This is a genomic window from Rhizobium sp. L51/94 (assembly GCF_019355555.1).
GTDB lineage: Bacteria > Pseudomonadota > Alphaproteobacteria > Rhizobiales > Rhizobiaceae > Rhizobium > Rhizobium rhododendri.
On the sequence record NZ_CP072141.1, the window covers coordinates 1,419,637 to 1,477,307 of the forward strand.

Consider the following 57,671-nt stretch of genomic DNA (forward strand, 5'->3'; position numbering starts at 1 on the left):
GCTTCTCCGCAAGTTCTCCGGTCGTGGAACCGGTCCAGGGGGTGACGCTGACCTTGACGCCGTCGCCGATGCGCGACTGGCCGTCCATGACGACCTGATCGCCTTCCGAAATGCCCTTCGTTACCAAAGCACGGGCATCTGTCACGAAGGCGGAGACGACATCGCGTTTCTCAACCTTGCCGTCTTTTCCGACGACATAGGCATAGAGACCCGACGGGCCGCGCGCCAAAGCCTTGTCGGGCACCACGACGCCGTCGCGAACCTCGACCGTCAAGCGCGTCGCAACCGGCAGGCCGGGCCACAAGCGGCTGTCGCCATTGTCGAAATCGGCACGAAGGTGGATCGACCCATTGCTCGCATCGACCGAATTGTCGATTACCGAGAGTTTGCCCTTGGCAAGTTGCCGGGTGCCATCTGTTGCCGATACCTCGACCTCGGCAATGCCCTGTTTCAGAGCATCCCGGATTTCCGCAAACCGATCGCCGGGAGCGACGAACGACACGCCGATGGGGTCCATCTGTGTGATCGTCACGATCCCCGTCGACGAACTTGCGCTGATGACGCTGCCCGTATCGACTTGGCGAAAACCGGTGCGGCCGGTGAAAGGGGCGACGATGGTCGCAAATCCGAGTTGGGTCTCGGCATTCTTGATTGCCGCATCGTCGTACTGGACGGCGGCGAAAAGCTGGTCGCTGGACGCATTTTTCTGCTCGACGGTTGCAGTGGACGCGATGCCCTTTTGCGCAAGGCCTGCATATCTCTCCGCATCCGCCTTGGCGCTGCGCAGCTGGGCCTCGTCCTGGGCTTTCTTCGCCTTGGCAGACGTCAGGTCGGATACCAGCTGGCGGTCATCCAGCCGCAGCAGGACGCTTCCTTTCTGGACGATCTCCCCCTCCGTGAAAGGGATTTCCATCACCTGCCCGTCTATGCGCGGACGCACCAGAACGGACTGGAGCGAAGACACCGTTCCAATACCGTTGATGACCCTGTGGATGGTTTCGCGCTTGGCGGTTATTGCCGTGACCGGGATGGGCGGCGCTTCCGTCGTTTCGCTATCGGCAGCAAAAGCACCACTGATGGGTTGGAGGATAAGAGCCGCGACCAGGATGGCCATGCCACGAGACGCAGACGTCAGCGCAAAAAACTTCATTCGCCACCCTTGCTTGGATTTCGCTCTGTAACGCAGCAATCCGACTTTGGTTCATTCCGGTTAACTTTATGAGATTCGGGTAATCTATGCCGCCAGTGATGCGGGGCTGAAGAGACCTTTTTTTCTCGACAATCTCGATACGAAAAAGCCCGACAGGATTTCTCCGGCCGGGCATTTGCGGATGAATGATCGGTCTCAGGCGGGCTTGTTGCGGGCCAGCAGCTGCTTGACGACCTGATCGGTGATCTTGCCGTCTGGCGTCAGGCCGACCGATTTCTGGAAGCTTTTCAGCGCTGCAACCGTCTTGTCGCCCATGTTGCCATCAGGCGTGCCGGCGTCGAAGCCGTTGTTGTTGAGGATCGCCTGAATGTTGCGGACAGCCTTTTTCATATCGACCGAGCCGGTGTGGACGCTCTTGCCCGCCCATGCGTCGGGAATATCGGCGCGGTTGCTCTGGTCGTCCAGTGGCTGCGGCTTCCAGAGATCGACCTTTTCCTTGGCGGCCTGCAGCTGGTCTGGCTTCAGGGAGTTGGCCACTTCGTCGCGCTTTTGTGCCGCATCCTTGTCGCCGCCCTTGGCGGCAATGGCGAACCACTTGTAGGATTCGGTGAGATCCTGCTTCACGCCGTTGCCCCGTGCATAGAGGATGGCGAGATTGAACTGGCTGTCCGAGACGCCGAAATTGGCGGCTTTGGTGAACCAGTCGACAGCTGCGGCATAATCCTGCGGGCCAGCGGCGCCGGATGCGAACAGAACCGCCAGATTGTGCATGGAGCTGGCGTTACCCTGGTCGGCTGCCAGCTGGTAATATTGCTTGGCTTTTGCGAGATCTCGGTCGAGGCCATTGCCCTTTTCATACATGCTGGCGAGACGGTACTGTGCCGGGGCAAAGCCCTTGTCGGCAGAGAGCTGGTACCAGCTTGCCGCCTGCTTCAGATCGGTCGGCAAACCACGGCCTTCGGTGAAGCGCGCGCCGATCTCGAAGAGTGCCAGAGGATCGCCCTGGCGGGCCGCATCTGCAAGTGCCGGCGGCTGGATGCTGTCCGGGACGGCGATGACGGCAGCAGGAGCTGCCGGTGTCGTGGCATCGCCTGCGGTGTTGGCTGCAGCGACGTCCGGAGCGGTTGTCGCCGACGGCGTCGCATTCGCCATTCCCGGCGCAGGTGTGCCCGGCGAGGTCAGCGGCTGGCTGGCGGTATCGCTACCGGCCGGAGCCGGCGATGCCAAGTGGGCAGTCTGCGTCGCCATGCCAGGCTCTGCTGGCGCAGCCTGTGTCGGGCCAGGGGCGGGCTGCGGCTGAACGGCGGCTGCAGGATCGGTTGCTGCTGGCGCCGGGGTCGCTGCCGAGGTCAAAGCGGACACTTCGGCGGGTGCCGGTGCCTGCTTGCCGGTCAACGAGTGGACCAGCGGAAACGCCATGAGCGCCAGCAATGCAGCGCCGACGGCGAGCAGAATCGGGCGGCGGTAGCGCGCGAAAGTTCCCGTCTTGCCGGGGCCCTTGACCGTGGGCGCTGTTCGCGATTGGTCGACTTCCATGGCAGCGGCCTGGGCAGCGCGGCGGGCGGCGGCGATGTAGTCGGCACGTTCGTTTTCGGTCTGCGGCTTGCCTGCGCCATTGCGGGCGGCATTCTGGCTGGCCCGCACCCTTTCGAGGATCTTCTTGATATCCGGCGCGCCGGAGCCGGGCTCCAGCAACTCGTTCGCCTCGTCGGCATGCATCATGTCGCCCGAATCGATCGACGGCGTCGGGTCGATCACCTGGCGGTCGGTCGAGGCCTCTGTGTCTGCCTTGCGGCCCGGTCGCAGACGCTTGCCGAGGGCTGCAAAGAGGCTCGGCTTGCCGCCTTCGCTCTTGACCGCCGCCTTGATGCGCGCCTTGGTTTCGGCATCCATAGGAATTGCGTCGGCGTTGGTGACCTCAGCTACGCCCGGTACCGCGGTATCGGCGGCGGCTCGCGCAGCAGCGACGGTTGCCATCGGCACTGCAGCGGATGCGGTGCGGATCACCGGTCCGCTCTTCTGCGCAGGTGCGGCAGCACGGGCTTGCGGCGCATCGGCATATTCGAGCGGCGGCGGGTTGAACTCGGCGGCCGGCATGCGGGCGGCGGGCTTGCTGCGCTCCATGTTGTCGAGACGGTCGGCGATCTGGACCAGCGTATTGTGCAGGGCTTCGAATGTGCGGTGCGTGCGCTCGTCGCTGCTGCGGCTGATGTCCTCGAGGTGACGAAGATCCTCGGCCAGCGCCGCCAATGCCGACATCTCGGCCGCAGGTGCCGCGCCGTTCATCGCGCCCTGCCGGGAATAAGCCTGCACGACAGTCTCGGCTGCCTGACGAGCGGCTTCGATGACGTATTCGTCGTTGGTGCTCATATAGTCTTCGATAGCGCTCATGCGCTGGTCGAATTCGACCGGAAAGCCGTTGCGCGGCTCGCTCAGGAGTTCGGAGAGGTGAGCGATCTGGTCTTCCAGTCCGCGCAAGGCGTGACTGTCGGTCGGTGCGGCAGCGGTGCTTTCCTCCAGCCGGGAAGCAATATCGGCGAGCCGGCTTTCGAGCCTGACGACGACCGTCTCGTCGAAGGCCGACGCCGGCGGATGCATGTCGATCTGGTCGATGCGGCGGGCCAGCTGCTCCAGCCGTTCGGCCAGCACGTCGTTGACCGCACCCTGGTCGAGCGCATCGATCTTGCGCGAAATATCGCTGAGGTGAACGGTGAGATCCGGCTGCGGCGCCTGGCTGTATGAGCTTTCCATCAGCCGCGACAGCTCGTTCAGTCGCTCTTCGAGGTTGATCGCGGTTTCCGCATGAGCCATGTCGTCGATGCGGCTGCTGAGGCTTTCGATACGGCTTGCCAGATCCATGGTCGGCTCGAAGCGCAACATGGCTTCGCTGCTCATCACGTCGATCTGGTCGGCGAGGCTGCTGATACGGTTTTCGAGGCGCTGGATCAGCGCCGGATCGGCCGTGTTGGCGGTGCTGCGGCCGCTGGCGGCGATCGCCCGGCTGATTTCGTCGAGGCGCGTATCGATCGCGGTGAACTGCTCGGTCATGGCGCGGTCGCGCGGCTGCATGAGGTTGCCGAACTGCTCCATCGCAGTGGCAATGGAAATCAGCTTTTCTTCCAGCGCATGCACCGCAGGGCTATCGTTCATGCCGCCGAGCTGCCGCTTGATATCGTCGATGCGGTAGGCCAGCGCGACAAGCTCTTCCTGCAGGCCGGATGTGTCGATAGCCTGCAGCCGATCTTCCACGCTGTCCCAACGGCTCTCCATTCCCCGCACGGATTCCTCGCGGGCAAGCCCGTCCATCAGCGCGCGAAGATCGTCGAACTCTGCCTTCAGGGCGGCGGCCTCGGAGCCGTGGCTGGCACCGGTGTTTGCCAGCTGGTCGATGCTGTCGGCAAGACGCGTCAGATCGGCGCGCATGCTGTCTGCGAAATTATGGTCTTCGGCGGCGCCCTTGATCGTGCGGATCTCGGCCCGGAGTGCGCCCATCTCGCGCGCTACCCCGTCTGCGATGTCTTTCTTGAGGTCGTGGCGCAGGCTGACCAGGGCCTGGGCGATCTCGGTCATCGCATCCGCTGCAGGGCGGCTATCGGCCGCAACGCGGGCAACGGGCTGGCGCGAGGCCACGGGTTCTGCGGCGCGCGGTGCGAGCGGCGGACGGACGGGTGCCTCTTGCTCTGCGGCCTGGCTGCGGTCGCGGCTGGCCCCGAGTATGCGCTGGCGCTGGCGGATTTCGGCAAAGGGATCGGAGCGTGGAGCTGGCGCCGGTGCTTCGGCGCGCGATGGCCTGTCGTTAGCCTCGCGGCTGGCGACAGCGCGGTCCAGACGATTGGATCTCTCTGCGAGCGCCGGGCGGGCTGCAGACGACACGGCTGCCGCTGGTGCCTGCGGGCGCGCCGTTTCCAGACCGCCTGCTGCGCCCATCAGACCTTCGATGCGGGCCTCTAGACCCTCGATCGTGCGGCTGAGTGCATCGAGAGCCGTCCTGTCGTTCATCAGGGGAGGATGTGATGGAGATCCGCTCATCGTGTTGCTCACTTCGACATTTGACCCTTGCGGGCTGTTTCCCCCGGTACTCGCGCCGCTGCCATCGAAAACTGCAGTGACTGAAGAGCACCAGACGCAAGGGCGTATTACGGTACGCATTCCTGTGACCGGTGGAGATCGCTGTATTCCAAAAATCTAAACTGCGGCATGGAATACGGATCACTCCGCTCACGCCGCAAAATTCGCAAAACGTGGTAAAGAACCCGTTAACTTTCCCGAAAATTTCTTTAACCTTTGTTCAATGCGCACCAGCCCGGCCATTGCGGACACAAGATATCTCTGAGGAAGCCGAGCCGCACTTTCTCCCGGTGCCAGCGCCTGGGGTCTCGCATACGGCACCCATCGCCCCTCCGACACAAAAGTTTTACCCTCGGGTCATACATTTGACGTTTACGCGCACGTCAATATTTCATAGGCTTGTTGCAGGGACGGAGCCTTGGCCTCGTCTTTGCGAATTGGAGGATTTGAACGATGCCAGTCTATCGGGCGCCCGTCAGCGACACGCTGTTCATTCTCAACGATGTGCTCGGCCTCGAGCGCTACAATAATCTGCCGGGCTTTGCCGATGCGACGCCCGAGATGATCGAGGCCATCCTTGGCGAAGCTGCCCGGATGGCCGAGGAAGTACTGTTTCCACTCAACTATTCTGGCGATCAGGAAGGCTGCCGGCGCAGCGATGACGGCAATGTCTCGACGCCAACAGGTTTCAAGCAGGCCTATGAATCCTATTGCGCCGGTGGTTGGACAGGGCTTGCAGTGCCGGAGGAATTCGGCGGCCAGGGGCTGCCCTATACGCTGCATGCGGCCGTCGGCGAATATACCTCTTCAGCCAATATGGCACTTATGATGTATCCCGGCCTGACGCACGGAGCGATGTCTGCGATCCTCGTGCACGGCACGGAGGAGCAGAAGCGCACATACCTGCCGAAAATGGTCGAGGGCAGATGGTCGGGGACGATGAACCTGACGGAGCCCCATTGCGGCACCGATCTCGGTCTGCTGCGCACGAAGGCCGTGCTACAGCCTGATGGCAGCTACCGGATTTCCGGCCAGAAGATTTTCATCTCGGCGGGCGAGCACGACCTGACGGAGAATATCGTTCATCTCGTGCTTGCCCGCATCGAGGGCGCACCGGAGGGCACCAAGGGTATCTCGCTGTTCATCGTGCCGAAATTCCTGATTGGCGAAGACGGTGCACCGGCCGCCAGAAATGGTGTCAGCTGCGGCGCCCTCGAGCACAAGATGGGCATTCACGCCAACGCCACCTGCGTGATGAACTACGACGACGCGACGGGCTACCTGATCGGCACCGAGAACCGAGGCTTGCCCGCCATGTTCGTGATGATGAACGAGGCGCGCGTCAGCGTCGGTCTGCAGGGCGTGTCGATCTCGGAAGTCGCCTACCAGAACGCCGCCGCCTACGCCCGCGATCGTATCCAGGGCCGCTCGCTGTCGGGGGCAAAGGCGCCGGACAAAAAGGCCGATCCGATCATCGTCCACCCCGATATCCGCCGGACGCTGATGACCATTCGAGCCTTCAACGAGGCCGGTCGTGCCTTCCTGCTGTGGACGGCCCTGCAATCCGACATCGCCCACCGCGCGACCGATGAAAGGGAGCGCCAATTGGCCGACGACATCCTTGGCCTTTTGACGCCCATCCTCAAGGGCGTCATGACGGACAAGGGTTTCGAGCACGCCGTCATGGCCCAGCAGGTGTTCGGCGGCCATGGCTATATCGAGGACAACGGCATGAGCCAGTATGTCCGCGATGCCCGCATTGCGATGATCTACGAGGGCGCCAACGGCATCCAGGCGCTCGATCTGGTCGGCCGCAAGCTCGGCCTCAACGGCGGCCGCGCGGTGATGGCGCTGTTCAAGGAGATCGGCGATTTCTGCGAGGAGAACCGCGCCGACGAAGCGATGGCACCGTTCACCAAGGCCTTGAAGAAGAGCCTCGGCGACGCCCAGGCCGCGACCATGTGGTTCATGCAGAACGCCATGGCAAAGCCCGACAATGCCGGTGCCGGCTCCACCGATTACATGCACCTCTTCGGCCTCGTCGTGCTCGGTTACATGTGGGCGAAGATGGTCAAAGCGGCGCAGACAGGCCTTGCCTCCGGCGACAGTGCTCGTTCGGAGTTTTTCGAGGCCAAACTGGTGACCGGGCGCTTTTACATGGAGCGCATCCTGCCGGAAACCGCGCTACGCCGCACCCGCGTCGAGGCCGGCGCAGACACCATGATGGCGCTGCCGGCGGAGGCGTTTTGATCTGCAGAAGCGGTATCTGAGGTCGAGTCCGCATCTTGTGAAGCATGATTGAAAGTTATATATTGATATAACTTTTGGAGGCGAAAATGGCGACATCGACACTTCGCAATGTGGGAGGCTCTGTCATGATGACGATCCCGAAAGCTGTAGTTGATGAGTTGGGACTGACAGCCAATACCAAGGTCGAGGTATTGGCAGAGGATGGGCGCGTCGTTGCGGTTCCGCACAAGCGGCCGAAGTACACGCTCGATGAGCTTTTGGCGCAGTGCGATCTTGATGCACCGTTTACAGAGGAAGATCGGGAATGGCTCGATGATGCACCGTCTGGCCGAGAGGTCATCTAGTGGATCGCGGAGACATCTGGCACGTCGATCTAGAACCGATCCGTGGACGTGAACAGGCTGGCGCGCGGTATGTGCTGGTGGTTACCAAGAAAAGCTTCAATGCCATCGGCACGCCGATAGTGGTGCCTATAACGACCGGCGGTGAGTTTGCCCGTTTCAAAGGATTTGCCGTGTCGTTGTCCGGCGCGGGAACGCGGAGTTCGGGTGTGATCCTGTGCAATCAGCTGCGGTCGCTCGACCTCAGGGCGCGCGGCGGGAAATACGTGGAAAGTGTGCCGGATTTCATCATGTTCGAAGTGCTTGCCCGGATCACTATATTCTTCGACTAATATTACGAGATCGAATTTGGTGCCGGCGGCGCCTGGGAGAGAGACGATGACCGAGGTTTTCATTTACGATCATGTCCGCACGCCCCGCGGTCGTGGCAAGAAGGATGGCGCGTTGCATGAAGTGCCGTCGGTGCGTCTCGCTGCACGCACGCTGGAGGCGATCCGTGATCGCAACGGTCTGGATACGGCGACGGTTAACGACATCATCATGGGCTGCGTCGATCCCGTAATGGAAGCCGGCGCGGTCATCCCGAAGGCTGCGGCGTTCGAGGCGGGCTATTCGACCCGTGCCCCCGGAATGCAGATCTCGCGCTTCTGCGCATCCGGCCTCGATGCCGTCAATCTGGCTGCGGCCAAGATCGCCCAGGGCGCGGACGACATCGTCATTGCCGGCGGTGTCGAGAGCATGTCGCGGGTCGGGCTCGGGATGGGCGGTGGTGCCTGGTTCATGGATCCATCGGTCAATTTTCCCGCTTATTTTATGCCGCAGGGCGTCTCCGCCGATCTGATTGCCACAAAATACGGTTTCTCGCGCGCCGATGTCGATGCTTATGCTGTCGAAAGCCAGAAGCGCGCGGCGCATGCTTGGAAAAGCGGCTGGTTCGACAAGTCCGTCATTTCGGTCAAGGACCAGAACGGCCTGACCATCCTTGCCCATGACGAGCACATGCGCCCCGGCACGGATATGCAGGCGCTCGGCGCCCTCAATCCGTCCTTCCAGATGCCCGGTGAAATGGGCGGCTTCGAGGCCGTCGGTATCCAGGCGCATCCGGAAATCGAGCGCATCAACTACGTCCACCATGCCGGCAATTCCTCCGGCATCGTCGACGGCGCAGGCGTCGTACTGCTCGGCTCCAGGGCTGGTGGCGGGAGCATGGGACTAAAACCCCGGGCCCGCGTCAAGGCTTTCGCCAACATCGGCTCCGACCCGGCACTGATGCTGACAGGGCCAGTCGATGTGACCGAGAAGCTGCTCAAGCGTTCCGGCCTGTCGCTGGCGGATATCGATCTTTTCGAACTCAACGAGGCTTTTGCCGCCGTCGTTCTGCGCTACTGCCAGGCTTTCGACATCGATCATGGCAAAATCAACGTCAATGGCGGCGCCATCGCCATGGGCCATCCGCTCGGCGCCACCGGTGCGATGATCCTCGGTACAGTGCTCGACGAGCTGGAGCGCCGGGATCTCAACGTCGCCCTGGTTACCCTCTGCATCGGCGCCGGCATGGGCACCGCCACCATCATCGAAAGGGTCTGATGGCTTTCTCCGCACCCCCCCCTGATGGGGGCAAGCGAGTGAGTGTGCAACCCGGCAACCACGAACATTTACTGGGAGAGGAATCCCGCGATGAGCAGCTACACCAATTTCACTGTCGAGACTGATGCAGACGGCATTTCGCTGGTCACCTGGGATATGCCGGGAAAGTCGATGAATGTGTTCACAGCCGAGGTCATGGGAGAGCTTGACGCCATCATTGATGCAAGCGTCGCCGATGCTGCCGTGAAGGGCGTGGTCATCACTTCGGGCAAGGCCAGTTTTTCCGGGGGCGCCGATCTGTCGATGATCAAGTCGATGTTCACCTTCTACAATGATGAGAAGGCGAGAGACCCTGCGACGGCGGCACAAAAGCTGTTCGACCTTGTGGGCCGCATGACAGGCCTTTTCCGCAAGCTCGAAACCTGCGGCAAACCATGGGTTTCGGCGATCAACGGCACCTGCATGGGCGGTGCCTTCGAGATGTCGCTCGCCTGCCATGGCCGTGTCGTCTCCAGCGCCAAGCATGTCAAGCTGGCGCTGCCGGAGGTCAAGGTCGGTATCTTCCCGGGCGCTGGCGGAACGCAGCGGGTCTCGCGGCTTGCCAATGCCCAGGACGCCCTGCAGATGATGACGACGGGCGCCTCGCTGTCTCCGGCGCGCGCCAAGGCGATGAACCTCGTGCATCAGGTCGTCGAACCGGATCAGCTGATCGCTGCGGCAAGGCAGATGATCAGGGATGGACTGAAACCCGTCGCTCCGTGGGACGAAAAAGGCTTCAAGGTTCCCGGCGGCGGGATCTGGACGCCGGCCTCGGCCCAACTCTGGCCGGCAGCGCCCGCCATTCTCCGCCGCGAGACAGCGGGAAATTATCCGGGCGCGCTCGCCATCCTCAAATGCGTTTACGAAGGCCTGCAGGTACCCTTTGACCTCGGCCTGAAGATCGAGCAGCGCTACTTCACCGAGGTCCTGCGGACGACCGAAGCGTTCTCGATGATCCGCTCGCTGTTCGTCTCGATGCAGGAGCTCGGCAAGGGCGCCCGTCGCCCGGCCGGCATCCCAAAGACGGTCCTGCGCCATGTCGGCATCGTCGGCGCCGGCTTCATGGGCGCCTCCATCGCGTATGTCACAGCCGCAGCGGGCCTGCGCGTAACCCTGATCGACCGTGATATGGACGCCGCCAACAAGGGCAAGGCGACCGGCGAGGGGCTCGTCAAGGATGCCATCGCAAAGGGTCGGTTGACGCAGGAGGAGGGCGCAGCCCTGCTTGCCAACATCACGCCGTCAGCCGATTACAGCAATCTAGGCGATGCCGATCTCGTCATCGAGGCCGTGTTCGAGGACCGCGATGTCAAGAAAGCTGTGATCGAGGCCGTTGAGGGGGTGTTGCCCGAGACGGCGATCTTTGCCTCCAACACCTCGACGCTGCCGATCTCGGGACTGGCGGAAAACTCGAAGCGCAAGTCCAATTTCATAGGCATCCACTTCTTCTCTCCAGTGGAAAAGATGATGCTGACCGAGGTCATCATGGGCAAGGAGACCGGCAACCGTGCACTGGCCGTGGCGCTGGATTTCGTCGCCGCCATCAGGAAGACGCCTATTGTCGTCAACGACACCCGTGGATTCTACGTCAACCGCTGTGTCTTCCGTTACATCCATGAGGCCTATGACATGCTGATCGAAGGCGTGCCGCCGGCCATGATCGAGAATGCCGCCAAGATGGCCGGGATGCCCGTCGGACCGCTGTCGCTGAACGACGAGGTGGCCATCGATCTCAGCCAGAAGATCCTGAAGGCAACGGTAGCCGATCTCGGGCCTGCCGCCGTCGATCCCGAGCACATCAAGCTCATCGACCGTATGGTCGACGAACTCGACCGTCGGGGCCGCAAGAACGGGCGTGGTTTCTACGACTATCCTGCCAAACCGGCGAAGAAGACGCTTTGGCCCGGCCTGAAGGAATTCTTCTCTCAAAAGAAGCCTGAGGATGTGCATGTCGGGGTCATGAAGCAGCGCATGCTGGTGACAATCGCGCTCGAAGCTGCCCGGACGATGGAAGAGGGCATTGTCACCGACCCCCGCGAGGCCGATGTCGGCTCCATCCTCGGCTTCGGCTTCGCGCCTTACACCGGCGGCACGCTGTCCTACATCGATGGAATGGGAGCAAAGACGTTCGTGGCGCTTTGCGAAAAACTGGCGGCTGAACACGGCGACCATTTCAAGCCGACGCCGCTGCTGGTCGAGATGGCCGCAAGCGGGGAAACGTTCTACGGACGGTTCGATCCGTACAAGATGGAGAACGCAGCCTGACATAAGTCAGGTTGACTATCGCCGCATTTCGGGAACGGTCGTAGCGACGAAAGCGTCGTCGAAATCATGTGATCAAAGGTGAAAAGCGGCAGCGTCGCTTTTCTCGCGCATCAGGCAATCGGCTCTGTGCCGGTGGATCAGAGGCTGCTCCAGACGATTAGCCCGATGGCTGCCCAGATGCAGGCAGACAGTTCGAAAGCTATGACATATGCTTTTGCACGATCGCTCATGAAATCCTCCTCCGCATGGTCTCCCAACCATGTATATTATTTAGTTCGATATTCCGCAGAAAGTCAAACGAACTTTGTCAATTTTGCGACAATTACGTGCCATTTGCCTGACGTCCGAAATAGAAGACAGCCCCGCGGAGTTCGGGGCTGTCGGTCTCGGGGCTGATCAGCCAATATAAAATTACTGGCAGTTCGAGGTCTGCGCGCTGTCGGAGTCGGACTTCATATTCGTCGTATTTTTGTTGGTTTTTGTAGCGTTGCAATCCTGCGACTTGCCGTCGCCGTTGCTGCCGCCGCTGTTGGTGCCGGTGCCATTCGTCATGCCACCGCTTGTGCCGCCGGTTCCCGTGTTCGAGCCGGGCGTTCCGGTGCTGGTGCCATTGCCTGTGCTATCGCTGCCCGAGCTGGAACCGGAGGCGCCGGATGTCCCGGAGCTGCTACCTGGGCTGCCGGTGCCGGCTGCCATCGCGCTTGTTGCCATTGCGAGCGTCAGAGCAGTCACTGCCAAGATCTTGGAATACATTGGGTATCTCCCTGGTTTGTTTTTACAGACAACCAACCAGTGTTCGAACAGGTTGTTCCAGACTATGTGAAGGATTGCTGATGAAAAGCACGGCGTGCATGTTTTGCCAGGATAGCTCTCATCGGCCGCAAGTGCTGCGCGGCGACGATCGTCGTCGTCAGGCGAAAATGCGGAAGGCCGGCCATCAATGACTTGGCGGCCGGCCTCTTGGTAATTCGAGTGCTGTGTCAGGCTTTGATCGTCGACGGGCTCAGAATTCTTCCCAGTTCTCTGCTGCAGCGGAGCTGCCGCCTCCGAGGCCGACGGCGCCGGCAACCTTGGAAAGCATGCGTCGTGCGGGCGAAGGAACGGGCTTGTGGCTGGCATGGGCCACTTCCGGACGGCGCATCGGCGTTGCTTCGCGGCCTCCGCCGACATTGAATTCGGAGATGATCTCGCGCAACCGTTCGACTTCCCCGGCCAGAGCGGCGCTTGCAGCGGTCGATTCTTCGACCATGGCGGCGTTCTGCTGGGTCACCTGGTCCATCTGGTTGACCGCCGTGTTGACTTCAGCCAGCCCCACCGACTGTTCCTTGGCGGATGTCGCAATCGAATCGAGCTGTGTGTTGATCGATATGACCTGTTCTTCGATGATCTTCAGGGTTTGTCCGGTTTCCTGCACGAGCTTGACGCCATTGCTGACCTCCTCGCCGGAATTGCGGATCAGATCCTTGATCTCCTTGGCGGCCTGGGCCGACCGCTGCGCGAGTTCGCGGACTTCTTGGGCCACGACCGCAAAGCCCTTGCCCGCCTCGCCGGCACGAGCGGCTTCGACACCTGCGTTCAAGGCCAGAAGGTTGGTCTGGAAGGCGATCTCGTCGATGACGCCGATGATGCTGGAGATCTGGTTGGAGGATTGCTCGATGCGCTGCATGGCAACGACCGTGTTGGAAACGACCTCGCCGGAGCGCCGCGCCGACTTGTTGGCCTCGATCGCCACGTGGCGCGCCTCTTCAGTCCGCTTCGAGGAGTTGGCAACGTTGATGGTGATCTGGTCGAGTGCCGCCGCAGTTTGCTCGAGCGATGCAGCCTGCTGTTCCGTGCGCCTGGAAAGATCGTCGGCACTCTGGCTGATTTCGCGCGCACCGTTGTCAATGGATCCCGTTGCAATGGAGACCGACCGCAAGCTGGAGGCAAGCTGGTCGACGGCAGCATTGAAGTCGGCACGCAGGCTTTCGAAGTCGCCGGCAAATGCTTCGTCGAGGCGGAAGGTCAGGTCGCCGCTCGAGAGATGCTTGAGCCCGTTTGCAAGCCCCGAGGTCGCCTGGGCCATTTCTTGGGCTCGCTGGCGATCGGCCTGGGCGACGCGGCTGCGTTCGGCCTCGCTTGCGGTGCGGGTCTGTTCGGCATCCCGCTCGAGTTCCTTGGCACGCAGTCCATTATCCTTGAACACCTGGACCGCCTTGGCCATGGTGCCGATCTCGTCGCGCCGATCCACGCCGTCGACTGTTGCGTCGAGGTTGCCATTGGCAAGCACATTCATGGTTTTGGCCAATTTCTGGATCGGGCTGACAAGCCACGAGCGAACGGCGAGGAAGCCAAGCACGAGCACCGCGACAAGGCCAACGGCGACGATGATCAGGGTCGTCATGATCGTACCGTTTGTGACACTGGTAAGCCGGTCGCTTTCCTTGGAAGACGCATCCGCAATGTCAGTGACGAAAGACGAAAATTTCGGAGAGATTGCAGCGAATGCAGGTTGGCACTGGCTCAGGAAAAGTTGCTGTGAAGCGAGAACGTCGGTGGGACTAGTGGCAGCTCGACCAGCAACAATCGCTGTTGCGCAGGTCGTGGAAAGAATTTGGATGCCTTCCGTTTTCAGTTGGGGCAGCGAAGCGTTCTCGGGTAACGCAGCGATCGCTTGGTCCATGAATTTGACAAAGCCATCGCTAGCCTCTTTGAGGCTTTTCTCGGAGCGCGCATTGAGCTCGTCCGTATTCGCCATCAAGATATCGCCGATCGACGCCCGCGCGGTTTGCAAACTGCGGTTGGCTCGGGCCGAATTAAGCGCGGCTGCCGACTCGTGATCCAGCAGCGCACTGTAGCCCGTGTCGATGCTGCTGAGCTGCTGGCCTGAATAGAGCGAGACGCCGATGGCAAAGAGCCCGAAGCCTGCCATGATGAGCAAAAATTTTCCAATGATAGATATGTGTTTCACCTGCAACTCCGGCAAATCTGTTTTTCGGGGAGGGGTGCCACGAGCAAATCATTCACCGGGCAGACCGTGAGAAGCGGACGGTGAGGATGCTGCCGATTTTTGACAGAGGCGCCCTACCCACGAAACCCGCTGACCTCTGCTGGATGACGACTCAGCCATGCATATCAGTCGAATAAAATGTAGGACATACTTTCTAAGTAATTCTTAATTCTAAAGAGGAGGCCATGTATCTCTAAAATTGCCAATGAACAGCCGGAATATCGCGGCAAAAAATTGCGCTTTCGCAAGTCAGTGCCATTCCAGCATTAGAAATAAACGAAATAACGCATGAAAAAGCAAAGCCTGGCTGTCTGTTTATACACTAACAGTAATGATCCCTCGTAGTTTGAAAGCTCCATGGATAATCGGTTGCTGGAAATCGCGGTTAGCGTGTCGACAATGTGAATGCATTGAGTATCGCTAACCACTTCCGGGAACGACCTGAAAGTTGCTGCAATCGTTGATTCGTGACGCTTCGGGAGCCATCGCTCAAAGGTGGAAGTGGACCTGGGATTTTAGACTTTGACAGAGCCATTCCAGGTTGAATTTGCATTTTTTTGGGCCGCGCCCGCCACGCCGTTGCCCCATCCAAACGTCGGGCGTGCAAGGCCTTCCGGCAACCGATCAATGCACCCGTATGAGTAACAGGCTTTCGGCGGTGAGACTTTGCACTCGCCGTGGCTTGAAACAGCGACGGAGGTCGGATATAAACGTCGCCATCGATCTTGCTAGATGAACTTTGTTGCGGCCATTCCAGCCGTTGCTGGCGAACTTCCCTTCAAAATCGGTTTTCACCGCGATCCGGGCGTTTTCCGGGTTGCGTTCTTCTCTACTCGCGATTCGAAAAGGATATCGTTATGGCATCAGGTACAGTTAAGTGGTTCAACGCAACCAAGGGCTTCGGCTTCATTCAGCCTGACGACGGCGCAGCCGACGTTTTCGTACACATCTCGGCCGTTGAACGCGCCGGCATGCGCGAACTCCAGGAAGGTCAAAAGATCTCCTACGAGCTCGTTGCTGACAAGCGTTCGGGCAAGATGTCTGCAGACCGCCTTCAGGCAGCCTAAGACATTTTCATCACGGGCGGCAGGCTTTGCCAGCGTCCGTGACGACAGACTGGAAAGGCCGGGCTTTGTCCCGGCCTTTTTGCATTTGGCAGTTCGCGGTGGAGTGCTGCCTGCCTGTCAGAAGCGGTAGGTGATGCCGGTGCCGATCATGAGAGGATCGAGGTTGGCCTTGCCACTGACATGGCTTCCTCCAACGGTCGCGTCGAAGTCTGGCCGCAGGATCAGTTTCTTGACATCGACGTTCAGGCCCCAGTGTTGGTCCAGCATGTAGTCGAAGCCTGCCTGGAAGGCGACGCCGAACGTGTTCTTCACATTGAGGCTGTCGGCGCTGTTGCCGGACTGGTTATAGAACATCGTGTAGTTGATGCCGGCGCCGACATAGGGGCGAAACGCGCCGAGGCTGGTGACGTGGTACTGCAGCGTCAGTGTCGGTGGCAACATCCAGGTCTTGCCGATATTTCCGAGGCTGGAAATCGATCCCTGGCCATGGACTGTCGATTTGGTGGTGCCAAGTATCAGTTCCACGGCAATGTTGTCGTTGAAGAAATAGGACACATCCAGTTCCGGGATAACGGTATTGGAAAACGACAATCCGGAGCCGTCGATACCGTCGACCCGGCCTGAATCGCGCGGAATGACGCCAAGCGCCCTCAGCCTGATCTGCCAGGGGCTTTGCGCCTGCAGGGATATCGACGGATCTACGGTGGTGTCGGCTGCACCGGCCGATGTCGCCACTGCCAGCATTCCGGCAGCCAACAATATCCTGATCGGTTTATAAAATTTCATGGATCTACGTCCTTCGTAAGCGGAATTGCTTCCTGAAGGGCAATCATCGCGCGCTGGCGGGAGGCCGGGTTTGAGCGAGATCAAACGAGCACCCCGAGTGTTGCCAGGAGTTACCATTCTGCGCCAAGCTGTCGTATTTTCGCCACAGTTGGATGGGGCTCAACTTGAATATGAGGCTGCACGCCACTCTCCCGGTTGCAGAATGACTATTGAATTCAGTCGCAAAAGATGTTGCTAATCAAATCGGGATCAACGTACTGCCAATCCTAAAGGGGGGCGTCCATGCTCAATGAATTCAAATCTTTCATCGCCCGTGGCAACGTCATGGACCTTGCCGTTGGCGTGATCATCGGCGGCGCATTCAGCGGCATCGTCAAATCGCTGGTGGACGACATCATCATGCCGGTCGTCGGCGCGGTTTTCGGGGGCTTCGATTTCTCGAACTATTTCATCGGCCTTTCGAGTGCAGTCAATGCGCCGACACTGGCAGCCGCGCGCGCGCAAGGCGCAGTCTTTGCATACGGCAACTTCATCACCGTGCTCATCAATTTCCTGATTCTCGCCTGGATCATTTTCATGATGGTCAAGGGCGTCAACGCGCTGCGCCGGCAGGTGGAGCGCAAGGAAGAAACGACAACAGCCGCGGCACCTCCGCCGGCCGACGTCGCGCTGCTGACAGAAATTCGCGACCTTCTCGCCAGCCGGACTGCCGTATGATCGTGTTTACCGGAACCCGCCGCATTGCGGTGGGGTTTCTTCCATCACTGAAATCGATTGGTCATCCAAGCAAAGTCATGGGATTTCCGCGTCGAACTGCCTTATGAAGGCGGCTAACCGGAGACCCCAGCATGTCCATCGTAAACAGCCTCAGCCCGCGCGCGCTTGCAGCCCCCGAAAGCGGTATCGTCGAAGTCCTCAACTATGCACGTGGGCGGGAAGGCCTGCTGCCGCTCTGGGTTGGCGAGGGTGATTTGTCGACGCCTGATTTCATCAACCAGGCCGCCATGGCCTCGCTTGCCGCCGGCGACACCTTCTACACCTGGCAGCGCGGCATCCCGGAATTGCGCCAAGCGCTATCGGATTATTATGCCCGTCATTTCAACGTGGCGCTCTCACCCGACAATTTCTACGTCACCGGTTCAGGCATGCAGGCGATCCAGCTCTCCGTCCAGGCGATTACCTCGCCGGGCGACGAGATGATCTATTTGACCCCGGCCTGGCCGAACATTGCAGCGGCCCTCGAAATCGCCGGCGCACGCTCGGTCGGTGTCCAGCTCGATTTCGAAGGCGGCAAGTGGGCCCTCGATATCGGTCGCATCGAGGCCGCCATCACGCCGAAAACCAAGGGCCTGTTTCTCAATACACCGTCCAACCCCACCGGCTGGACTGCGAGCCGTGAGGATCTGACCACGATCCTGGCGCTCGCCCGCAAGCACGGTCTCTGGATCATGGCCGACGAGATCTACGCGCGTTTTCACTACGCAGGCGGTCGCGCGCCATCGCTGCTCGATACCAGGCAGCCGGATGATCGCATCCTCTTCGTCAATTCCTTCTCAAAGAACTGGTCGATGACCGGTTGGCGCATCGGCTGGATCGTCGCGCCGCCTGAAACCGGGCAGGTGCTGGAGAACCTCGTGCAATATTCGACATCTGGCGTTGCCCACTTCATGCAGATGGGCGCGGTCGCTGCGCTTAATGCCGGCGACGTGTTCGTGGAGAGCAACATCGAAAAGGCGACGCTGTCGCGGGATATCCTCTGCGAGGCACTGGTTGCCACCAACCGCGTCGAGACGCTGAAGCCCGACGGCGCGCTATACGCTTTCCTCAAGATCGACGGTATTACCGACAGCCGCCAGGCAGCGCTCGATATTGTCGACAAGACCGGCGTCGGCCTGGCACCGGGAACGGCGTTTGGGGCTGGCGGGGAACTGTTCCTGCGCGCCTGCTTCCTGCGCGATCCCCGACAGATCACCGACGCCGCAGAGCGGTTGAGCAAGTATATCCTCAGCCTCTGATCGCCCACGCGAAAGTCTCCACACTCCCGGCACAGGCTCAGGAGTGTGTTCTTCCGCGCAAATTCGCTAAAAGCCTGTCTATCTCATCAAGACATTGCTAACTACGCCACCATTCTCCGACCCTTAAAGTTGTGGAAAGGTGGATTGATAATCAAATATCAAATGACGCGAGCCAATGCTCCCGCGATGACAAGCCAGGGATGCAAGACATGGCGATATTGGTAACGGGCGGTGCCGGCTATATCGGCAGCCATATGGTCTGGACCTTGCTGGATGCCGGCGAGGACGTGGTGGTGATCGACAGACTGTCGACCGGCTTCCGCTGGGCTGTGGCACCGGCTGCGCGTTTTTACCTGGGCGATGCAGCCGACGAGACCGTGCTGCAAAAGATCTTTGCCGAAAACGATATCGAAGCGATCGTCCATTTCGCGGGCTCGGCCATTGTCTCGTCCTCGATCAAGGATCCGCTCGCCTACTACGAGAACAACACCGGCAAGACGCGCGTGCTGATGAGCGCTGCCGTCAGGGCAGGGGTTCGCCATTTTGTCTTCTCCTCCACAGCTGCCGTCTACGGGCCGCAGCCGACGGGCGAACCGGTGCCGGAAACTGCCTCGCTCAATCCGGAAACACCCTATGGGCTCTCCAAGCTGATGTCGGAGTACATGCTGCGCGACGCCGCTGCTGCCTACGATTTCCGCTATGTCGCACTGCGCTATTTCAACGTCGCCGGAGCCGACCCGGAAGGCCGCACCGGCCAGTCGACGGAAGGTGCCACGCATCTCGTCAAGGTGGCCTGCGAGGCAGCACTCGGCCGGCGCCCGGCCGTCGATATCTATGGCACCGACTATCCGACCCATGACGGCACCGGCGTACGCGACTACATTCATGTCAGCGATCTCGCCGAGGCGCACCTGAAGGCCCTGCAGCACCTAAGGGCAGGCGGGCCTTCGCTGATTGCCAATTGCGGCTATGGCATGGGCTATTCCGTCCTCGACGTGCTCAACATGGTGACGCGGGTTCACGGACGCGCCTTCCGGATAAACCACGCGCCGCGCCGGCCGGGCGATGCAGCCTGCGTCGTTGCCGATGCAAGCTTCGCTCGCGATGTGCTCGGCTGGACGCCACGGCGCAACTGCATGGAAACCATCGTGCGCTCGTCGCTCGCCTGGGAAAATCATCTGGCGCAGCGCCGCGAGGCCGACCGGTTCACGACCCCAGCCCCCGTCGCCGCCGTCTGCTGATATCGCAACGGAATGCACAGTGCGCGTGCGTCTGTCGCCGTACTTGTCAATCCCGGCGTCTTATTCTCAGATGGCGCTGGACAGACCGGTAGAGGGTGCCCATCTCCTTCGCAAAAAGGGGCGGAGTTCGGCAATGCAGGCAGCAGACGAGATCATCATCGAACGCAACGGCTCGGTCGGCGTCATCCGGCTTAACCGACCGAAGGCGCTGAACAGCCTGACGCTATCCATGGTTCGGGCCATAGCCGGCAGCCTCGAAAGCTTCGCCGCCGATCCGGCGATTGCCAGTGTCGCTATCATGGGCGAGGGCGAGCGAGGACTTTGTGCCGGCGGCGACATCCGCGCCCTGCATCAGAGCGGCAGCGCCGGCGGCAAGGACGCCACCAGCTTCTGGCGCGAGGAATTCCGGCTCAACCGGATGATTGCCGAATACCCGAAACCCTATGTGGCACTGATGGACGGCATCACCATGGGTGGCGGCGTCGGCCTCTCCTCCCATGGCAGCCACCGCATCGTTACCGAGCGGACGCGCCTGGCTATGCCCGAGACCGGTATCGGCTACTTCCCCGATGTCGGCGCCACGTGGCTGCTCTCCCGCGATGGAGGCGAGACCGGCACCTGGCTTGCCCTGACAGGCCTTGCCATCGGCGCTGCGGATGCGATCGATGCCGGCCTTGCCGACCATCACGTAGCCTCGCAGGACCTCGCCGAAGTGCTTGCTGCCATTGGCGGATTGCCGCCGGGCGCTTCGGCGGAAGACGTCCATACGGCAATTGCAGCCTTTGCCACGCCGCCGGAAGACGGCATCTTCGTCGCCAACGCCGTGACGATCGGCCGTGCGTTTGCCCATGACAGCGTCGAGGCCATCATGGCGGCGCTGGCCATGGAGCCTGACGCCTTCGCCGCCGACAGCCTGAAAGCCATCGCCACGCGCTCCCCGACCAGCCTGAAGCTGACGCTGCTCCTGCTGCGCGCCGGGCGGAAGAGCCGGGATCTATCCGAATGTCTGGAGCGGGAACTCGGCGCCTGCCGCCAGATCCTCAAGACTACCGATTTCTACGAGGGTATCCGCGCCGCCATCATCGACAAGGACCGCAATCCGCAATGGTCCCCCGACAGCCTCGATGCGGTGGACGAGGCGGCGCTGGAACGCTTCCTTGAGGTGTCCGAGGCAAAGCTGTTCGACCGGTAAAAACGGCTGCGTCGCCCCCGCTCAGTCCTTGGGCGTATATTCGACCATCATCGCCAGCACCTCGTCGAATTGTCCCGCCCGTTCGGCATTGCGAAAGTAGCGCACACGCTCGACGCTCACTTCTTCCGGCGATTGGTCGCCATTGCCATGGAGCAATGCCAAGACCTCGTCGGCAAATTCGCCGAGCGGCTGCGAGTTCGGGTCCAGGGATTGACCAGGTGTCAGCTCGGTCTGCACCTGAGGCGGAATGATCTCGATGATCTCGACCCGTCCCTTGAGCAGCGGGCGGATGGCGGCAGTGTAGGAGTGGATCGCTGCCTTGGAGGCGCTGTAGGTGGGCGAGGCCGGGTAGGGCACGAAGGCGGTCCCGGACGAAACATTGATGATCGTCGCATGGCTTTGCGCGGAGAGGTGGTCGATCAGCGCATTCGTCATCCGGATCGGACCCAGCACATTGGTCACGATCATACGTTCCGCGTCGGCGAGGTCGCGCTTCCGGGTCGGATTTTCGCTCTTGTAGGTCCCGGCATTGTTCACCAGCACATTCAGGTCCGGATAGGCAGCGACGATCACGCCGACGCCTGCTTCAATCGCAGCGGCATCGTCGATGTCGAGTTCGTGGACGAAGATATTTTCCCGATCCTGCGCTGTTTCTTCCAGCATCTCGCGGCGGCGCCCGGTGACGATGACGCGATTGCCGGCATCGTGCCAGCGCTGGGCAAGCGCACGTCCAATGCCCGAACCGCCGCCTGTGACGAGGATTGTGTTGCCGCTTGCCTTCATGTCGTTCTACTCCTTGAAAAGATACCCGACAAATCGGGATGCAGGGGAATACTCCTGCGAGAGTAGTATCGCGAGAGTAAGATGTCGTCAATTCGCTTGTTCATTCTGTCGTCCTTCGATCTGCTCGGGCCCATGCATGGCCATCGGCTCCGGCTAGAAGCCGAAAACCGCTATGTATCGCTTTGGACCGACATATCGGTCGGAGCCGTCTACGGAGCAATGTCGAGGCTGGCGGAGGAGAAGCTTCTTCGTCAGATCAGCGAAGAGCGTGATGGCAATCGCCCCGTGCGGCAGATCTATGAGATCACTGACGAGGGTCGGCGCGTTCTCGCCGATCTCCGCCGTTCGGGCCTCACCGACATCTGGTACAAACACGACCCGTTCGACCTTGCCCTGATCCGGCTCGACCCCGCCAGCGCCGCCGAACTGCCGCGCCTCCTCGATATCAGGTTGAAGGCGCTCGAAGCGCAGCTAGCGGAAGCCAATCGCATCAACGACTGGGCGGCTCCCTACATCGGCATCACCAAACGATCGGCGCTTAAGCACGGGCAGCACCGGTTACGGGCCGAGATCGGTTACCTGCGTGAGGTGATCGCCGATATCGATGCCATCGTCGCAGAGGTGAGTGCGGGCAAAGTCTGACCGCTGCCGCCACATGCCCGCATTCGCGCGCCCGTCCTCGGCAAGGGTCGCAATTCGCGATGGCTGCCCGCAGCCCTGGCAGCCATCGCCGGTTTCGGGTTCGTATCAGCAGTGAGACAACACCGCGGTCGAATCTAAGCCTTTGCCGGCAGGCGCGCGATCACCTTGATCTCGAAATCAAAGCCGGCGAGCCATGTCACCCCGACGGCAGTCCAGGCTGGATAAGGCTTTTCCCCGAAGTAGCGCTGCTTGACCGGCATGATGGTGTCGAACTGGTTCTGCGGATCGGTGTGGAGCGTCGTGACATCCATCACATCCTCGAAGGTGCAGCCCGCTGCTTTGAGCACGGCAGCCAGGTTCTCGAAGGCACGTTCAACCTGGCCCTGGAATTCGGGTTCAGGTGTCCCGTCGATGCGGCTGCCGACCTGGCCGGAGACAAACAGCAGGTCGCCGGACTGAATCGCTGCCGAATAGCCGTGTGCTTCGTAGAGCGCATGTCTATGAGGTGGAAATATTGCGTTTCGCGTGGTCATTTTATTCCTTCTGGCCACCGTGGGAGCTTCGCCATCAGGCTTCCCACGGCGGACAATTTGAGATACGTTGCGTATGCGAAAGTAGATGACATACGACGTGTATGTCAATCTATATACGGTACGTATGTGAAATTGGAATGATGAATGGCAAAGCGGCGCGCCGAGACGATGGAAGAAAACCGCGGCAAGCTCATTGCCGCCGGGCGCAAGGCGTTTGCGGAAAAAGGCTATTTCGCCGCGTCCATGGACGAATTGACGGCTGATGCTGGCCTGACGCGCGGCGCGCTGTACCACAACTTCGGAGACAAGCGCGGACTGCTCGCCGCCGTGGTCAACGAGATTGATTCAGAGATGGCGCAACGGGCCAAGGCGATTGGTGCGGCCCAATCAGACGAGTGGCAGGGTCTGCTCGCGGAGGCGACGGCCTATATCCAGATGGCGCTTGACCCCGAGGTTCAAAGGATTGTTCTGCTGGACGGCCCCGCTGTCCTCGGAGACCCATCGAAATGGCCCAGTCAGGACAACTGCCTCGATGTGACAAGGCAGGCGGTGCAAAGGCTTATGGAAAAAGGGATACTCAAGCCCCTGGATGCCGAAGCGGTTGCCCGACTTCTCAGCGGGGCTGCGCTGAATGCCGCGTTGTGGGTCGCTGCAAGTGAAGATGCCGAGACCGTCCTCCCGAAGGCCATCGACGCGTTTCAGGCACTGGCCACGGGCCTGCTCTCCAGACCAGTGTGAGGCACACCAAAGCTTGTCGGCTAAATCCGCCAGAATTCGGAGCCCCGGCACCCCTCCGCGGCTCTTGAAGCGAAGTCCCCCGGAAACTGGCTCGTTGACAAAGATTTCCCGCAGTGATTGAAGTGGCACGGGTTACGAACACCTGCCGCCTGCAGACGCAAGTCACGGTGAAGTTCGGCAGACAGATTATCCTCACCCTCGAAGCATTTCGGTGGTGGCAATGCGGGCTCCCATCCTCAGCCGAAATGCCTCTCTGGAGGAGTGAGCAATGTCCACAGGACATTCTGACGACAACCTATTTCTGACTGCGCCTGTGCACAAAATATTTGCCGCTACCGCCTTGCCCATGGCTGCCATCATGCTGATGAATGGGCTTCTTGGTATCGTCGACGCCGCATTCCTCGGTCGGTTCGTCGGCACGAAAGCCATGGCAGCGGTCGGCATCGCCTTCCCCGTGCTCATGCTAACCATTGCCCTCTCCACGCTCGTCAGCGCCGGGATGTCCAGTTTCCTGGCTCGCCAGCTTGGCGCCGCTGCCCGCCAGGCCGCTGCCGCGACCTTTGCGGCCGCCCATGGGCTTGCCCTGCTCATCGCCGCAATGCTGATCCTGATATTTCTGGCGGGAGGATGGAGCTTTGCCTTGCGAAGTGCCGGCTCCGACAGATCGGTTGCGGAAATGGTCTGGGTCTTTCTGGCGATTAGCATATTCGGAACTCCGGTGCAGTTCCTGTTGGGGATTCACGCCGATGCCTGGAGGAACGAGGGAAAAGCGGGGTTGATGGCGCTCATGTCGCTTGCCGTGACGCTCATCAATATTGTGCTGAACTACTTCATGATCGTGCTGCTAGAACTCGGGATCGCTGGATCGGCGCTCGGCACGATACTCGCGCAGGCAATAGGGTTGGGACTGTTGGTCGGCTTGCGCCCGTTTGTCGACGGGATGATGCCCCTTGGGAGCCTCTGGCGGAACCGCTGGACAGGGGAATGGCGACGGCTGCTGGCGCTAGGAGCGCCGGTCAGTCTGGGTTTCATAGGCATAGCACTTTCGGGAACGGCCGTGCTTCTTGCCCTGCGTCTCGGCATCAGCGTAGATTACGAGAAATCCATCGCCGCCTATGGCATCGTGACCCGCGTTTTCGGTTTCGCGTTTTTGCCGATCATGGCGATCGCGGTGGCTATGCAGAGCGTCGTCGGCAACAATGTTGGTGCCGGCTTCTCCGCCCGCGCCGACAAGGCCCTTTGGATCGCGGCGACAACCGTATTGGTCTATTGTTTTGCAGTGGAAGTTTTTCTGCTCTGCGCCGGGGGTAGGGTCGGCGCATTGTTTGTCTCAAATCCCGATGTGATTGCCGAAACCGGAAGGCTTTTTCGGCCTATGGCGGCGTTCTATCTGGTTTCAGGACCGATTTTTGTCTTCGGAATGTATTTCCAGGCCGTGGGCCAACCGGCGCTGGCGGGCTTGCTGACGGTAGCCAAGCCGTTCGTGCTGCTGCCGTTGCTCATCGCGGTTATTGCAGCGATAGGGGGCGCCGATCTTATCTGGTTCGCCTATCCGCTGGCAGATAGTCTCACCGCGATTGTCGCTCTGCTGGTGCTGTCTGCTGCCTTGAAAACGCGTAGGCTCACGGGCGGGATAGGCCTGAGTGGCATGGGGAGCCCGTCATGACTGTCAGAACCATCGCGGAAGCCAAAGCGCAAGCAAATAAACTGAAGACCGCCTTAGCTCTCCAGGGTCTAAGTTTGGGTCATGGCCAGGCACTCGAGGTGATTGCGCATCAGTCCGATGCTCGCGATTGGAACACCCTGTCGGCACGCCTGGCAAAGGCAGTGCCTGCGCCTTTTTTCCTGCGTCAAAGGGTGCAGGGGCGGTATCTTGGACAGGTTTTCAAAGGCGCGATCAACGCTTTGTCCTCCACGGGGAAATATTATTCCGTCTCTATCCGGCTTGATGAACCGGTGGATACGGTGACCTTCGCTGGCTTCTCCAACATGCGCCGCATGGTCAGAGGCGTTATAGACGGCAATGGAAACTCAATCCGGAAGACGTCGAACGGAACATTCCACTTGGTCTTGGCGCCGCTATGAGGGACCGCCGCTACCGCCACATCCCTCGCATCCGCGCGCCGACATCCACCCGGATCTGCCTTGCCTGCTGCGCGGCGGGTGAGTCTGAGCGGGCGGTGGGCCAGCCGCAGACTTCGAAGAACTGTAGCAGCGTCGCAGGAATGAAGCGGGTGCGGTTGGCATAGACGTGGCGGTCGCCCTGGGCGTTCTGGCCGTGGACGAAGAAGCGCTGTGGCAGCACCAGGTCTAGATTGTCCTTGGCGCGGGTCATCGCCACGTAGAGCAGCCGACGCTCCTCCTCGATCTCGGCGCTGGTGCCGACGCCGAGATCCGAGGGAATGCAGCCGTCGATGACGTTCAGCATGAATACCTTGGTCCATTCCTGGCCCTTGGCGGAATGGATGGTCGAGAGGATGAGATAATCTTCGTCGAGCAGCGGAACTCCGGCCTGGTCGCTCGTCGCATCCGGCGGGTCGAGTGTCAGTTCGGTCAGAAAACGTTCCCGCGAGGGATAGCCCGAGGCGATCTGCTCGAGCTGCAGAAGATCCGCCTGCCGTGTCGCTGCATCCTCGTGCAAGCGCTCCAGATGTGGCGCATACCATTCCCGCACCAGGCCGATTTCAGCCGGCCAGCCGGCCTTGCCCGATTTCACCGCCTGCAAGGTCTCGACAAAACTGGTCCAGTCATCGCCGCTGCGAGGCGGGGCGGGGATTTCGGTCAGCGCGGTAATCGGGCTCGCCTCGTCGTCCATCCGGTCGAGCACTTTTTGTGCTGTCGACGGCCCGACGCCGGGCAGAAGCTGCATCAGTCGGAAACCGGCCACGCGGTCGCGCGGGTTCTGGGCAAAGCGCAGTGCGGCCAGCATGTCCTTCACGTGGGCGCTGTCGAGGAATTTCAGGCCGCCAAACTTGACGAACGGAATGTTGCGCCGCGTCAGTTCGATCTCCAGCGGGCCGGAGTGGTGCGAGGCCCGGAAGAGCACCGCCTGCTGTTTGAGAATTGTCCCGCCCTCGCGGTTCTCGAGCACCATGTCGGCGATGTAGCGGGCCTGGTCGGCCTCATCGCGAACGGTCACCAGCTTCGGGCGCTGTGCCGATGTCCGCTCGGTGCGCAGGTTTTTGGTAAAGCGCTCCGAGGCGAGATCGATGACGGCGTTGGCGGCGGCAAGGATCGGCTGCGTCGAGCGATAGTTGCGGTCGAGCGTGACGATACGGGCGGCCGGCGAAAATGATGTGGGGAAATCGAGGATGTTGCGCACCGTCGCGGCGCGGAAGGAGTAGATCGACTGGGCGTCGTCGCCGACAACCGTAAGGCCCTGTCCGCCGGGCTTCAGCGCCATCAGGATCGACGATTGCAGCCGGTTGGTGTCCTGGTATTCGTCGACCATGACATGGTCGAACCGGTTGCCAATGTCTTCGGCGATCAGCGGCTCATGCACCATATGCGCCCAGTAGAGCAGCAGGTCGTCGTAATCGAGGACGTTCTGCACCTGCTTCGCCTCGACATAGCTGGCAAAGAGTTCCCGCAACTGATTCTCCCAGGTGGCGCACCACGGGAAGACATCGCGCAGAACCTGGTCCAGCGGCGTCTCGGAATTGACCGCGCGCGAATAGATGGCAAGGCAGGTGCCTTTGGTCGGAAAGCGGTTCTCGGTCTTCGAAAAACCGAGGTCGTGCCTGATAAGGTTCATCAGGTCGGCGCTATCTTCGCGATCGTGGATCGTAAACGCCGGGTCGAGGCCGATCTGTTCGGCATAGTCGCGCAACAGGCGCGCGCCGATGCCGTGGAATGTCCCGCTCCAGGCCAGTGCGTCCGTCATGATCCCGGCTTTCGGGCCGAGCACCTGGGCGCAGATCTTCTCGACGCGGCGGCCCATCTCGGCAGCAGCCCGGCGGGAGAAGGTCATCAGCAGGATGCGGCGCGGATCGGCGCCCTTGACGATGAGATGCGCCACGCGGTGGGCGAGCGTGTTGGTCTTTCCGGAGCCGGCACCGGCGATCACCAGCAGGGGTCCGGAGACATGGCTTCCGTCGATGTCGGTGCCGTGCTCGACGGCCAGCCGCTGCTCGGGATTGAGTTTTTCCAGATAGGCGGCGTTCATCGGCTCTCCTCTATTGCTCCGGAGCGGCCGCTGCCATGCCGTTATTGAGTTTCCGAAGATTTTCGGAGCACCATTAGATTGCCCGAATGTTCGTTAAATGTTCTGAATCGGCGAAAACTGTCAAGCGAGCTTGGGTCTGTTTGACGCAACGATGCCCAGAGGGACGGCGGTCGGCTATCGTTTACTTAACGAATCGGAAAGGTTAGCAATGTCTTTAATGTTATTGCGTACCCCGGGAGATGCGTCGGAATGAATGAGACGATTGCAGTCGGGTTGCACCAGCCTGACGGGCCGGTCGGACTGCAGGATGGGCGCATCGCATGTGTCGAGATGGAAGACGGCCGCCGGTGCGTATCGGTAATCGCACCGCACGGCCAACGCCGGGAAATCTGCCGACCGGGAGGACGTCCGTCAGGCTTGGCTGTCGATGGCGATGGCTGCTTCTGGGTGGCTGGCGGTCCGGAAAACTCGCTGGTTCGCCTGTCGCCCGAAGGTCGTATGCTGCAGATGATCGAAGGCAGCGAGACGGGACCCTTCGTCCTGCCGCGTGATCTCGCCTTCGGTCCGGACGGGCTTCTGTACATGAGCGACGCCGGCGTTCGGATTGCCGATCTCGTCATCGGCCAAACAATCCGGCCGGACTTTTTGAATGCGCCCTACAATGGTTGCATCTACCAGATCGATCCCGCCGACGGGCGCGTGCTCCGGTCGCTGGCTGCGGGTCTGCTGCTGGCGAGCGGCATTGCCTTCGATTCGAACGGCTTGCTCTATTACAGCGAGATGCTGACGGGGAATATCTACCGCCAGGTGCTTGGCGGCCGGCAGGAAATCTTTGCCCACGCCCTGCGCTCGCCGATGGGGACGCGCCTGAAGGGACCTGCCGGACTGGCCTTCGATCGCGACGATACACTGTACTGCGCCGTGTATGGCCAGGGCGACATCTGCCTGATCGACACGTCCGGCAAGCTCTCTGGCCATATCCGCACGAACGGCACGCTGCCGAGCAACGTCGCCTTCACCGTCGATGGCAAGCAGGTGCTGATCACCGAACAGGAGCACGGCGCCATCGAGCGCATCCCGGCGCCCAAGCCGGGGCTGCCGCTGCACCGTCCAAAGATCTGATCCGGCTATGGAGTAAAGAAAAAGGGCGCCTCCTGCCGGGGCGCCCTTTCTTTTTTATTCCGCTGCCGGAAGCTGCTTCTTCGGCTTGGCCGCTTCGGCTTCTGCTGCCTTGGCGTCGTTTGCGACGGTAACTGCGCGGTGGCGGGTGCGCCAGTCGCCGAGGAACAGCAGGATCGGCGCCGCGATAAAGATCGACGATGCACCGGCAACGAGGATGCCGAACACCATCGGAATGGCGAAGCTCGACACGGCGCTGCCGCCCCAGATCGCCATCGGGACCAGCGCCAGGAATGCGGTAGCGTTGGTGTAAAGGCTTCTGGCGAGGGTTTCGTTGATCGACTTGTCGATGATCTCGCGCAAGGGCATCGACTTGTAGAGACGCATGTTTTCACGCATGCGGTCGTAGACGACGACCTTGTCGTTGACCGAGTAGCCGACCATCGTCAGCACCGCGGCGATGGCCGTCAGGTTGAAGTCGAGGCCGGTGATAGCGAAAAAGCCCACCAGCTTGGTGACGTCAAGCACCAAGGTCACGATGGCGCCGACGGCAAACGGCCATTCGAAGCGGAACCAGATGTAGAACAGCATCGCGAAGCTGGCGATAACCACCGACAGGATGCCGGCCCAAGCCAGTTCGCCCGAAACCTTCGGGCCGATGACATCGGTGCCTTCGACCGTTGCTGTCGGGTCGATCTTGGTGACTTCGGCTTTCAGCTTTGTAACTGCTGCCGTCTGGGCTTCCTCGCCGCCATCCTGGCGCTGGGCCCGGACCAGAATGGTGTTCTTGTCGCCAAACGACTGCAGGGTGATTTCACCCAGGCCGAGTGTGTTCAGGCCTTCGCGGAACGTCGAAAGATCGGCCGTCCCTTGCGTCTTCACCGACATCTGGATGCCGCCACGGAAGTCGACGCCGTAGTTGAGGCCCGGATAGATGAACAGTCCGATCGACGCGAGCGACAGGATCGCCGACACTGCGACGCCGAAAAAGCGGGCCTTCATGAACTGGATGTGCCGGTCATAGGGTGAGAACCGGAACATCGACTGGATGTTGATGACCTTCAGCTTGCGACGGCGGGCGATGGCGATCATCACGACGCGCACGAAGGCGACCGAGGTGAACATCGAGATGATCAGGCCGAGACCCATGGTGACGGCGAAGCCGCGCACCGGGCCAGAGCCGAAGTAGAACAGGATGGCGGCGGCAATCAGCGCCGTCATGTTCCCGTCGATGATGGTCGAGTAGGCGCGACGGAAACCGTTGTCGATAGCGGCAAAGGCTCCGCGTCCCTTGCGGGTCTCTTCACGGATACGCTCGTTGATCAGCACGTTGGCGTCGACTGCAAGGCCGATGCCGAGGACGATACCCGCGATGCCCGGCAGCGTCAGCGTGGCGCCGACAAGCGTCAGGGCCGAGAAGGTCAGGATCGTGTGGATCAGCAGGGCGACGTTGGCAAGGATACCCCAGGTGCCGTAAAGCACGAAGATGAACAGGGCGACGAGGGCAAAGCCGACGAGGCCTGAATAGATGCCCATCTTGATGGCATCGGCGCCAAGATCGGCGCCTACCGTGCGCTCCTCGATGACGGTGAGCTTGGCCGGCAGGGCGCCGGCGCGCAGCAGAGCCGACAGCGTGGTTGCGCTTTCGGCGGTGAAGTTGCCCGAGATCTGGCCGGAGCCACCGGTGATCGGTTCGCGGATGACCGGCGCGCTCAGCACCTTGTTGTCGAGAATGATGGCAAATGGCTTGCCGACATTGGCACGGGTGATTTCAGCAAAGCGGTTGGCACCGGCGCTGTCGAAGCGGAACGTCACCAGCGGTTCGTGGGTATTCTGGTCGAACGAGACGCGGGCATCGGCGAGGCGGTCGCCGGAGAGCTCGACGCGATCCTGGATCGCATAGCTGTTGCCCTTGTCGTCCTTCATGACGGTGACGCCAGGGCCGGGGTTGGTGATGTCGCCGCTGTCAGACAGCATGTGGAACGACATTTTCGCCGTCGAACCCAGCAATTCGCGCAGGCGCGAAGGATCCTGGGTGCCCGGCAGTTGCACGAGAACGCGGTTGTTGCCGATACGCTGGATGGTCGGCTCGGACACGCCAACCTGGTCGACGCGCTGGCGAATGATCTCGAGGCTCTGCTGGACGGCGGCATCGACGTTGGCATTGATGCCGACCTGCGAATAGGCAAGCGTGATGATGCCGTTATTCGAGGCCACGTTGAGGTCGGATTGCCCGGCGCTGATGCCGGTGGTGATGGTGTTTGCCAGCGTCTTCAGCTCGGTCACGGCCGCGTCGCTCTGCGACGGGTCGGTGAGCGCAATGACGACCTGCGTCGCATTCTGGACGACCGACTTGGTCTGGATGTTCTTCGCCCTCAGCACGCGGCGGGCATCCTGGACAAGCGTCTGCAGACGTTCATGCACCAGATCGCCTTCGTCGACTTCGAGAACGAGGTGGGAGCCGCCGCGAAGATCGAGGCCGAGTGCGACCTGGCTATGGGGCAGCCAGGCGGGAATGCGGTTGAGAGCCGATTGCGGCAGGACGTTCGGCAGGGCGATGAGCATGCCAAGCACGATGATCACCGAGTAGGTGAACACGAGCCATGGAGAGGTGCGCATGATGTCTATCCTTGAATACGCGTTTGCCAGCGGGAAAAGCGCTGGCGCGTGTGTCTGGTGTAAAGGGAGATGCGCCGAAGCGCGCGTTCGGTCAGGCGGAAGCAGCCGGCGGGCCACGGGCCAGGTAGGCGCGGACGTTGCCGGGCCCGGAAAGCGATGAAGCCAGCGGTGGCAGGCACCCGGCGTCGTCGTCGAAAATGTGGATCGGCGTGGCGAAGGCTAGCAGCGCAGCGTTGCCATCATGCCAGCTGGCCTTGGGCTCGGCACTGCGCTCGGCAGCGACGACGCCCCGGGCATTGTCGCGCTGGGTGATGTAATGAGGCTGCTGGCTGCCCTTGGCCGCAGAAAAATTGTTGGTCTCTGTACTGGCGAACGTTGCAAAGCCGCCACCGAGGGCAAGACCCAGATAGGCAAAGAAAGCAACGATCAACGACGCCATCACGCGGGGCACCGCGCCGCGAGGCTGTCTCATCTCTTCGCTGTCGGCAATGCCGTCGTCGGACAGGCTCAAGGGCTAAACGACCTATTCACGTGCAGTTACAAGCGTGTCAGCTATTCTATCAGCCGACGGCGCATCTTCATAGAGAGGCCTGTCATGATGCACTTGACGCAGCCGGTCAACCATCCCCAGCGCAATTTCCCGCTCGCCCATGATGACGGTATCGGCGCCATAGCGCGTCAGTTCGTCCACCTCGGCGTCAGAATGGGCCCGCGCGACGATCAGGATTGATGGATTGAGGCTGCGCGCCTGTTCGGCGACACTGCAGGCCTCAAAGGCATTCGGGATGGCGATCACGAGGCTGCGGGCGGCGGTGAGATTGGCGAACCCCAGAACTTCCGCAGAGGCAGCATTGCCGGAAATTGCCTCTATGCCGCTGTCCCTGAGGTCGATGACGCGTTTTTCTGCATCTTCGATGACCAGGAATGGTGTACCGGAAGACAGGAGGTTCTGGCCAACGATGCTGCCGACCCGGCCGTACCCGACGACCACGACATGTCCGGTGAGTGTCGTCGGGCCAGGGTCCCGCTCGGCGCCGATAACCGGCACCTCCTCTTCCGCAGCGTGCGTCTGTGCCGCTGCATCCGCTTCAGCACTGGCGTCCTGCAACGAGCTGTTTTTGGCATCGAGACGACGCTTGAGCCGGCCGCAGCCATAGAAGACGAGTGGGTTGAGGATGATCGAGATGATGGCGCCGGCAAGGATGAGGTCGCGGCCCTGCTCGGGCAGCAGGCGGAGTTCGACGCCCATTGCTGCGAGGATAAAGGAGAATTCGCCGATTTGCGCCAGACTTGCTGAAATCGTCAGCGCCGTGCCGATCGGCTTGCGGAATGCCAGCACGATCAGGAAGGCGGCGGCAGACTTGCCGACCACGATGATGAACACCGTCGCCAACACCAGCAGCGGATGCTCCAGCAGGATGCTGGGATCGAACAGCATGCCGACCGAGACGAAGAACAGCACCGCGAAGGCATCGCGCAGAGGCAGGCTTTCCTGCGCGGCGCGATGGCTGAGTTCGCTTTCGGCAAGCACCATGCCAGCAAAGAAGGCGCCGAGTGCCAGCGACACGCCGAACAGCTTGGCCGCACCGAAGGCGACGCCGAGCGCAATCGCCAGCACGCCAAGACGGAAAAGTTCGCGCGAGCCGGTATGGGCGGTGCGATGCAGGATCCACGGAATAACGCGGCGCCCGAAGACCAGCATCAGCGCCACGAACAGCGCCACCTTCAGCAAGGTCATGCCGATGATGCCGCCAATTCCGAGATCGAGATCGAACAGCCTGTTGACAGCGGCGGAAAGCGGCTCGACCGGCGCATGACCATCGCCGGAAATACTGGCGGCGGCGGGGATCAGCACCAGCGCCAGAACCATCGCCAGATCCTCGACAATCAGCCAGCCGACTGCGATCTTGCCGCGCTCTGTCTCGACGAGACGACGCTCCTGCAGCGCCTTCAGCAGCACGACGGTAGAGGCGACAGACAGCGCCAGGCCGAAGACGAGACTGCCGCCGAGCGACCAGCCCATCAATTCGCCGAGCCCCCAGCCGAGCAGTGTGGCAAAGGCGATCTGCACGAGAGCTCCCGGAACCGCGATGAAGCGCACCGACAGCAGGTCTTTCAGCGAAAAATGCAGGCCGACGCCGAACATCAGGAGAATGACGCCGATTTCAGCAAGCTCGGGTGCCAACCCTTGGTCGGCGACGAAGCCCGGCGTATAGGGGCCTGCAAGGACACCGGCGACGAGGTAGCCGACCAGCGGCGGCATGCGAAGCTTGTTGGCGATGGCGCCGAAGATGAAAGCCAGCACGAGACCCATGACGATCGTTGAGATCAAAGGTGTGTCGTGCGGCATCGTGGTGTCCCCCGGCTGGAAATCCTGTAAATAATATGACATATATGGTCTAGAGTGACCAATATGGGTATTTTTGAGCCGTGAATCAAGGCAGTAAGCCAGCTATTCTGACGCCCGCGCATTGTCGTGCGGCGCGCGGCTTCCTGGATTGGACGCAAGGCGACCTTGCGGAAAAAGCCGGCGTCTCGCGCAGCACCATACGCGACTACGAAGGCGCCCGGCACGACATCCATCGCGCCACCGAAGCACAGCTTAAACTGGCTCTAGAAGACGGCGGCGTCGTCTTTACCAACATCGATCCGCTTGGATGGACCGTCGGTTTGCGGAAGTGAAGCATCCACCAGGGTAGGAGTTAGACCTTCGAGCGACTTCGACTGCGAAGAAAGCTGACGATACTTTCCAGCCGGCAATCAATCCTGTCAACGCCTGAAGGTTTCATTCAAGATATTGGGACAGGTGGCTCGCTGCCACGAGGAAATGCGTCGGCTTCCGACAACGTATCGAATATCCATCGCGTGGCAGATCGCGATATTATTGAAGTTGCGTTTGCGAAGCTTGCTTAAAGAACCCGGAGGGCAACCTTTTGCCGCGAGTCGTCGATGCGGCTCAAAATGGTGAATGCAAACAGCGTTATGCTGGCAATGAGCGTAGCGCTCAGACCAAGAACAATCATTGCTCTTACCTCAAAGGGGCGTGGACGTGACTCTGACTTTACAGTTAGGCCGTCAACCTTGCGTGTGACTTGTGGCTCTACTCTAGCAGCAATAATACTTCGCCGCATAAAAGATTTATTCGAATGCGCTCATCTTCGACGGTGTGTTAACCTTCAAGCAAGGAATTAACCATAAACATTGAGTTACACGTCGGAATGGGAAGATATTGCTCCTCCCCACCAGGCATGACGCCGCCCCCTCGTACCGGATATTGGCCCGGATCTCTCCTAGACAGTTTCAACCTAGATGAACGCGTCGCGCATTGCCGTCGGGTCTCAAGATCCCCAATGCCCGTGCCCCATCGCAGACCGTTGATATTGAACGATTGCATAATTCCGCTGGGACATTCGTCCCGGCATCGCGGCGGGAATGGTTTTGACACAGGACTCGATACCAGAGCAGGGACAAAGGACGCAGGCAGGCAGCCTTCGCGATCGTTTGCGCTTTGCCGGCCTCGATGCCGACCAGTGCGAAGCGCTCCGCCGCCACCGCCCGATGCTCCAGTCGCATCTGAAAGCGGGCCTGCGCGATCTCTTCCACCGCTTCCAGTCCATGCCCGATGCGGCACGAAATTTCACCAGCGAAGCGCAGCTCGAGCGGCTGCACGATCTGCAATCGTCCCATTGGGATGTGCTGACGGATGCGCGCTTCGACAGTCTCTATGCCGAGCGGGTCAAAGTCCTCGCTGATTCCGAGAGCAAGATGGGCCTCGACCCGCGTTGGCACGTTGCCGGCCATGGTGTCATATTGGAACATCTGCTGGCGGGCGTCATCGGCGATCTCGCCGGTGGTTCGATGTTGCCGGCCGGCAAGCGCCGTGCCCGGGAATCTGCCGAACTCGTGGCGAGCCTCGTCAGGCTTGTCATGGTCGACGTCGAAATCGCCGTGTCATTGCGCTTCAATGAAATGCGCATCCAGCACCAGCGCACCTTGGCAGAGCAGCGCGTCACCGACCAGGCCGAGGCCCGCGCCATCTTCGCCGATGTCATCAGTGGTCTCGGTGAACGTGACCTGACGGTGCGCGCACCGACCGACGTCCCCGAAGCCTATGCCGAGCTTGTCGCAATGCTCAACACGACGCTCGAAGCCATACAGGGTGAATTCGGTTCGCTCTCCGCCCGTGTGCAGACGATAGAGACCGCCGCAGACCGCATCGCCGTCGACAGCCGCAGCCTCGATACATCAGCCGCCGACCACGCCGGGCAGTTGATCGCCAATGCACGGCTTCTGGCCGGGCTGGCAGATCAGGTGCGCGACAATGCTGCGACGACGCGCTCGGCCGAGCGGGAAGCGGTCAAGACGCGCAAGGCCGCCGAAGACAGTGGCCAGATTGTCGGCGAGGCGATTGCCGCCATGGCTGACATCGAGACCTCCGCCGAAAAGATCGGCCAGATCATCGGCAGCATCGACGAGATTGCCTTTCAGACCAACCTGCTCGCCCTCAATGCCGGCATCGAGGCAGCCCGGGCCGGGGATTCAGGCCGCGGATTTGCTGTCGTCGCCCAGGAAGTGCGGGCTCTAGCCCAGCGCTCCGCCGAGGCCGCCCGCGAGATCAAGACACTGGTGACCGGCACCAAGGCGCAGGTCGTTGCCGGCGTCCAGATGGTTGGCCGCACACAGGATGCCATCGGCGGCATCGTCCTCCAGGTTACCGGTATCAACGACGCCATCTCGGGTATCGCCGATGCGACCGATGCACAGGCAGCCGACCTTCGCGCGGTCACCGCAGAAGTCGACATGCTGGGCACGAAGGTCGCCGCATCGAGCAGCCTTGCCCGCAGTTCGGGCGATGAGGCCGATCACCTCCACACGGTGGTGGTCGAGCTCGGCCAGACGATCCGCGAATTCCGCGTGGCGCGCCAGAAGCAGTTTTCCAGCGACAGGGTTGCGCCGGTACGCCCGGACATCAAGCCCGTCGCACCGCTCGGCGAAGGGGCAGCCGGGGATCACTACGATTTCCCGTTGCGGGTCGCAGGCTTCGGGGGTGACCGGAGTGTTTACTGACGATCGCACCTCTCGGCCGCATGCGTCGAAGACAGAATTCAACCGACAAGGAAGGCAGTAATGGCAGCGAAGAAGGCAGACAAAAAGATCAGCCTGGTGGCAGTGCTGGACCTCAACGAGGCCTCGACGCTCCGCAGCAAGCTCATGGGGCTACGTGGAAACAATGTTGTGGTCGACGCCTCCGGCGTCGAACGGGTCGGCGCCCTCTGCGTCCAGGTGATCATGGCTGCTGCCAAGACCTGGGAAGAGGACAAGCTTTCCTTCACCTTTTCGAAGGTGTCGGATGCATTTCAGAAAACCATGCAGCTGATCGGGGTCAACATAGATCACCTGCTCGCAAAGGAGATCCGGCAATGAAGAAAAAAGTGCTCACCGTGGATGATTCACGGACAATTCGAAACATGCTGCTCGTCACCCTCAACAATGCCGGTTTCGAAACGATCCAGGCAGAGGACGGCATCGAAGGCCTGGAAGTGCTGGAAGGCGCCAATCCTGACGTCATCGTCACCGACATCAACATGCCGCGTCTCGACGGTTTTGGCTTCATCGAAGGTGTCCGCCGCAACGAAAAGTTCCGCGCCATCCCGATCCTGGTGCTGACGACGGAAAGCGACGCGGAAAAGAAAAACCGCGCACGCCAGGCCGGCGCCACCGGCTGGATCGTCAAGCCCTTCGACCCGGTCAAACTGATCGATGCTATCGAGCGTGTAACCGCTTAATTAGGATTTCTTCCGATGGATATGAACGAAATCAAAGAGATTTTTTTCCAAGAGTGCGAAGAACAGCTCGCCGAACTGGAATCGGGTCTTCTGAAGTTGAATGATGGCGACCGCGATCCGGAAACCGTCAATGCCGTCTTTCGTGCCGTTCATTCCATCAAGGGTGGGGCAGGGGCTTTCGGTCTCGAAGACCTTGTTGCCTTCGCCCACGTTTTCGAGACGACGCTCGATTGCGTCCGCTCCAACAAGCTTGAGCCGAACCAGGACGTTCTGAAGGTCATGCTGAAGGCGGCCGATGTGCTCGCCGACCTCACCAACGTCGCCCGCGACGGCGGTACCGTCGACCAGAGCAGAAGCCGTGGCCTCGTCAAGGAACTCGAAGCACTGGCTCAGGGGGTCATGCCCTCCGCCTCGTCGCACCATCACGAGGCACCCGCGCCCAAATCTGTCGCGGTTGCTGCTCCCGTTGCTGCGCCCGCACCGAGCGACGACAGCGGCTTCCAGCCTGTGCCCTTTACCTTCGACGAGTTCGACGGCGCCGAGGACGTAGTGGCCGAGCTGCCGCAATACGATATCAGCTTCAAGCCTCGCAACGAGCTATATGCCAAGGGCAACGACGCGACGCTCCTGCTGCGCGACCTGTCGCGACTAGGCGAGATGAGCATCCGCTGCAACATGCAGACGCTCCCCGCCTTGCAGGATCTCGATGCGGAAGGCGCCTATTTCAGCTGGACGATCTCGATCAAGACCGATAGGGGCGAAGACGCGGTCCGTACCGTATTCGAATTTGCCGAATGGGACTGCGAACTGGAGATCAAGGTCGCTGAAGATCTCGACGCAGCCGTCTCGGCGGAAGAACTTCCGATGATACCGGTGCCGTTCGATCTCTCGTCGCTTGATGACGACGTTGCACCCGCAGACGATGAAGTGGCGTCCACGCCGGCCGCCGCCGCTGTCATGGCTGCGGACACCGCAAGCAATGTCACGCCCATCGCCTCGGCCGCTGCCCGCGCTGAAAAGAGGGAGCCGCCGGCCGCCGCTGCGAATGCAGCCGGTGCCAACAGCACCGTCGCCGCCGGCCAGACCATCCGCGTCGACCTCGACCGCGTCGACAGGCTGATCAATCTCGTCGGCGAACTGGTCATCAACCAGGCAATGCTGTCACAGAGCGTCGTCGAGAACGACAGCAACGGCACATCGTCGATCAATATGGGCCTCGAGGAGCTGCAGCAGCTCACCCGCGAGATCCAGGACTCGGTCATGGCGATCCGCGCCCAGCCGGTCAAGCCGGTGTTCCAGCGCATGTCGCGTATCGTCCGCGAAATCGCCGACATGACCGGCAAGCAGATCCGTCTCGTCACCGAGGGGGAAAATACCGAAGTCGACAAGACGGTTATCGACAAGCTCGCCGAGCCGCTGACCCACATGATCCGCAACGCCGTCGACCACGGCGTCGAGAGCCCGGAAAAGCGCATTGCGCTCGGCAAGAACCCCGAGGGCACCGTCCGCCTGACGGCCAAGCACCGCTCCGGTCGCATCCTGATCGAACTGGCCGACGATGGCGCCGGCATCAATCGCGAACGTGTCCGCCAGAAGGCTATCGAGAACGAGCTGATCCCGTCCGACGCCAATCTGACGGACGAGGAAATCGACAACCTGATCTTCCTTCCAGGCTTCTCGACTGCCGACAAGATCTCCGACATCTCCGGTCGCGGCGTCGGCATGGACGTGGTCAAGCGCTCCATCCAGGCCTTGGGCGGCCGTATCAACATCACGTCCAAGCCGGGCCACGGCTCCGTCTTCACGATGAGCCTGCCGCTGACCCTCGCAGTCCTCGATGGCATGGTGGTGACTGTTGCCGGCCAGACCCTCGTCGTGCCCTTGACCGCTATCGTCGAAACCCTGCAGCCGGAAGCCGCCGCCATCCACTCCTTCGGCGCCAACCATCGCCTGATCTCGATCCGCAATTCCTTCTGCCCACTGATCGACGTCGGCCGCATCCTGAACTTCCGTGCCACCCAGGCCAACCCGGTCGAGGGCGTCGCACTGCTGGTGGAATCGGAAGGCGGAGGGCAGCGCGCGCTCATGGTCGATGCCATCCAGGGCCAGCGCCAGGTCGTCATCAAGAGCCTCGAGGCCAACTACACCCATGTCCCGGGTATCGCGGCAGCGACAATCCTCGGCGACGGTCGCGTGGCCTTGATCCTGGACGTCGATGCCGTCGTGGCGGCTTCGCGCGGCCAGGCACTGAAGGCCGAGATGTCCTACGCGGCGGCGGGGTAAGATCATGTCCCAACCGCTCAAGGCTGCAGCACAAGGTATGCGCGAACTGATCGCCTTCCGCATCGGCGATCAGGAATTCTGCATCAATGTCATGTCGGTACGAGAGATCCGCGGCTGGACGCCGGCAACGGGGATCCCGTACGCTCCACCCTATGTCCTCGGTGTCATCAATCTGCGCGGCGTCGTGCTGCCGATCATGGACCTGTCCGCCCGCCTCGGCATGCGGCCGTCCGAACCGAGCGTCCGCCACGTTATCATCGTGACGCAGGTGAGAAGGCACACGGTCGGCCTGCTGGTCGAGGCCGTCTCCGACATTCTGACGATCAACGAAGACATCATCCAGCCGACGCCTGAAATGGCGTCCGACCTGCAGAAGCAGTTCGCCCGCGGGATCTTGTCGATCGATCGTCGGATGATCTGCCTGATCGAACTCGAAACCCTGTTCCCCGACATCGAAAGCCAAGCAGCATGAGTGTTATGGGATTTGCAGAAAGCCGGCAGTCGCCCGATGAAGTCCTTGCCAGTGGTGAATATCCGCTGACACGCCGGGACCTGATGGAAGTCGCCGCGATGATTTACGCAGATGCCGGTATTTCGCTCAACGAGACCAAGGCATCGCTCGTTTACTCACGGCTGTCGAAGCATATCCGCAATCTCGGCATTTCCGGCTTTCGCGAATATTGTCAGCTCGTGTCGTCGCCTGCCGGAGCTGCTGCCCGCAGGGAAATGCTGTCGCACCTGACCACCAATTTCACCCGCTTCTTCCGCGAAAATCATCACTTCGACCATCTGCGCACAGAAGTGTTGCCGGGCCTGCTCGCCCGTGCCAAGGCCGGCGGCCGGGTGCGGATATGGTCGGCAGCCAGTTCAGACGGTCAGGAGCCCTATTCGATCGCGCTCACCGTACTGTCGTTGATGCCGAACGCCGCGGATTACGATTTCCGGATCCTGGCGACCGACATCGACCCGAAGATCTTGGCTATCGCACGCACCGGCGCCTATGACGAAGCGGCTCTCGAGACGGTCTCGCCTGCGATGCGCAAGCAATGGTTCCAGGAAGTCGAGATCCAGGGCCGCAGGAAGTTCCAGGTCGACGATCGCGTCAAGCGGCTGGTCACCTACAACGAATTGAACCTGATGGCACAATGGCCGTTCAAGGGCAATTTCGACGTCATTTTCTGCCGCAACGTCGTCATCTACTTCGACGAGCCGACCCAGGTGAAAATCTGGCAGCGCTTCGCCGGTCTTCTGCCGGACAAGGGGCATCTTTATATCGGCCACTCCGAGCGCGTGTCCGGCCCGGCCAAGGACGTCTTCGACAATATCGGCATCACCACCTACCGCTATATCGGCAAAGGCGCGGGGAACAAGTCATGAGCGCTCCGGCCCGCGTCCTTGTCGTTGATGACTCCGCCACCATGCGGGGTCTGATCACGGCGATCCTCAGTTCCGATCCCGGGGTCAACGTCGTTGGCCAGGCGAGCGATGCCCTGGAGGCCCGTGCCGCCATCAAGGAACTCAATCCCGACGTCATCACGCTCGACATCGAGATGCCGAACATGAACGGCCTGGAGTTCCTCGAGAAGATCATGAAGCTTAGGCCGATGCCGGTGATCATGGTATCGACCATGACACACCGGGGCGCCGAGGCGAGCCTCGCGGCACTGGAGATCGGCGCCTTCGATTGCGTCGGCAAACCTGTCGCCGGCGAGCGTAACCCCTTCGGCGATCTCGTCGAAAAAGTGAAGGCTGCGGCCCGCTCGCAGCGCCAGTTTGCCAGCCAGGCGGCCCGCCAGGCTCCGGTAACGCCAACTGCCGTCGCCGACTTCCGGGTCGGCCGGAAGATCGTTGCCATCGGCTCGTCGACAGGTGGTGTAGAGGCGCTGATCGCCGTCCTGCAGAAATTCCCGGCAAACTGTCCGCCGACCGTTATTACCCAGCACATGCCGCAGACCTTCACCAAAAGCTTTGCCGAGCGGCTGAACCGTCTCTGCGCACCGGTGGTGCAGGAAGCGACTGACGGTGCACGGCTGGAGATCGGCAAGATCTATCTCGCACCCGGTGGCGAGCGTCATCTGCAGGTCGCCAGTGCCTCGGCGCCGCATTGCCGTCTGATCGACCGCGATCCGGTAAACGGTCATCGGCCCTCCGTAGACGTTCTGTTCGATTCGGTTGCAGAACTGGCCGGGCGCAACGCCGTGGGTGTGATCCTGACCGGGATGGGTCGTGACGGGGCCGCAGGTTTACTAAAAATGCGCCATGCTGGTGCAAGAACCATCGGACAGAACGAAAAAACCTGCGTTGTTTACGGAATGCCAAGAGTTGCACACGAACTTGGCGCGGTTGAGCAGCAGCTTGCACTGTCTGCCATCGGTGACGAAATATTGAAAATGACAGCCGCCCGAAAGGAGAGCGAATAATGTCTCTTGCGGAGAAAATCAAAGTCCTGATCGTTGATGATCAGGTCACCAGCCGCCTACTCTTGAGTGATGCCTTGACCCAACTCGGCTTCAAGCAAATCACGTCGGCTGGCGACGGCGAACAGGGGATGAAGATCATGGCGCAGCAGCCCCATCATCTTGTCATCTCTGACTTCAACATGCCGAAGATGGACGGCCTGGGCTTGCTCCAGGCGGTCCGGACGAATCCGGCCACCAAGAAAGCCGCGTTCATCATCCTGACCGCGCAGGGCGACCGTGCCCTGGTGCAGAAGGCGGCGGCCCTGGGTGCAAACAACGTTCTCGCCAAGCCCTTTACCATCGAGAAGATGAAGGCGGCTATCGAGGCTGTGTTTGGAGCCCTGAAATGATCACCGAGGGTGCAGTCCGGCGCGTGCACATCATACAAGGCGAGTACAAGGTTCTCAGCGACCCGGATGCGGTGCTGTCGACCATTCTCGGCTCGTGCGTGGCTGCATGTTTGCGTGATCCTGTCGCCGGTGTCGGCGGCATGAACCACTTTCTGTTGCCGGGCAATGCCGGCTCGCCGATGACCGGCGGAGATGCGACGCGCTATGGCGTCCATCTCATGGAATTGCTGATCAACGGGCTCCTTAAGCAGGGAGCCCGCCGCGATCGGCTGGAAGCCAAGATATTTGGGGGTGCGAAGACGATTGCGACCTTCTCGAATGTCGGCGAACAGAATGCCGCATTTGCCGTGCAGTTCCTGCGTGACGAAGGCATTCGTGTCGTCGGCTCCAGCACGGGGGGCGACCACGGGCGCAAGGTTGAATTCTGGCCGGTATCGGGTCGGGCGCGGCAATATCCGCTGACCGGTGCCGAAACCAAGAAGACGGTCGATCTTGAGCGCCGTCCGGTCGTTGCAGCCAGGCCTGTCGAAAACACGGTCGAATTCTTTTGAAAAGCGAGGTCTACTCATGAACGCTATCTCGTCTACGGAGGCTTCGACTGTCGAGGAGGCGCTGCCCGCCATCCTCATGCGGATAGTTTCTGAGTTGCATGACGTCGCCTACCTGATCGAGCGCATCGAGCCGCAACTGCTGGAACTGAAAGGCATCGACGCGCAGTCGCCGGATTCCATGAAGGTCATGCAGGGCATCGATCTCGCCGTGCAGAAAACCCGCGGCATCGCCGAGTTCATCGATACCTTTACGGCTGAAATTCCGGAAGCGTGGATCGTCGACGTCGCGACCGCACTGAGCCTGGTGAAGCTCTCCGAAATGCAAAGGGCCCTCGGCGGCGGCGTTCGTCACGGCCATTCGCAGCCGCTAAGTAAGGCTGCCGGCGACTTCGACTTCTTCTAGTCGCCACGCAAATCGAAACGCAAGACGCGGTCTTCCGCGGCTTACTCCGAGCCCACGCGACCCCCGACCGCGTTGGAAGAAACGCTCGCGCAAGCTTCGCTGCCTATCTTCGCTGCAGGGCACAAAGCCAGTTTGGTCTTTGACGAAGCGTGCGAGAACAGAATGAATCTGTTAAATCAACTACTTCAGATATTGAAGAATGTTCAGAATCTAGGCCGAAACCGCCTTATGGCGTTAGGCGGCGTCGCAGTGCTTTCCATTGCCGTGGTTCTGGGCGCAGCCCTTTACGTCAATAAGCCCGCCCAGGAGACACTTTACGTCGGCCTGGACAAGCCGGACCTCAACCAGATCAGCATCGCGCTTGCAGAAGCCAATATCGCATTCCAGGTCGGCACCGACGGGACCAGCGTCACGGTCCCTGCAGGCACCACAGGCAAGGCGCGTCTGCTGCTCGCCGAAAAAGGCCTCCCCAACAGCACCAATGCCGGCTACGAACTGTTTGACAATGTCGGCTCTCTCGGCCTGACCTCCTTCATGCAGGAAGTCACTCGCGTTCGCGCTCTCGAAGGTGAGATCGGTCGCACCATCACCTCGATCAACGGCATCAGCGCCGCCCGCGTTCACATCGTTATGCCCGATGTCGGCAACTTTCGCAAAGCCGGGCAAAAGCCCACAGCCTCCGTCATGATCCGCGCCGGCTCCGAAGCTGGCCGCAAGTCTGCCCAGTCCATTCGCCATCTCGTCGCCTCGGCCGTGCCCGGCCTCGAAGTCGACGACGTTACGATCCTGGATTCCACCGGCCAGCTGCTCGCCTCCGGCGACGATCCGGGCAACAATGCCCTCAACCGTAACCTCGGCATTGTCCAGAACGTCCAGAGCGAGGTCGAGAAGAACATCGACAAGGCGCTTGCTCCGTTCCTCGGCATGGACAATTTCCGCTCCAGCGTCACGGCGCAGCTGAATACGGACACGCAGCAGATCCAGTCGACGGTCTACGATCCGGAATCCAAGGTCGAGCGCTCGGTCCGCACCACCAAAGAAAACCAGAAATCACAGCAGCAGCAGTCTGACACGGCTGCGACGGTCGAACAGAACATCCCCCAGGCGGCGCCCGCATCGGGTGGCGCCAGCCCGCAAAACAGTGACCAGACCGACAAGAAGGACGAGCAGACCAACTACGAGATCAACAGCACGACCACGGCCACCGTCCGTAACAGCTACAAGCTCGAGAAGCTTTCGGTCGCCGTCGTCGTTAACAAGGGTCGCATCGCCAAGATGGTTGGTGAACCCGCCGACCAGGCGAAGATCGACGCCTATATCGCCGACATGCAGAAGATCGTCGCGACGGCTGCCGGCCTCGACCCCAAGCGCGGCGATATCATTACCGTCAACGCCATGGATTTCCTCGACACCCAGTTGCTCGACGACACGGCCTCTAGCCCCGGCATCATGGACATGCTGAGCCGCAACATGGCTGGCATCATCAACTCGCTCGCCTTCGTCGTCGTCGCCTTCCTGATCATTATGATGGGCTTCCGTCCTTTGATCCGCTCGGTAGCCGGTGGACGCCTGGCCGGTACAGAAGCCGATAGCGCCCTGCCGGATGCAGCAGGCCTGGAGCTGCCGGACTTTGCTCCGGGCGGTGCCGGAGCCGGTGGCGCCCTGATGGACGGCTTCGGCTCCGACTTCGGCTTCGACAGCACCGACGACCTGCTGACGATGGGCGACGACGACGGCAACTTCAATCGCCGCGTCAAGGAAGGCCCGGAACGTCGCCTGTCGCGCATGGTGGAAATGAGCGAAGAACGCGCTGCGAAAATCCTCCGAAAATGGGCAGTCGACGTCGCCGCCTGACACAAGGGCCGGGTTCATTCCCGGCCTTTTTTCGTGATCGGTCCGACGCCTTTGTTCTTCCCGAAAGCCGGCCATTGATGGTTTTGCAGAATCGTTTTAACGTTGAACCGGGGAATGGATCAGGGGGCCGATTTTGATCGTATATTCAAATACAGAGAATAGATGTCTCCGAAATCCTTAGAACTTGGAGGTCTGCTGCTCCAGGGTGTACGTTTGTTCATAGTGATTCGGGGACAGAGAGTTAAAACACTCAAGGTCAGATTTAGTCCAGGCAGGACGTCCTAGCGCCCACGTTAAACGTTTAACATGGCAGGAAATGCAAATGGACATGAATATACTTCAGGCGAGCCGCAGCGAAGGGGATGTTATTCTCCCAACGCTTCCCGCCAAGAGCATGACCCGTGACCAGCTTATCCTGCGTCTGATGGACGTCGCAGGCTCCCCCTACATCCATTCGGGCCTGCGCGCCCTGACCGATTATATCGGCGCCTCCCACTATATGCTCGCCCGCTGCGACCTGCTCCAGGAGAGCGGCCTCGATTTCGTCATGTCGTCCGACTGGCCGTTCGATCTCGTCCGGCGGCTGGCATCCCATCTCGTCGGCGCCTATGTGCGGACCACCGAGATCGAGAAGTGCATGTTGCTGTTCCAGCCAAGCTTTTCGGTTTTGCCCGACGACGTGACCTTGCCGGAGGGATCGAGCCGCCAGTACTGCTCGCTGACACTCAATGTCGGCCGCACCCGGCTGTCGCTGATGCTGCTCTATCGTGACGGTTTCATCCTGTCGCCCGAACGTCTTCGCGAAGTCGGGTTGCTGACGGCCTATTTCGCGAGCTTCGGGCATTGCGTCGAGGGCAAGGGCGAGCGCAGCTTCGAATTGACGGACCGGGAGCTGGAATGCCTGTTCTGGATCGCCGAGGGCAAGACCAGCGACGAAATCGCCATGATTCTCGGCATCTCACGCAACACGATCAACAATTACATAACCAGCGTCATGCGCAAGACCGCAACCAAGACCCGGTCCGAAGCGATCGCGTTTGCGGTCAGAAACAATCTGGTCTGAGGGGTCACGATGAAATACGCGCCGGACAGAACGACCGTATCGCGCGAACTGAAGATGACGCGGGTTCACCGTATCTCCAGCCGTTCCGACCTTTTCCCGCGCCTAGTCGCGATGCAGAAACTGATCGACGCCCAGAATTTCGCAATTTACCGCGTCGCCGGTTCTGGCCTTCCCAACAGGCTGCGTCTGGTCTGCGAGCTGGAAAACTTCGGTCCGGCCAATCCCCTGGTCACGAAGGCCATTCTCGACGCTTACGGCGATGACATGCTGGAGCATCTCGAAAAATCGCTGCTGCCGCTCATGTGGAACGGCGTTGACGACGAGAGCACGGCCGAAGCCATCGATTTTGCCTCGTTCACATTGCGGCTGAAATCCAAGATGCTGCCCTATGCCGGCATTGTGTTTCCGGTCCGGCTGGGAACCGTGGGTAACGGAATCGTCCTGTTCACCGCCAATTTTATCGACGTCAGCAGCGACGTCATCGTCGATTTGCATGGTCGAAGCTGCCAGATCATGATGGATCTGCTATCGCTGGACGAACGGCGCAACTCTGCGGTGGAATCGTTGAGCGAGCGGGAAATCGCCTGCCTGCAACTGGCCGGAGACGGCCGGATCAGCGAAGAAATAGCGGACAAGCTTGGCCTTTCCGTGCATACGGTCAACGCCTATCTCGGCTCGGCGACGATCAAGCTCGATAGCGTCAATCGCATCCAGGCAATCGCGAAGTCCATCCGGCTTGGCTATATCAGCTGACATCACCGTCATCCATTCCTTCACTGCAGGCCGAAACGCGCTTCACCCGGCGTGTGCCGGGTGAAGCTTGAGCTCTGGACAGTATCAGGCAGCGGCGAAAGGCACGGCCACGAAGGTCTTTGTGCCGTCCCGTTCGATCATCAGCAGAACTGACTTGCGACCGGCCTTGCTGGCCTGCGCCACCTCAGCCTGAACGTCATGGGCGTTGCGGGCCGGCTTCTGGTTGACCGAGACGATCACATCGCCTGGCTGGATGCCGGCGGACGCTGCAGCCTTGTCGGGATTGACGCTTTCCACCACGACGCCTGTGACGCTATCGGGAAGATTGAGCGACTGGCGAACTTCCGGCGTCAGTTCCGCAAGCCCGATGCCCAGCGCAGGCTTGTGACCCTGCTGCGCGTCGCCGCTCTCGACGGAAGCCTGCTCGTCGCCTTTGTCGTTGCCGCCAACCGTTACCGGCAGGTCAACGGACTTACCGTCGCGCCACACTGTCAGGCTCTCCTTCGTACCCGGCGACAGGTCGGCCACGAAGCGCGACAGGTCCTTCGGCATTTTCACGGACCTGCCGCCGAGCCCGGTGATGATGTCGCCGCTCTTGACGCCGGCATTTGCGGCCGGCGTCCCGTCGCTTACCTGCGCCACCAGGGCACCCTGCGGCTGGGTCAAGCCAACGGCTTCGGCGATATCCTGCGTCACCGGCTGGATCTCGACGCCGAGATAGCCATGGTCGATCGAGCCGCTCTTCTCGAGCTTGGCGACGATGGTCTTTGCCTCGTCGGACGGAATGGCGAAGCCGACGCCGACGCTGCCGCCGTTGGGCGAGTAGATCGCCGTGTTGATGCCCACCACCTGGCCGTCGCTATCTACCAGCGGACCGCCGGAATTACCGTGGTTGATCGGCGCATCGATCTGGATGAAATCGTCGTAGGGGCCGCTGTGCAGGTCGCGGCCACGGGCGGAAACGATGCCGGCGGTGACCGTCGTGCCGATGCCGAAGGGATTGCCGATGGCGAGAATCTGGTCGCCGAGCTTCAGCTTGTCGGAATCGCCCCATGCGATGGTGGCAAGGGGCTTGGGAGACTGGATCTTGATGACGGCGAGGTCGGACTTCGGATCGGCGCCGAGCAGCTTAGCCGGGAGCTCCGTCCCGTCATCGAGGGTCACCTTGATGTCGATGGCCTTGTCGATCACGTGGTTGTTGGTGACGATCACGCCATCCGAGCTGATGATGAAGCCGGAACCGAGGGCCTGGCTGTGACCCTGGCGGCCCTGCGGCGCCTGTTGCGGCATCGGCATGCCCTGACCGCCGAAGAACTGGCGGAACTGCTGGTCCATCGGCGAACTGTCGCTGTCGTCGCTGACATTGTCGGCTTTCATCGTCGTGGTGATGGTGACGACCGCAGGCTTGTCGGCGCTGACGATCGGCGCAAACGAGCCGTTGGCGGCGATGATCCCGCCGACAGCGCCGGATTGGCCTGCGGCATTGGCGGCCGTGCTATTGAAAACCAGCGGCAGCGAGGCCGCCCCCAGGATGAAAGCAGCGCCAACGAGGGCTGCGGTCCGGTGTCTCTGAAGAATTGACGACATGATATTGGTCCCTTGCGAGCGTGTGAACACGATGCCGGGCCGCCTGTCTCGCGTTAGCGGTCGATTGCATCAAAGGCTCAGGCAGGTCTGCCATGCAGCAGATGGGTTCGCCTGAACTTCGACGCCAAGTAATAGCCCGCTCGAAACGGGTGTCATGTTAAACATAAATAATCAGAATATCGCGGATATGACCACATTTTCGCCGATAAAGCGGGATTAGGGGTCGGAATTACAGAAAAGTAATTCAAATCGCAGCCAGCATTACTCCGTGGCAATGTTGGCCGCCATGCCGTGTAATGCTGCAGGGATGCGGGGCTGAACACGTCGGACAAAAAACCAGGGCGACGGTCATGCGTCGCCCTGGTTTCGTAATGGGATTTCGGCAGTTCAGACGCTTCACGCGTCCATCGCCGGGGATGTCGGTATGGTGTAACGTGCCTGGCTGAGGCTCTGGGCGAGCATAGCCGTATTTTCGTCCGGATCGCTCGACGGATTGTCGAAGGCGATGTGGTTGATCTCCACGCCGGCATGGTGTTCGGTCAACGCCAGCTTGGCGTAGACGGTTATGCCGACCGGTTTGATCTCGAGGTCGATGCTGACTTCCGCCGGGCCGCCCCATTCGAGGGCATAGTCGCCCCCTAGGCCAAAATTGACCGTGCCCGGAAGGAAGTAGAGTTCTGCGGCAGAGGCAACCAGGTCGGCAAGGTTGCCATAGGATTCAAAACGCAGCAGGGAAATCAGGTCCGCTGCGTCAAGCAGTCTCAGTTCGCTTGCCACAGGGCTAATGGCCTCGGCAAGGATCTGTTCGCGTTTTTCGGAGTAGGGGCATCTTTTCATTCGTTATGGTACCCGCTTATTATTTGATTTCGCCGCATAGATACGATGAATCAGTTCTGCGACGGCCTTAAAAAATACTGACGGGATGACACTATCGACCGAGACTTGCGCAAACATGGAGCGCGCAAGTGGCGGATCCTCGAACACCGGGATGTTGTTTTCCTCGGCAATTTCCCTGATTTTGAGTGCAATCAGGTCCTGGCCTTTTGCCACGACGACCGGCGCATCGTTTTCCGACCTGACGTAACGTAGCGCCACGGCAAAGTGGGTCGGGTTGGCGATGACAAGTGTTGCGCGCGAAACGTTCTTCATCATCCGCCGGCGAGCCCTGTCGCGGGCGATCGATCTCTGGCGTGCCTTGACGATAGGGTCGCCCTGCGACTGCTTGAATTCGTCCTTGACGTCCTGCTTCGTCATGCGCAGCTGGTCGTACCAATGGTAGCGCGTCCAGAACAAATCGATGATACCGACGATCGCGGTCGCCAGCAGCACGACCACAAGGATTTTCTTGATGATGCTCGCAAGCCGGACGAAAATCGTCTGCGGATCGGAAAACATCGAATCGATCGAGCTGAAGAACTCGCTGCGCAGCACGAAAAACATGATGATCCCGACAACGACGATCTTCATCATCGATTTGCCGAATTCCACCAGTCCGGGGACGCTGAAGATGCGCTTCCAGCCGGCAACCGGCGAAATGCGCGATATCTGCGGCCGGATGCGATCGAGCACGGGTGAGGGCAGGTGCTGGGCGACCGAGGAACTGATGCCGAACAGGAAGAACAGCACGACCGCCGGTAACAGCAGGTTGCCAACTTCCCAGCCGATCTTGACGAACAGCGACATCACGTCAGAGCCGGTTTCCAGGCTCCATTGGTCCGGATTTTCGAACAGGTCGCGAAGCACCTGGCCCATCCGGGCCATCCGATCCGGCAGGAAGAAGATCATGTAGATGAAGGTGGCAAGCATGGAGGCAAACAGCGTTGCCTCCCGTGACATCGGGATATTGCCCTTGTCTGTCGCTTCCCGAAGTTTTTTCTCGGTCGGATTCTCGGTCTTGCTGTCTTTGTCCTCGTCGGCCAAATCCGCTGCCCTTTTCAAACCGAAAGGCCGCGCATCATGCGCAGCCTGATCTTTGTGAGAGTCTAGACCTCCCGGTCGCCGGGTTCAACTCGGGCTATGTGCCGTAACGGCCTTGTCAACAGCTGCGGTTAAGCGGCCTCGGTGTCGGCAACGACGGGTTCCTTGAGCTGGATCTGGCCGGAATTGGCCAGCCGGATCGCTTCCTGGGCAATTGCGCGGCGGGCGATGGCGATCTCGCGTGGGTTGATACCGTTCGTACCGGCGGCAAGATCCGATTCGATCATGCGACGCTGGCGCGGGCTGATCGAGGCAAGCACCGTCTCGCGCATCTCGCCGGAAGACCCGCGCAAGGCCATCGTCAGGATGTCGGCGGAGATGTCGTTGAGCAGCAGGACGCGGCCGCGCTGCGGCATAAGCATCAGGTCGTCGAACAGGAAGATCTTCGGACGGACCTTGTCGACGGAAGCCTGGCTCAACGTTTCGAGCGAGCTCAGCAGCGTATCGACCTGCGGCTTCTCCATTTCGTTCATCAGTTCCGCAACCTTGGCCGAGCCGCCTGCGTTGCGTTCCATCTCGATCTCCGCCAACAGCGCCACGACGCGGTTTTCGATGATCTGTGCCGCCTTCGGACTGACGTCCTTGAGGTTGACCGTCCGGTTCATGATGTCGGCGCGCTGGGCGTCCGGGATCTGCATCAACACCTTGGCACCGAACGACGATGGCATCATCGACAGGATGTAGGCGATGGTCTGCGGATGCTCTTTCAGGAGGAAGCTGCCGACAAAAGCCGGTTCGCCTTCGCCGAGGCGGTCCCAGATCGACGTTTCGAAGGCCTGGAAGGCTGTGCGACGGCCGAGCAGGCTGTCGACCTCGTCTGGCGTCAGGCCCTCCTCGAGAATGCTCTCGATAGCCTTGGCGTTATCCATCAGACCGGCACCTTCGGTGAACAGGTCTTCGAATTCGGCAACGAGGATTGCCAGTTCGTCCGGGGGAATGGGGCGCAGCGACTGGGCGGACGAAATGATCAGCTGCAATTCGTGCTGGGTAAAATATTTCAACAAACGTCCCGCGACCTCCTTGCCCATGGCAAGAAGGACGGCCGCGGCTTTTTCAGCCTGAGATAACGGTTTCTCGGCTACAGCGCCGCCGAAATCGTCAAAGTCCATCATGGTCTTCTCCGTCCCAGACTTGGGGGGTATTAGGCTTTCTTCGTGCCCAAGACTTCAATTAGCTTGATCCCGAAGCGCGTATCGTCATTTTCCAGCACGGTGATTTCGCCACGAGCAATCCGCCGACCGTTGACCGTGATCTCGACCGGCTCGCCGATTTTCTTGTCGAGGGCGATGATCGCCCCTTCCGTCAAATTCATCAGGCCGGAGACCTGCATGCGGCTGCTGCCAAGCACGATCTGGACATCGATCGGGATGTCCATGATCAGGTCCATGTTCGACGTCAGCGCGCTGCCTGGCGCCTGCTGTGTCTCGAACGACGAACCGCCGAAATCTCCGAGGTCGCTAAGATCCGAATCTGTCGATGCGCTATCATCGCCGAAATCGCCAAAACTGGAAAGGCTCATCGGCGAGGCTGCAGCGTCGTCGTCCTCAGCGCCGAAATCGCCGCCGAAGTCTGAAAGGTCGCCGGCATCCTTTTTCAGGACGCCGCGCAAACCGTCGATCGCATCGTTCAACTCGTCCTCGTTGCCGGGCAGGTCGAGAGCGTCTTCGCCAACAGTTTTTGTTTTCCTGGGTGCCATAACTTTACTATTCCATTTGAAACTTGCCTCAAGCTGCCGTTGGCAGCCCCGGGCTTTGGAAACCGATCAATTCATGAGGTGCTTGAGCAATTCGCTATCGGAGTTGACGGTGTCCTTGACACGCACCGTGTAGTTTTCGCCGGACTTGCCGAATTCGCAGATGTAGATGTCCTTGCCGTTGGCGCTGACCTCGACGTTCACATCGCTGCTGTCCATGAACGGAATGACGTCGCCGACGGCAAGCTTGGAGATTGTCTCCAGCGTCAGCGATTGCAGCCGGATGCGGGCGTCGATCGTCACATGGGAACGGTGAACCTGCTCCGTGATCTGTTGGGTCCAAGCTTCCGACTTCACCGTCTGGTTCTTCGCCTTCGGTGGCGTGACGACGGTTTTCAAGAGGACCTTCTGCGGCACCACCAGCATGAAATGCGATGTGGCGGCGCCCAGCTTGATCGACATCTTGATGGCTGCCGCATACTCGTCCGGCTGGCCTTCCGCCGGCGGCTTGCCGTCTTCGATATTCTGCGCTGGCTCGAGGTAGGGCTCGAAACCGCCCGGTGCGTTGACGGCGGAGCGCAGCACGCTGGCGATCTTGTCGAACACCATGACGGCAAGGTCGAGCTCCATTAGCGAGAGCGGCCGCAGCTTCGGCGTTGTGATGGTCTCGGGCATCGCGCCCAGCATCCGCTCCATCAGCGTCAGGATAAATCCGGCGCCGCAGCCGAGCACGAAGTTCGGCGACCAGTTGCGCAACGAGCCGTGGACGACGGCGACGTTCGCGCCGAGCCCTTCGATCAGCTCGTCCATGGCGCCGGTCTTGCTGCCGGCATAGGAGACGACGACGTCGATGCCGATCTCGCTCTTGATAAGGTCAGGCAGGAATTCGCTGTAGACCTGACCGATCGAGGCACAAAGTTTCTCGACCCGTTGGTGATCGCCCAGGCCGCCGGTCAGCTTGGCGAGAAGGGTCGGACTCATCGGCGTACGCGGTGTATCATCCATCATCAAGCTGCCTTGTTCTCGCCGCCCGGATTCATCATTTCCTGCTCGACGGCATCGATCGAGGGACGCTCATAAGCCGAAATTGTCTTGCGGCCGTATTCCAAGGCAACCTGCGGTACGGAGCCGTTCATGTAGGCGAGCAGCGTTTGCTTGACGATGACATAGAGGCGATGCTGCTTGCTGCGGACGATCTTGATCTGCGAAACCAGCGGCGCGCACACCGAATAGGACAGCAGGATGCCGAGGAAGGTGCCGACCAGTGCCGAGCCGATCAACTCGCCCAGCACTTCCGGCGGATCGTTGATATGGCTCATGGCCTTGATGACGCCGAGAACGGCCGCGACGATACCGATAGCCGGGAAGGCGTCGCCCATCGTCGTGATCGCGTAGAATGGCTTCATCTTGTCATGCAGGATGGTGTTGATTTCCTCGTCCATCAGCGCCTCGATCTCGTGTGAGCGGGCATTGCCAATGATGATCAGGCGGACATAGTCGCAGATGAAGGCCGTCAGTTCCTTGTTCTTCAGGATCGTCGGAGCCGTCTGGAAGATCGAGGATTCGTCCGGATTGTCGATGTGTGCTTCGATCTCGTTGCGCGACTTGGTGCGCAGGTCGCGCATCAGGGCATAGAGGACGCCGAGCACGTCGAGGTAGTTGCGTTCCTTTGGCACCGAATGCTTGAACGCCTCGCCCAGTGCCTTCCCGGAATCCTTGATGACTTTCATGGTGTTGGCCATGATGAAGCCGCCGAAGCCGGCACCCCCGATCACCAGGAACTCGAATGGCTGCATAAGCGCACCGAGATGGCCACCCATGGCCATAAAGCCACCGATGATGCAACCAAAGGTCACAACGAATCCGATTATGATGTTCATCGACGGTCCATACCTGACGTTGTTTCTGATGTCTGGAGTAGGTTGCCTATCTTGCGTGAGGCTGTTTCCCACGCCGTTTTTGCCAAGTCTTCCATAGTGTCAGCTTCGCACAAGGAAGTGCTGAGATAAGGCAGGGCAAGGGCATCCATGCCCATCTAACGAATGGACATGCACGTCACCGGCGGCTTCCATTTCCGTTATTCTCCAATGTCCGGAGGGCGTTGCCATGCAGTCTGGTATCTATGTGTCTCTATCCTCGCAGATGGCCCTCGAGCGGCGGCTGACGACGATCGCCGATAACATGGCCAATGTGAACACCACTGGCTTTCGCGGCACGGAGGTCAAGTTCAACCAGGTGCTCAGCAACACCGACAACAAGCTCGGCTCCAAGGTCGCCTTCGTGACGCAAGGCAACGATTATCTTTCAACCGAGTCCGGCGAACTGCAGAATACCGGCAGCCTGTTCGACTTCGCGGTCAAGGGCGATGCCTGGTTCGGCATCAATACTCCCGCCGGCACAGTTCTGACACGCGACGGACGGTTTTCGATGACATCGACTGGAGCCCTTGTATCGGAGCGGGGCTTCCCTGTCCTCGATCCCAATGGCGGGCAGATCCAGCTCAATCCGCAGGGCGGAGAGCCTAATGTCACGGCCAACGGCGAGATCTTCCAGAACAACAAGCAGATGGGCACGATCGGTCTCTACACCGCCGACCTCAGCAAGGGCTTCGTGCGATATTCCAACAGCGGCATCATTGCCTCGCAGACACCGCAGGCGGTCGTCGACAGTTCCAAGGTCGGCGTTGCTCAAGGATATCTCGAAAATTCCAACGTCAATGGCATGCGCGAGATGACGCAGCTGATCGAAGTCAGCCGCGCCTTCGACAACATATCGACGCTGACGGGCTCGAGCGAAAGCTCGCTCGACGAGGCAATCAAGACCCTCGGCAGCAAGTCATCTTAAGGGGTCGGTAGATGGATCAACTCGAAGACACGATCTTGGATCCGCTAGGCCTCGAAGATCCGGATGAGACGCCGGCGGCCCCTGTGCTCCCGGAAATACCGATTTCGCAGAAGCTTGGGCAACTCGCCGAGCTTGCCCGCTACTACGGCACGCCGGAGAACGCCGTTGCCCATGGCGGCCATGTCAGGACCATTGCCGCTGGCCACTACACCGTCTCCGGCCTCTCGCGGCACGTCCGGCTTGGCGAATTCGTCGGCCATCTGTCTCCGACGGGCGTCCACCTCGGCGAAGTCGTGCGGGTCGAGCAGGACCTGATCTTCGTCTGCCCGATCGAGCCGGGCGAGCCGATCGGCATTCACGACAAGGTCATCCAGAAGGGTGCCTTCCGTATCAGCCCATCCAGCGACTGGTGTGGGCGCACGATCAATTCGCTGGGCGAGCCTATCGATGGGCTGGGTCCCCTGACGCAAGGCTCCACGCCCCGCTCGATCTCAAACCTCGCCCCGCCGTCGATGACCCGTCAGCGCGTTGAGACCGGGTTCAAGACCGGCGTCCGCGCCATCGATATCTTTACGCCGCTGTGCCTCGGCCAGCGCCTCGGCATTTTTGCCGGCTCTGGCGTCGGCAAATCGACGCTGCTGTCGATGCTGGCGCGCGCCGAGGCTTTCGACAAGGTCGTCATCGCGCTGGTCGGCGAGCGTGGCCGCGAAGTCCGCGAGTTCATCGAAGACACGCTCGGTCCGCATATGAGCAAGTCGGTCGCAGTCGTCGCCACCAGCGATGAAAGCCCTATGCTGCGCAAGATGGCGCCGCTCGCAGCCATCACCATCGCCGAACATTTTCGCGATGCCGGCGACAATGTGCTTCTGATCGTCGACAGCGTCACGCGCTTTGCCCACGCCATCCGCGAAGTCGCGACGGCGTCCGGCGAGCCGCCGATTGCCCGTGGCTATCCGGCCTCTGTGTTTACCGAACTGCCGCGCCTGCTCGAGCGCGCCGGTCCCGGCCCGGAAGGTACCGGGACGATCACCGCGATCATCTCGATCCTGGTCGACGGCGACAATCACAACGACCCGATCGCCGATTCCACCCGCGGCATTCTCGATGGCCATATCGTCCTGCAGCGCAGCCTAGCCGAAGAGGGACGCTATCCGCCGATCGATCCGCTGTCGTCAGTCTCGCGTCTTGCCCGAAAGGCATGGACGCCGGACCAGGAGAAGCTGGTGTCGCGGCTGAAGTCTCTCGTCCACCGCTTCGAGGAAACTCGAGATCTCCGTCTCATCGGCGGTTACCGGGCCGGCAGTGACGCGGACGTCGACATGGCGATCAAGCAGGTCCCGCTCATCTACGACGTTCTTAAGCAGTTGCCGAACGATCGCCCCTCGATCGATGCCTTCACCGACCTTGCAACGGCGTTGAAGAATGGTGCTGCCGCCCCGGCCAACGCAAGACCCAGAGGCTGACGTGAAAGCAATCGATACAGACGCCGGCGCAAAGCCGTTGACGGAGCAGAAGCGCAAGCGTGTCTTGCGTGGCGATACGGCGCTGAAGGGTGCTGGTCTGGCGCTGGCCGCACTGTCGGCTTTCTTCCCCTGGTATGTATTCCTGAACCCCGACAAGTTCGGCATGCAGGTGGCTGAGGGCGAACGCACCCGTGCTTTGCCGAGCAGCTGGGAGCAGCGCAACGTCTTCAGCGTCTCTCCGATGGGATTGGCCAACAGCAACGAGACGGACAGCAAGCCCCTGGTCGATACCGATCGATTGACCACGGCGACGACCGGCACCGCCGCTCCCGCCGACGTCAAAGGCGCCGATGCCGAAAACCAGCCGTTTCCGGGCGTGTCCGATTTTCGCCTGCTGCACGTTTCCAACGGGCGTGCGCTCATCCAGGATGCAGCCGGCATGTATGTCGTGAGGATCGGGTCTGTCCTTCCCGACAACAGCCGCCTTTCGCGCCTCGAGCAGCGCAAGGGCAAGTGGGTGATGATCACCTCGACCGGCGCTGTCTACGACGCCAACTGACGGCGCGCCTTTTGGGCGCTTCGTTTCATGGAAAAACCTCCCGACGGAAGGACGGCAGCATCGCCCGCGCGGTGCTGGGCGGAGAGGCGTATCGGCGACGGCCGCGCATATTCGAAGTTACGCAATCAAACGCGTTTGCCGCAAGTCCCACGCAAGATTACCGGCCTAGTGTCTAGGCATACGAATGGAGATGATCCCCATGCAACCGATCCAGCTTTTTGACCTAGCATCGCGCCAAGCAGAATGGTTGTCGGTGCGTCAGCAGGTGGTTGCAGGCAACATCGCCAACGCCAACACCCCCAAATTCCATGCCAAGGACGTCACGCCGTTCGAAGCCGTGCTCAACAACCAGACGGTTGGCATGGCGCGCACGAACCCGGCGCATCTTTCAGGCACCGAAATGGGCAGCACCGACAAAATCGGTGTCGAGGAAGCCTCTCTAAACCAGGAAATCGGT

The 57,671-nt window shown here is 60.7% G+C and carries 51 protein-coding genes (2 of these 51 only partly in view); 33 read left to right on the forward strand and 18 right to left on the reverse strand.

Going from position 1 to position 57,671, the window contains the following annotated elements:
* Both J5274_RS06950 and J5274_RS06955 read right to left on the reverse strand, forming a co-directional pair.
* Positions 1-1,150, reverse strand: the 5' portion of a protein-coding gene (locus J5274_RS06950) for an efflux RND transporter periplasmic adaptor subunit (protein WP_224128227.1). 11 nt of this gene lie to the left of the window's left edge; 1,150 of the gene's 1,161 nt are visible here — the first part of the coding sequence; it begins with the start codon at positions 1,148-1,150; the stop codon falls past the left edge of the window.
* Positions 1,151-1,345: 195 nt separating this feature from the next.
* Entirely contained in the window at positions 1,346-5,179 is a 3,834-nt protein-coding gene (locus J5274_RS06955) for a peptidoglycan-binding protein (RefSeq protein WP_142829127.1), read from the reverse strand.
* Positions 5,180-5,671: 492 nt separating this feature from the next.
* Here J5274_RS06955 and J5274_RS06960 point away from each other — a divergent pair, with 492 nt between their 5' ends.
* From J5274_RS06960 to J5274_RS06980, 5 genes are all read left to right on the forward strand, one after another.
* A complete protein-coding gene (locus tag J5274_RS06960; protein WP_142829129.1) occupies positions 5,672-7,468 on the forward strand; it encodes an acyl-CoA dehydrogenase C-terminal domain-containing protein in 1,797 nt (598 codons plus the stop codon).
* A gap of 86 nt (positions 7,469-7,554) precedes the next feature.
* Positions 7,555-7,812, forward strand: coding sequence for an AbrB/MazE/SpoVT family DNA-binding domain-containing protein (locus J5274_RS06965; RefSeq protein ID WP_142823966.1), 258 nt, complete (start codon positions 7,555-7,557; stop codon positions 7,810-7,812).
* On the forward strand, positions 7,812-8,141 hold the full coding sequence (locus J5274_RS06970) for a type II toxin-antitoxin system PemK/MazF family toxin (RefSeq protein WP_142823967.1): 330 nt from the start codon (positions 7,812-7,814) through the stop codon (positions 8,139-8,141). Before J5274_RS06965 ends, J5274_RS06970 begins: the two co-directional genes overlap by 1 nt.
* Before the next feature lie 46 nt (positions 8,142-8,187).
* Entirely contained in the window at positions 8,188-9,396 is a 1,209-nt protein-coding gene (locus tag J5274_RS06975) for an acetyl-CoA C-acetyltransferase (protein ID WP_142823968.1), read from the forward strand.
* A 90-nt stretch (positions 9,397-9,486) separates the two neighbouring features.
* Positions 9,487-11,700, forward strand: a complete 2,214-nt coding sequence (locus tag J5274_RS06980; RefSeq protein ID WP_219274893.1) for an FAD-dependent oxidoreductase — start codon at positions 9,487-9,489, stop codon at positions 11,698-11,700.
* A 411-nt stretch (positions 11,701-12,111) separates the two neighbouring features.
* On the opposite strand, the gene J5274_RS06985 is transcribed toward J5274_RS06980, so the two are convergent.
* Complete coding sequence (locus J5274_RS06985; protein ID WP_142823970.1) at positions 12,112-12,453, reverse strand: oxidoreductase; 342 nt, start codon at positions 12,451-12,453, stop codon at positions 12,112-12,114.
* 250 nt (positions 12,454-12,703) lie between these two features.
* Positions 12,704-14,650: a methyl-accepting chemotaxis protein gene (locus tag J5274_RS06990; protein WP_219274894.1), complete on the reverse strand. Its 1,947-nt coding sequence runs from the start codon at positions 14,648-14,650 to the stop codon at positions 12,704-12,706.
* Between the two features lie 896 nt (positions 14,651-15,546).
* Here J5274_RS06990 and J5274_RS06995 point away from each other — a divergent pair.
* Positions 15,547-15,756 carry a cold-shock protein gene (locus J5274_RS06995; protein ID WP_111216728.1) on the forward strand — a complete coding sequence of 70 codons (210 nt, stop codon included), beginning with the start codon at positions 15,547-15,549 and terminating at the stop codon, positions 15,754-15,756.
* 117 nt (positions 15,757-15,873) lie between these two features.
* On the opposite strand, the gene J5274_RS07000 is transcribed toward J5274_RS06995, so the two are convergent.
* Complete coding sequence (locus tag J5274_RS07000) at positions 15,874-16,542, reverse strand: OmpW family protein (protein WP_209182794.1); 669 nt, start codon at positions 16,540-16,542, stop codon at positions 15,874-15,876.
* 282 nt (positions 16,543-16,824) lie between these two features.
* On the opposite strand from J5274_RS07000, the gene mscL reads away from it, so the two are divergent.
* From mscL to J5274_RS07020, 4 genes are all read left to right on the forward strand, one after another.
* Complete coding sequence (gene mscL, locus J5274_RS07005) at positions 16,825-17,259, forward strand: large conductance mechanosensitive channel protein MscL (RefSeq protein ID WP_142823973.1); 435 nt, start codon at positions 16,825-16,827, stop codon at positions 17,257-17,259.
* A 131-nt stretch (positions 17,260-17,390) separates the two neighbouring features.
* Positions 17,391-18,557 carry a pyridoxal phosphate-dependent aminotransferase gene (locus J5274_RS07010; RefSeq protein WP_142823974.1) on the forward strand — a complete coding sequence of 389 codons (1,167 nt, stop codon included), beginning with the start codon at positions 17,391-17,393 and terminating at the stop codon, positions 18,555-18,557.
* 209 nt (positions 18,558-18,766) lie between these two features.
* A complete protein-coding gene (galE, locus tag J5274_RS07015) occupies positions 18,767-19,798 on the forward strand; it encodes a UDP-glucose 4-epimerase GalE (RefSeq protein ID WP_142823975.1) in 1,032 nt (343 codons plus the stop codon).
* Positions 19,799-19,931: 133 nt separating this feature from the next.
* Positions 19,932-20,990 carry an enoyl-CoA hydratase/isomerase family protein gene (locus J5274_RS07020; RefSeq protein ID WP_142829136.1) on the forward strand — a complete coding sequence of 353 codons (1,059 nt, stop codon included), beginning with the start codon at positions 19,932-19,934 and terminating at the stop codon, positions 20,988-20,990.
* Positions 20,991-21,011: 21 nt separating this feature from the next.
* On the opposite strand, the gene J5274_RS07025 is transcribed toward J5274_RS07020, so the two are convergent.
* Positions 21,012-21,773: an SDR family oxidoreductase gene (locus tag J5274_RS07025; RefSeq protein ID WP_142823977.1), complete on the reverse strand. Its 762-nt coding sequence runs from the start codon at positions 21,771-21,773 to the stop codon at positions 21,012-21,014.
* Between the two features lie 81 nt (positions 21,774-21,854).
* Between J5274_RS07025 and J5274_RS07030 the strand changes: the two genes are divergently transcribed.
* The gene (locus tag J5274_RS07030) at positions 21,855-22,415 is read left to right on the forward strand and encodes a PadR family transcriptional regulator (RefSeq protein WP_142823978.1); all 561 of its coding nucleotides are present in this window, start codon (positions 21,855-21,857) and stop codon (positions 22,413-22,415) included.
* Positions 22,416-22,549: 134 nt separating this feature from the next.
* Here J5274_RS07030 and J5274_RS07035 read toward each other — a convergent pair whose 3' ends face one another.
* Entirely contained in the window at positions 22,550-22,948 is a 399-nt protein-coding gene (locus tag J5274_RS07035) for a RidA family protein (RefSeq protein ID WP_142823979.1), read from the reverse strand.
* 144 nt (positions 22,949-23,092) lie between these two features.
* On the opposite strand from J5274_RS07035, the gene J5274_RS07040 reads away from it, so the two are divergent.
* From J5274_RS07040 to J5274_RS07050, 3 genes are all read left to right on the forward strand, one after another.
* Positions 23,093-23,686 (forward strand): TetR/AcrR family transcriptional regulator, encoded by a 594-nt coding sequence (locus tag J5274_RS07040; protein WP_142823980.1) that lies wholly within the window; start codon positions 23,093-23,095, stop codon positions 23,684-23,686.
* A gap of 268 nt (positions 23,687-23,954) precedes the next feature.
* The gene (locus tag J5274_RS07045) at positions 23,955-25,352 is read left to right on the forward strand and encodes an MATE family efflux transporter (protein ID WP_142823981.1); all 1,398 of its coding nucleotides are present in this window, start codon (positions 23,955-23,957) and stop codon (positions 25,350-25,352) included.
* Complete coding sequence (locus J5274_RS07050) at positions 25,349-25,771, forward strand: glyoxalase superfamily protein (RefSeq protein ID WP_142823982.1); 423 nt, start codon at positions 25,349-25,351, stop codon at positions 25,769-25,771. Before J5274_RS07045 ends, J5274_RS07050 begins: the two co-directional genes overlap by 4 nt.
* A gap of 10 nt (positions 25,772-25,781) precedes the next feature.
* Here the strand turns inward: J5274_RS07050 and J5274_RS07055 are convergent, their stop codons facing one another.
* Complete coding sequence (locus J5274_RS07055) at positions 25,782-27,851, reverse strand: ATP-dependent helicase (protein WP_142823983.1); 2,070 nt, start codon at positions 27,849-27,851, stop codon at positions 25,782-25,784.
* A gap of 249 nt (positions 27,852-28,100) precedes the next feature.
* On the opposite strand from J5274_RS07055, the gene J5274_RS07060 reads away from it, so the two are divergent.
* The gene (locus J5274_RS07060; protein WP_209182806.1) at positions 28,101-28,973 is read left to right on the forward strand and encodes an SMP-30/gluconolactonase/LRE family protein; all 873 of its coding nucleotides are present in this window, start codon (positions 28,101-28,103) and stop codon (positions 28,971-28,973) included.
* 54 nt (positions 28,974-29,027) lie between these two features.
* On the opposite strand, the gene secD is transcribed toward J5274_RS07060, so the two are convergent.
* From secD to ybaL, 3 genes are all read right to left on the reverse strand, one after another.
* Positions 29,028-31,589, reverse strand: coding sequence for a protein translocase subunit SecD (gene secD / locus J5274_RS07065; protein WP_142823985.1), 2,562 nt, complete (start codon positions 31,587-31,589; stop codon positions 29,028-29,030).
* 91 nt (positions 31,590-31,680) lie between these two features.
* Entirely contained in the window at positions 31,681-32,100 is a 420-nt protein-coding gene (locus tag J5274_RS07070; protein ID WP_142823986.1) for a hypothetical protein, read from the reverse strand.
* A 12-nt stretch (positions 32,101-32,112) separates the two neighbouring features.
* A complete protein-coding gene (gene ybaL, locus J5274_RS07075) occupies positions 32,113-33,939 on the reverse strand; it encodes a YbaL family putative K(+) efflux transporter (protein WP_142823987.1) in 1,827 nt (608 codons plus the stop codon).
* Between the two features lie 80 nt (positions 33,940-34,019).
* Between ybaL and J5274_RS07080 the strand changes: the two genes are divergently transcribed.
* The 14 genes from J5274_RS07080 (at position 34,020) to visR (ending at position 47,091) form a co-directional block, all read left to right on the forward strand.
* Positions 34,020-34,271 carry a helix-turn-helix transcriptional regulator gene (locus J5274_RS07080; RefSeq protein WP_219274895.1) on the forward strand — a complete coding sequence of 84 codons (252 nt, stop codon included), beginning with the start codon at positions 34,020-34,022 and terminating at the stop codon, positions 34,269-34,271.
* A gap of 756 nt (positions 34,272-35,027) precedes the next feature.
* Positions 35,028-36,656, forward strand: coding sequence for a globin-coupled sensor protein (locus J5274_RS07085; RefSeq protein WP_374113736.1), 1,629 nt, complete (start codon positions 35,028-35,030; stop codon positions 36,654-36,656).
* A gap of 60 nt (positions 36,657-36,716) precedes the next feature.
* The gene (locus tag J5274_RS07090; protein WP_111216772.1) at positions 36,717-37,013 is read left to right on the forward strand and encodes an STAS domain-containing protein; all 297 of its coding nucleotides are present in this window, start codon (positions 36,717-36,719) and stop codon (positions 37,011-37,013) included.
* On the forward strand, positions 37,010-37,375 hold the full coding sequence (gene cheY1, locus J5274_RS07095; RefSeq protein WP_111216774.1) for a chemotaxis response regulator CheY1: 366 nt from the start codon (positions 37,010-37,012) through the stop codon (positions 37,373-37,375). The genes J5274_RS07090 and cheY1 overlap by 4 nt, the downstream gene beginning before the upstream one ends.
* Positions 37,376-37,390: 15 nt before the next feature.
* Positions 37,391-39,658: a chemotaxis protein CheA gene (locus tag J5274_RS07100; RefSeq protein ID WP_142823990.1), complete on the forward strand. Its 2,268-nt coding sequence runs from the start codon at positions 37,391-37,393 to the stop codon at positions 39,656-39,658.
* Between the two features lie 4 nt (positions 39,659-39,662).
* Positions 39,663-40,130, forward strand: a complete 468-nt coding sequence (locus J5274_RS07105) for a chemotaxis protein CheW (RefSeq protein WP_111216778.1) — start codon at positions 39,663-39,665, stop codon at positions 40,128-40,130.
* Entirely contained in the window at positions 40,127-41,035 is a 909-nt protein-coding gene (gene cheR / locus J5274_RS07110; protein WP_142823991.1) for a protein-glutamate O-methyltransferase CheR, read from the forward strand. Before J5274_RS07105 ends, cheR begins: the two co-directional genes overlap by 4 nt.
* Positions 41,032-42,078: a protein-glutamate O-methylesterase CheB gene (gene cheB / locus J5274_RS07115; RefSeq protein ID WP_142823992.1), complete on the forward strand. Its 1,047-nt coding sequence runs from the start codon at positions 41,032-41,034 to the stop codon at positions 42,076-42,078. Before cheR ends, cheB begins: the two co-directional genes overlap by 4 nt.
* Positions 42,078-42,467, forward strand: coding sequence for a response regulator (locus tag J5274_RS07120; RefSeq protein WP_111216784.1), 390 nt, complete (start codon positions 42,078-42,080; stop codon positions 42,465-42,467). The genes cheB and J5274_RS07120 overlap by 1 nt, the downstream gene beginning before the upstream one ends.
* Positions 42,464-43,018, forward strand: a complete 555-nt coding sequence (gene cheD / locus J5274_RS07125; RefSeq protein ID WP_111216786.1) for a chemoreceptor glutamine deamidase CheD — start codon at positions 42,464-42,466, stop codon at positions 43,016-43,018. Before J5274_RS07120 ends, cheD begins: the two co-directional genes overlap by 4 nt.
* A 16-nt stretch (positions 43,019-43,034) precedes the next feature.
* Positions 43,035-43,421: a hypothetical protein gene (locus J5274_RS07130; RefSeq protein WP_142823993.1), complete on the forward strand. Its 387-nt coding sequence runs from the start codon at positions 43,035-43,037 to the stop codon at positions 43,419-43,421.
* Positions 43,422-43,583: 162 nt separating this feature from the next.
* Positions 43,584-45,275: a flagellar basal-body MS-ring/collar protein FliF gene (gene fliF / locus J5274_RS07135; protein ID WP_142823994.1), complete on the forward strand. Its 1,692-nt coding sequence runs from the start codon at positions 43,584-43,586 to the stop codon at positions 45,273-45,275.
* A gap of 322 nt (positions 45,276-45,597) precedes the next feature.
* Positions 45,598-46,338 (forward strand): transcriptional regulator VisN, encoded by a 741-nt coding sequence (visN, locus tag J5274_RS07140; RefSeq protein ID WP_142823995.1) that lies wholly within the window; start codon positions 45,598-45,600, stop codon positions 46,336-46,338.
* 9 nt (positions 46,339-46,347) lie between these two features.
* Positions 46,348-47,091 carry a transcriptional regulator VisR gene (gene visR / locus J5274_RS07145; RefSeq protein ID WP_142823996.1) on the forward strand — a complete coding sequence of 248 codons (744 nt, stop codon included), beginning with the start codon at positions 46,348-46,350 and terminating at the stop codon, positions 47,089-47,091.
* 84 nt (positions 47,092-47,175) lie between these two features.
* Here the strand turns inward: visR and J5274_RS07150 are convergent, their stop codons facing one another.
* The 7 genes from J5274_RS07150 to motA form a co-directional block, all read right to left on the reverse strand.
* Positions 47,176-48,678 carry a DegQ family serine endoprotease gene (locus tag J5274_RS07150; RefSeq protein ID WP_142823997.1) on the reverse strand — a complete coding sequence of 501 codons (1,503 nt, stop codon included), beginning with the start codon at positions 48,676-48,678 and terminating at the stop codon, positions 47,176-47,178.
* Between the two features lie 396 nt (positions 48,679-49,074).
* Positions 49,075-49,515, reverse strand: a complete 441-nt coding sequence (locus J5274_RS07155) for a hypothetical protein (protein ID WP_142823998.1) — start codon at positions 49,513-49,515, stop codon at positions 49,075-49,077.
* Positions 49,516-49,518: 3 nt separating this feature from the next.
* A complete protein-coding gene (flhB, locus tag J5274_RS07160) occupies positions 49,519-50,598 on the reverse strand; it encodes a flagellar biosynthesis protein FlhB (RefSeq protein ID WP_142823999.1) in 1,080 nt (359 codons plus the stop codon).
* A 128-nt stretch (positions 50,599-50,726) separates the two neighbouring features.
* Entirely contained in the window at positions 50,727-51,767 is a 1,041-nt protein-coding gene (fliG, locus tag J5274_RS07165; protein WP_111216802.1) for a flagellar motor switch protein FliG, read from the reverse strand.
* 29 nt (positions 51,768-51,796) lie between these two features.
* Complete coding sequence (fliN, locus tag J5274_RS07170; RefSeq protein ID WP_142824000.1) at positions 51,797-52,351, reverse strand: flagellar motor switch protein FliN; 555 nt, start codon at positions 52,349-52,351, stop codon at positions 51,797-51,799.
* Positions 52,352-52,417: 66 nt separating this feature from the next.
* Positions 52,418-53,353 carry a FliM/FliN family flagellar motor switch protein gene (locus J5274_RS07175; protein WP_142824449.1) on the reverse strand — a complete coding sequence of 312 codons (936 nt, stop codon included), beginning with the start codon at positions 53,351-53,353 and terminating at the stop codon, positions 52,418-52,420.
* A gap of 2 nt (positions 53,354-53,355) precedes the next feature.
* Positions 53,356-54,228 carry a flagellar motor stator protein MotA gene (gene motA, locus J5274_RS07180; protein ID WP_142824001.1) on the reverse strand — a complete coding sequence of 291 codons (873 nt, stop codon included), beginning with the start codon at positions 54,226-54,228 and terminating at the stop codon, positions 53,356-53,358.
* 226 nt (positions 54,229-54,454) lie between these two features.
* Here motA and flgF point away from each other — a divergent pair, with 226 nt between their 5' ends.
* From flgF to flgB, 4 genes are all read left to right on the forward strand, one after another.
* Complete coding sequence (flgF, locus tag J5274_RS07185; protein ID WP_142824002.1) at positions 54,455-55,192, forward strand: flagellar basal-body rod protein FlgF; 738 nt, start codon at positions 54,455-54,457, stop codon at positions 55,190-55,192.
* 11 nt (positions 55,193-55,203) lie between these two features.
* Positions 55,204-56,655: a flagellar protein export ATPase FliI gene (gene fliI, locus J5274_RS07190; RefSeq protein WP_142824003.1), complete on the forward strand. Its 1,452-nt coding sequence runs from the start codon at positions 55,204-55,206 to the stop codon at positions 56,653-56,655.
* 1 nt (position 56,656) lies between these two features.
* The gene (locus J5274_RS07195) at positions 56,657-57,214 is read left to right on the forward strand and encodes a flagellar protein (RefSeq protein WP_142824004.1); all 558 of its coding nucleotides are present in this window, start codon (positions 56,657-56,659) and stop codon (positions 57,212-57,214) included.
* Positions 57,215-57,413: 199 nt separating this feature from the next.
* A protein-coding gene (flgB, locus tag J5274_RS07200) for a flagellar basal body rod protein FlgB (RefSeq protein WP_142824005.1) crosses the window boundary here: on the forward strand, positions 57,414-57,671 show its 5' portion. The gene runs 135 nt beyond the window's last position; the window shows 258 of its 393 coding nt (coding positions 1-258); its start codon is at positions 57,414-57,416; its stop codon lies off the right edge, out of view.

Coding starts and splice junctions, on each gene's coding strand:
- J5274_RS06955 (WP_142829127.1), bottom strand. CDS start 5,179: ATGAGCGGATCTCCATCACATCCTCCCCTGATGAACGACAGGACGGCT.
- J5274_RS06960 (WP_142829129.1), top strand. CDS start 5,672: ATGCCAGTCTATCGGGCGCCCGTCAGCGACACGCTGTTCATTCTCAAC.
- J5274_RS06965 (WP_142823966.1), top strand. CDS start 7,555: ATGGCGACATCGACACTTCGCAATGTGGGAGGCTCTGTCATGATGACG.
- J5274_RS06975 (WP_142823968.1), top strand. CDS start 8,188: ATGACCGAGGTTTTCATTTACGATCATGTCCGCACGCCCCGCGGTCGT.
- J5274_RS06980 (WP_219274893.1), top strand. CDS start 9,487: ATGAGCAGCTACACCAATTTCACTGTCGAGACTGATGCAGACGGCATT.
- J5274_RS06985 (WP_142823970.1), bottom strand. CDS start 12,453: ATGTATTCCAAGATCTTGGCAGTGACTGCTCTGACGCTCGCAATGGCA.
- J5274_RS06995 (WP_111216728.1), top strand. CDS start 15,547: ATGGCATCAGGTACAGTTAAGTGGTTCAACGCAACCAAGGGCTTCGGC.
- J5274_RS07000 (WP_209182794.1), bottom strand. CDS start 16,542: ATGAAATTTTATAAACCGATCAGGATATTGTTGGCTGCCGGAATGCTG.
- mscL (WP_142823973.1), top strand. CDS start 16,825: ATGCTCAATGAATTCAAATCTTTCATCGCCCGTGGCAACGTCATGGAC.
- J5274_RS07010 (WP_142823974.1), top strand. CDS start 17,391: ATGTCCATCGTAAACAGCCTCAGCCCGCGCGCGCTTGCAGCCCCCGAA.
- galE (WP_142823975.1), top strand. CDS start 18,767: ATGGCGATATTGGTAACGGGCGGTGCCGGCTATATCGGCAGCCATATG.
- J5274_RS07020 (WP_142829136.1), top strand. CDS start 19,932: ATGCAGGCAGCAGACGAGATCATCATCGAACGCAACGGCTCGGTCGGC.
- J5274_RS07025 (WP_142823977.1), bottom strand. CDS start 21,773: ATGAAGGCAAGCGGCAACACAATCCTCGTCACAGGCGGCGGTTCGGGC.
- J5274_RS07030 (WP_142823978.1), top strand. CDS start 21,855: ATGTCGTCAATTCGCTTGTTCATTCTGTCGTCCTTCGATCTGCTCGGG.
- J5274_RS07035 (WP_142823979.1), bottom strand. CDS start 22,948: ATGACCACGCGAAACGCAATATTTCCACCTCATAGACATGCGCTCTAC.
- J5274_RS07040 (WP_142823980.1), top strand. CDS start 23,093: ATGGCAAAGCGGCGCGCCGAGACGATGGAAGAAAACCGCGGCAAGCTC.
- J5274_RS07045 (WP_142823981.1), top strand. CDS start 23,955: ATGTCCACAGGACATTCTGACGACAACCTATTTCTGACTGCGCCTGTG.
- J5274_RS07050 (WP_142823982.1), top strand. CDS start 25,349: ATGACTGTCAGAACCATCGCGGAAGCCAAAGCGCAAGCAAATAAACTG.
- J5274_RS07055 (WP_142823983.1), bottom strand. CDS start 27,851: ATGAACGCCGCCTATCTGGAAAAACTCAATCCCGAGCAGCGGCTGGCC.
- J5274_RS07060 (WP_209182806.1), top strand. CDS start 28,101: ATGAATGAGACGATTGCAGTCGGGTTGCACCAGCCTGACGGGCCGGTC.
- secD (WP_142823985.1), bottom strand. CDS start 31,589: ATGCGCACCTCTCCATGGCTCGTGTTCACCTACTCGGTGATCATCGTG.
- ybaL (WP_142823987.1), bottom strand. CDS start 33,939: ATGCCGCACGACACACCTTTGATCTCAACGATCGTCATGGGTCTCGTG.
- J5274_RS07090 (WP_111216772.1), top strand. CDS start 36,717: ATGGCAGCGAAGAAGGCAGACAAAAAGATCAGCCTGGTGGCAGTGCTG.
- cheY1 (WP_111216774.1), top strand. CDS start 37,010: ATGAAGAAAAAAGTGCTCACCGTGGATGATTCACGGACAATTCGAAAC.
- J5274_RS07100 (WP_142823990.1), top strand. CDS start 37,391: ATGGATATGAACGAAATCAAAGAGATTTTTTTCCAAGAGTGCGAAGAA.
- J5274_RS07105 (WP_111216778.1), top strand. CDS start 39,663: ATGTCCCAACCGCTCAAGGCTGCAGCACAAGGTATGCGCGAACTGATC.
- cheR (WP_142823991.1), top strand. CDS start 40,127: ATGAGTGTTATGGGATTTGCAGAAAGCCGGCAGTCGCCCGATGAAGTC.
- cheB (WP_142823992.1), top strand. CDS start 41,032: ATGAGCGCTCCGGCCCGCGTCCTTGTCGTTGATGACTCCGCCACCATG.
- J5274_RS07120 (WP_111216784.1), top strand. CDS start 42,078: ATGTCTCTTGCGGAGAAAATCAAAGTCCTGATCGTTGATGATCAGGTC.
- cheD (WP_111216786.1), top strand. CDS start 42,464: ATGATCACCGAGGGTGCAGTCCGGCGCGTGCACATCATACAAGGCGAG.
- J5274_RS07130 (WP_142823993.1), top strand. CDS start 43,035: ATGAACGCTATCTCGTCTACGGAGGCTTCGACTGTCGAGGAGGCGCTG.
- fliF (WP_142823994.1), top strand. CDS start 43,584: ATGAATCTGTTAAATCAACTACTTCAGATATTGAAGAATGTTCAGAAT.
- visN (WP_142823995.1), top strand. CDS start 45,598: ATGGACATGAATATACTTCAGGCGAGCCGCAGCGAAGGGGATGTTATT.
- visR (WP_142823996.1), top strand. CDS start 46,348: ATGAAATACGCGCCGGACAGAACGACCGTATCGCGCGAACTGAAGATG.
- J5274_RS07150 (WP_142823997.1), bottom strand. CDS start 48,678: ATGTCGTCAATTCTTCAGAGACACCGGACCGCAGCCCTCGTTGGCGCT.
- J5274_RS07155 (WP_142823998.1), bottom strand. CDS start 49,515: ATGAAAAGATGCCCCTACTCCGAAAAACGCGAACAGATCCTTGCCGAG.
- fliG (WP_111216802.1), bottom strand. CDS start 51,767: ATGATGGACTTTGACGATTTCGGCGGCGCTGTAGCCGAGAAACCGTTA.
- fliN (WP_142824000.1), bottom strand. CDS start 52,351: ATGGCACCCAGGAAAACAAAAACTGTTGGCGAAGACGCTCTCGACCTG.
- J5274_RS07175 (WP_142824449.1), bottom strand. CDS start 53,353: ATGGATGATACACCGCGTACGCCGATGAGTCCGACCCTTCTCGCCAAG.
- motA (WP_142824001.1), bottom strand. CDS start 54,228: ATGAACATCATAATCGGATTCGTTGTGACCTTTGGTTGCATCATCGGT.
- flgF (WP_142824002.1), top strand. CDS start 54,455: ATGCAGTCTGGTATCTATGTGTCTCTATCCTCGCAGATGGCCCTCGAG.
- fliI (WP_142824003.1), top strand. CDS start 55,204: ATGGATCAACTCGAAGACACGATCTTGGATCCGCTAGGCCTCGAAGAT.